A 45832-nucleotide genomic window follows, 5' to 3' on the forward strand; every position below is an offset into this window, starting at 1 on the left:
AGGAAGCTTTTGTCAACCAATCCTTCTAAATTAGGCTTCTCTTTTAAAAATGCTAATTCATAGGATGAGTTGGAAAATTCTTCAAGAACTTCTGGTTCAATATTGAATGTGAAATCAATTCGTTCCCACGCATTATCAATCACCGTTTTGGATAGATCCTGATCCGTAATTTCTTTTATTTTATTAATCGCTATTGTTTTTGCTTCTTCTGGGTTTTCTTGAATAAATGCTGTTGCCTTTTTATGTCCATCCACAATACGTTGAACAAGTTCTGGGTTATTCTTAATTAAATCCTGAGAGGTTACAAAAACAGCCGCAGGTAACGTATCTCCCCAAGCTACTTCTGGCGTGTCAATTAATACCTTTCCGCTACCTTCGACTTCAATGACTGAAGCCCAGGGTTCAGGTACAGTAGCTACATCAATTTTCCCTGAAGTAAACATACTATGATAGGTCGCCGGTTTACCTGTTACATGTTTCATCTGACCACTTACCCGATCGGATGTTAAATGATATTCTTCTTTCATTTGTGCCTCGAATTGCACATCATGCGTACAGCCAACTCGCGGGGAAATAAATGTCTTACCAGCTAGATCTTCTGGACTTTCTATCTCTGCGTTATTTCTAGCCATTATTACGGTTCCTCCAGTAGATCCAGCTGCGACAATATTAATGTTCGCTCCACTAACAAAATGATTCATAGCTGGACCAGGGCCAACCAATCCACCTTCAATTTCACCTGTTTCCAATGCTGTCATAAATGCTGAACCATCAGGAAAATATTGATAGTTCACTTTTGTTCCACTAGGTAAAGTATCTGCGTATAAATCTTTTTCTTCAGCTACCATTCCTGCAACATGATTAATGTTTGGGAAATAACCAATCGTTATTTCCTCTTGATTACTGTCTGATTGATTATTTGCACATGCTGTTAATAAGCTTGCAAGCAATGAAAATAAGAAAATAAATCCTGTGATTCTTTTCATTTTTTAATCATCCTTTCATCTTAATAATCCCCATCGTTTCATTACAGTATGCTCCAGCTTTGAGAATACGAAATGATCGACAATAGCGCCAATAACTCCAATGATAATGATGATACCTATTACTTGATCCATTCTGGCATAATCTTGAGCGTAGCTTAAGGAGTATCCTAGACCTGGTCCATTACTTAATAATTCTCCAGCCATTAATGCACGCCAGCTAAAAGCCCAGGCAAGTCGTATACCTGTCATAAAGTAAGGGATTCCAGCAGGTACCTCTACTCGGTAAAATAACCTTAGTCCTTGCGTTCCCATTGTTTTAGCTGCTCGAATAAGCTGAGGTGAAACATTTTGAATAGCAGACCTTACATTAATAGCCATAACGAAAGTACCACCTAAAACAACTACAAATATAACCGAAAATTCCGTAAATCCAAATAACATAATGGCAAGCGGTACCCATACAATACTTGGAATACTTTGAAGAGCTATCAAATACATACCAGCTGTTTCATCTGCTTGCTTTGATTTTCCGAGAATAACCCCAATAATTGTTCCAAAGAGAATAGCTAATGACATTCCAAAAAGTAAATGTTTAAAGCTAGCTCCTAGAGCCTTTACTAAATCACCACTTGTAAAGCCTTCGTATAAGGCGGTAGCAACGGTAATTGGGGAAGGGAACACAATTGCTTCAAAAATATTTAGAGAATAAATAAATTGCCATATACCTATAACAACAATAAGAAACATAATACGTTTAGCTGCTATGCTGAATTTCATCTGCTAATTCTTCCTTTAACACTTTATTTATTTCCGTTTTCAACAGATTCATAATTTTTTTTTCTAACGTAATTACTTGCTGATTTTCACGATCACGAGGCCTTGGAAAGTCTATGGTAATATCTGAGATAATTCTCCCGGGACGAGTTCCCATTACAATGATACGATCAGATAGTTTGATAGCCTCATGAATACTGTGCGTAACAAATAAAATGGTTTTCTTTGTTTGTTGCCAAATTTCTAATAATTTGTCTTGAAGGATATGACGTGTTTGTTCATCTAGTGCCCCAAATGGTTCATCCATTAGTAACACTTTGGGATTCATTGCTAAAGCACGGGCAATAGCCACACGTTGCTGCATTCCACCGGACAATTCATAAATATAATGATGCTTAAATTTGCTTAACTGTACCAATTTTAAAAAATAGTCGGCTTCGAGTTCTGCCTGCTGCTTATTCATGCTTTTTTTTAACGGAAAGGTTACATTACCTTTAACATCAAGCCATGGGAAGAGAGAGGGTTGCTGAAAGACCATACCTCGGTCGGGTCCTGGCTTTTTTATTTCTCGTTTTTCTAGTGTAATGCTACCTTCTGTCGTATTTTCAAGCCCCGCAACCATGGATAATAAGGTTGATTTTCCACAACCAGATGGCCCAAGAATGGATACAAACTGATTTTCAGCAATCGTTAAATCAATGTCAGAAAAAACTTCAAATGAAGTATGTTTTTGCTTATCGATAAATGTTTTCCCAACGTTTTGTAGTTTGAGTAGCAAGTTGCAACCTCCTATTCATTAAATTCCTATAAGAAAAGTATGATTTGTTTGGATTGCTATCATTATACGCAACCACGAGTAAATACGTCAATTGTTTTTTAGTTTCCTTTCATTTTAGTTAACGATGGTTGGTTTGATTTTTTAGAGGTTAAATTATATAATTATTCAAAACAATTATTATATTAGGAGTTTAATAGTTGAATGATTGGGGTAGACATTGTTAATGTAGGAAGGTTTCCCTTGGAAATCTAGGGATACTTAATTATATACAATCTTATAATAGTAATTTAATAGTAGGAGGAGTGTTACTCATGGAAGATCTTTATCCTTCAAGGCAAAATAACCGACCGGAAATTTTGAAGCGGAAGGATCCTGTTATTTATACAGATCGATCCAAAGATAATCAGGCTCCTATTACAAAAGAACAGCTTGATTCTTATGAAAAAAATGGGTTTTTGCAGATTAAAAACTTCTTCTCAGATAAGGAAGTAGTGGATATGCAGAAAGCCATTTTTGAATTGCAAAAGTCTCATCACAATGTTTCTTCTGACAAAATTATTCGTGAGCCAGAGAGTGATGAGATTCGTTCTATTTTTCACGTGCATCATGATGATAACTACTTTAAGAATATAGCAAATGACAAGCGACTTCTTGACATAGTTGAATATTTATTGGGAAGTGGCGTATATATACATCAATCTCGAATTAATTATAAACCAGGGTTTAAAGGAAAAGAATTTGATTGGCATTCTGATTTTGAAACATGGCATGTTGAGGATGGTATGCCACGGATGCGAGCAATAAGTGTGTCGATTGCGTTATCAGATAATTATAGCTTTAATGGTCCTTTAATGCTGATACCTGGATCCCACAATTTCTATGTTAGCTGTGTAGGGGATACTCCAGAAGATAATTATAAAAAGTCACTTAAAAAACAAAAACTGGGTGTTCCTGATGAAAACAGTCTACGCTGGTTATGTGATAAAGGTGGAGGTATTACTGCCCCAACTGGAAAAGCAGGTGCTGTAACATTATTTGAAAGCAATACAATGCATGGATCATCTAGTAATATGACGCCATATCCACGTAATAACTTATTTATGGTATATAATAGTATTGAGAATCGATTAGTAGAACCATTTTCTGGAGGAAAAGAACGTCCAGAATATATTGCAGTTCGTCAGAATGAATTGAGTTTAAGCGGTTGAAAAGAGGGTAACTAAGGGAAACTTTCCTTAATTAAGTATTCCTAGATGATTAGAAGCTGGCTACAAGTTATGCCTTGTAGTCAGCTTTATTATCTAGGAAATATTATCGTAGGGAGATTCTAGAAGTCTCCTCGTATCTGGCGCAGGAGCTGGACGCGGCTCAACACGCCATTATTTATTCACATGGTCTTATTTTGAACTATGACTATAGGTTTCTACAAGATTTCTCTTAAATGAATCGTCACAGTAAACCATTCAATGGTTGATACCAAATGTAATGATGAGAATTCTATCACAACAGTGGGAAATAGAGGCTATGGATTATGGTGAGATCTATCAACAAGTTCTTTCAAAAAATGAATATTCGTTCACAGAATATATGGTGAAACTCTCCGTAGTTACTTGATGGTATGTAAGCTTAGGGAGAGGATAGAAGGAAATCAAAAAAGATGATTAATTCTATTTCTCATCGGAAAATGGTGGGAAAGATAATCTTTAATTCAAAAATAATTTGGCATAAAAAAGAGAGAACTAGTATTCATCTAGTGCTCCCTTGTATAGCTATAATAAAAAATAAGTTCGCTTATTGTTTAACTGTATTTTTTTTCGTTACTTTTTCAATCCAATCAAAAGGATCTTTTTCTCTACCGTACTGAATTCCAGTTAGTGTATCATAAAGAGCTTTTGAAATTTTTCCTGTCTTACCTTCATTGATATAAAGATCTTTATTCTCCCAACTAAGTTGGCCAATTGGTGAAATAACTGCTGCTGTTCCTGTACCAAAAGCTTCCTCCAACGTTTCATCTAAATAAGCTTGATATAAATCATCGATTGCGAGTTTTTCTTCAATCACCGGTATATTCCAATATTGAAGCATTTGGATAACAGAATTTCGCGTTACTCCTTCTAAAATACTACCATTAAGTGCTGGTGTGTAAACTTTTCCATTAATCTTAAAGAATACATTCATGCTACCAACTTCTTCAATATATTTCTTTTCTAATCCATCTAACCATAGTACCTGAGTAAATCCTTTTTGTGCACATAATTCTTGTGCTTTTAAACTGGCAGCATAATTTCCACCGGTTTTTGCTTCACCCGTACCACCTTTTACTGTCCGAACGTATTGATTTTCTACAGCGATTTTAACGGGATTTATCCCTTCTTTGTAATAGGCCCCTACCGGTGATAGGATAACGATTAATTTGTATTGATGTGATGGAGCCACGCCGATAAATGGTTCCGTAGATATAATGAATGGACGGATATAAAGAGATGTTCCCTCAGCGGTTGGAATCCACTCTTTATCTAAATATACTAGCTGCTTAATCGCCTGCAGAATAAATGCTTCGTCAATCGGAGGAATACATAGCCGATCATTTGACCGATTTAGACGCTGCAGGTTTTTTTCAGGTCGAAACAGATGAATATCGCCTTCTGGCGTATAGTAGGCTTTTAATCCTTCGAAAACGGATTGACCATAATGAAATGTCATTGCGGAAGGATCAATCGTCAAAGGCTCGTAAGGTACAATCCGTGGATCGTGCCAGCCTAATGGTACAGAATAATCCATAATAAACATATGGTCTGTAAATACTCTTCCAAATTCTAGTTGATCGGTTTTCGGTTTTTCTTTTTTCACTGCACTATGGTTTACCTTAACTGTCCATTCTTCCATGTCACTATCCCCTTGCTGTAAAAATTTTAATAACTATATTAGTCTATAATTCTAATAAAAGCAACCCTTAATTTTCAGTTTTTTTTATTTAATTAAAATGTTGTATACTTTTTATAAGGTATGCAAGATGAAAGGGAGATGTATAGATGCGCAAAGCAATTATTTTTGATTTAGACGATACGTTATTATGGGATAAAAAAAGTATAGAAGAATCGTTTAAAGATACTTGTAAACTAGCGAGTAAGGCTAATACCAAAATTGATCCTATCATCCTGGAAGAAAGAGTAAAGGAAAAAGCTCGTAGGTTATATGCTTCCTATCCTACCTATTCTTTTACTAGAATGATTGGTATTAATCCATTCGAGGGATTATGGGGGGATTTTTTTGATAAGGGAGAAGTCTTTGAGCAGCTTCACAAGCTGGCTCCAGATTATCGTAAATCGACTTGGACAGAAGCATTAAGAGAAGTTAGTGTCGATGATCCATACCTTGGTGCTGAGCTAGCTGAAGCTTTTCCAAGGATTAGAAAGGAGAAGGCGTACGTCTATAAGGATACCTTTGATGTGCTTGATCAGTTAGCTAGTGAATTTACATTACTATTATTAACAAACGGTTCTCCAGATTTACAGGAAACAAAGCTAGACTTAACCCCTAGGCTAAGGTCATATTTTGATGCGATTATAATATCTGGAGCATTTGGTAAGGGAAAGCCGGATGCTTCTATATTTCAACATGCATTAGATATACTTGAAGTGGAAAAAGATAAGGTAATCATGGTTGGTGATAATTTAAATACAGATATATTGGGAGCTTCTCGAATTGGCATTGATTCGATCTGGATTAATCGAGAAGATATAGAGAATAATGGATTACCAACTTTCGAAGTAAAGGATTTATCGTCCGTATTAGCTCTAATTCGTAAAGGTGTATAAGAAGGGTAAGCTAGGCTGTCGCGAACGACAGCCTAAGCTTGAGATGTAACAAGCCTCCAAATGATTCTATAAATCTATCGCTGTAGCATCGTGAATTTCATCTACTTCTTCGATGGCTAATAACTCATGTTTTTCAATGTGTCGATCTACAGTCATCACCATAATGGCATCTCCACCAATATCTGCACGGTCTACTTGCATTGTTGCAATATTGATTTGATGTGTAGCAAGTAAGCTTCCCATTTTTCCGATTACCCCAGGTTGATCTTTATGGTGGATAACTAATAAATGACCTTTTGGTGTCACATCTACACTGTAATGGTCAACTTTAACAATTCGGGGACCTAAACCATTTAATAATGTGCCGGAAACACTACGTTTTTCTGATTTTGTTTTGATTTCAACATTTAACAGGTTTGTAAAACCTTTGGTTGATGAGGTCTTATTTTCATGAATAGTTATACCTCGTTTTTCGGCAAGATATAGTGCATTAACATCATTCACATGCTCGCCAAGGTGTCTTGTTAATAATCCTTTTACTGCGTTACGCGTAATGGGAGCTATTTTGGTTTTTGATAGGTCACCGGAGTAGTAAAGGTTAATTTCTTCAACAGCTTCATTTGTTAGGTGAATAAGAAATGTTCCGATTTTCTCAGCAAGATGGAAATAAGGTTCAATCTCACTTAATATTTCTTTTGATAAAGAAGGAAGATTTACTGGATGACGTACGACATCACCAGCCAGAAAACGAATAACGTCTTCACTGACATCGATGGCTACACTTTCTTGTGCCTCAAATGTACTTGCTCCAAGATGGGGGGTTGCTATGACTTCTGGTAATTCCAATAATTTATTATTGTAAAATGGCTCCTCTTCAAATACATCTAATGCTGCTCCAGCCACTTGATTGGATTGAATGGCCTGATAGAGAGCATCCTCATCAATTATTCCACCTCTAGCACAATTAATAATTTGTACACCAGGTTTGACAAGCTTAAAAGCTTCTGCGTTCAATAAGTGACGCGTTTCTTTTAAAAGCGGTGTGTGTATTGTTATAAAATCAGCATCTTTTAATACATCTTCAACTGTGCCATATCGTATATCCATTTTTTCTGCCTTGTCCTCTGTTAAAAATGGATCATATGCAATAATAGTCATGCGTTGACCTTTCGCTCTGTAAGCTACCTCAGCACCTATACGACCAAGTCCTATGATTCCCAGTGTTTTATTCTTTAATTCCGTACCAACATACTTTTTTCGATCCCAATGTTTGTTTTTAAGTGATAAATATGCTTGGGGAATCTTTCTTGAAAGGGCCATTATCATGGCCATCGTATGTTCGGCTGCTGAATTCGTATTACCATTTGGTGCATTGACAACAATAATTCCATATTCAGTAGCCGCATCCAGATCGATGTTATCTACACCCACTCCAGCACGTCCGATAATCTTGAGTTTGTGCGCTTTCATGATTAAGTTTCGCGTAACCTGTGTCTGGCTTCTGACTAATAGGGCATCGTATTCCGCTATCCGATCTTCTAATTGCTCTTGTGACCAGTCAATTGCCATCTCAATGCTGATATGATTTGCTTGATTTAAAGGATATATACCTTCTTTACTTAATGGATCTGAAATTAAAACTTTAAACATTTTATTACCTCCTAAGGGTATCGGACAAAGTTAGATTTTTATCCTAATTAATTCACTAGTAACTAAAATTAACTGACTTCAGTGGATTTTACAGAGATCTCACTCGTAAATTAATTGAATATAGTATGTCAACGGGGAATGACTTTGCAATGACGAATGGTGAACAAACCGAAACTTTACTGAAAGAAATAACTTTATTCTATTTGTTGTTTAAATATACATTTTGCGCAGCACGAACACCTTTTCCTAGCTCAATATTTTTGTTAATCTTTCGCAAACCAATCTCCATTAAACTAATAATTTGTAGGACATCAGCGGGATTGCAATACCCCATATGACCGATACGGAAAATGGCTCCTTTTAAATGCTGTTGTCCCCCAGCGATGGTTAATCCAAATTCTGAACGAAGTACCTTTCTTAGTGCTTCAGCTGAAAAATCGGCAGGTCGAACAGCAGTAACTGTAGGTGACCCATCAGTATCCTTTGTCAGTAAAGGAATATTCAATGCATGAAAAGCATTTCGAGTCATTTCTCCCATGAGCTGATGGCGTTTATAAATAGTGGATAGTCCTTCATCTTCCATTAATGCAATAGCCTGTTTAAGCCCTAATAATAATGAAACAGCAGGTGTAAAAGGACTTGAATTTTCTTCTAACTTATTACGGTATTTTCGCATGTCTAGATAAAAACGAGGTTGCTGGTTATGTTCAATTGCCTCCCAAGCACGTTTACTGGCAGCAACAAAAGCTAGACCAGCCGGAAGCATCATTGCCTTCTGTGACCCAGTCACAACAATGTCCAATCCCCATTCATCCATTTGCGTTTCGGTAGCACCGATACAAGAAACACCATCCACAATAAATAGCGCGTTTGAGTACTGATGGACTACGCTTGCTAAGTCCTTTATGGGGTTTAGCACACCAGTAGATGTTTCACAAAATGTAGCGAATACAGCTTTTACATCTTGATGTTTTTGTAATAAATGTTGTAATTGATCTGGGCTAGCAGCTTCTCCCCATGTGACGTCATAACGATGAACTAAAATGTGATATTCCTCACATATTTTCGTAAACCTATCACCAAATGCACCAGATACAATTACAATTACTTCTTCACCTGGTTCCACAGCGTTTACGACAGCAGTTTCTAGAGCGGCTGTGCCACTTGATGTGAATAGCAATACCTCTTCTTTTGTACCAAAGATTGGCTTCAACTTACCCTTTAAAGCTTCAAGCAACGCCTGCATTTCTTGCCCTCTATGTCCAATCATTGGCTGAGACATAGCTCGTTGAACACTTGGGGGAATAGGGGTGGGCCCAGGTATTCTAAGTATTTGCTGTTCCATTTGCATAATTTACTCCTTTCTAGACAAATTCCGTCTATTTCATTTGTTCTGAAATAATATTTTTCAGCATAGCAGAACTTTATATATTGTCAATCAATTTCCTGTATTTAAAATATTAAATTTGTAAAATGATTCTTTTGGCATGTTCAAACCAATAGCTTCTAAAGATGAAAGATAAAAAAGGTTGCTTTATTTAATTTTCCAATATAGAATATTCTTTAAAATTCTAAAAAAGGATAAAGGAAATCTATCGAATAGATTTTTGGACAAGGAGGGGACAGCGGTGGTTACTTTTGTAGCATCCATCTTGTTATTACTTATTGGTTATTTCGTATACGGAAGGGTGGTTGAACAAATTTTTGGCATTAACGATCAGCGGCCTACTCCTGCATATGCGAATCAGGATGGTTTTGATTACATGCCAATGAGCTGGTGGAAAGCAATTTTAATACAGTTGTTGAATATCGCTGGAACCGGACCGATTTTTGGTGCAGTAATGGGAGCGTTATATGGTCCAGTTGCATTTATTTGGATTGTAATAGGTTGTATATTTGCTGGTGCTGTTCATGACTATATGTCAGGTATGCTATCGCTACGTCAAGGAGGAGCGCAATTTCCATCACTTGTTGGGAAATATTTAGGAAAATATGCTAGAGCATTTATTACGCTTTTATCTATATTATTAATGATATTAGTGGCAGCAGCATTTACTGCTGCGCCCGCACAATTATTGTCACAAATAAGTCCACTTAATTTCTTGACATCTATATTAATTGTGTTTGCGTATTTTCTATTAGCTACCGTTCTACCAATCAATAAAATTATTGGTAAGATATATCCGTTATTTGGTGCCATCCTTATTTTTATGGCTATTTCTATAGGTGTTGGGATATTCTTTTTTGACTATACCGTTCCTAATTTAACGTTGACTAATCTTCATCCTAATGAGCTACCTATCTGGCCGTTATTAATGGTGACAATTTCTTGTGGTGCAATATCAGGATTTCATAGTACACAAAGTCCGATTTTAGCTAGAACCCTTAAAAAAGAAAGCGAAGGAAGAAAAGTTTTTTATGGAGCTATGATAGGAGAGGGGATCATTGCTCTTGTTTGGGCGGCAGCAGGGATGGCGTTTTATAACGGAACAAATGGACTGCAAACTGCTCTTGGGTCAGGTGGCCCGGCAGGTGTTGTCAATGAGATTAGTATTGCTACATTGGGAACATTTGGTGGTATATTAGCAGTGTTGGGTGTAATGATACTGCCAATTACTACAGGAGATACAGCATTACGGTCATCAAGAATGATGTTAGCTGATTTACTAAGGCAGTTATCGAATAAGCAAGTGTTAGGAAAGAGATCGCTTATATTATTGGTTATTCCTGTAGCTATACCTGCATTTTTATTATCCTTAATAGATTACAGTTTTTTATGGCGATATGTGGGTTGGTCAAATCAAGTTGTAGCTACATTTATGCTTTGGACTGGTGCCATGTATTTACTTAAGCATCAGAAGTTTCACTGGATATGTAGCATACCAGCATTATTTATGACTGGAGTAGTAAGTACGTATATATTTTATGCACCTGAGGGATTTCATTTAGAATACAGACTTTCAATGGTTATTGGAACAGTGATTTGGGCTGTTGTATTCATTTGGTTTATTTACCAGCTAGTTAAAAGTAAAACGGCAAATAAAGAAAAAAGGCTTACTAATACTTACGTTGGTTAGATGGGATGAAACTGAAACGAGAATCTATGTATTTACCAACGATAAAGAATTATCAAAACAACAAATAGAATAGAACGAATAAAAAGCCGAATGGATTCAAATTTCTTAGTTCGGCTTTTTGCTTTAATGAAAATTGCCAATTAATTTCTCGCTTTAGGAAATATTTTGAAAAAAACATTGACAGCATTTGTAAAACGAACTATGATGATCTCTGTAACGGGTTACATATTAAGAATAAACAAAGAAATTACTTACATGAAAGGGTTTAAATAATGGCAACGATAAAAGATGTAGCAAAGCTTGCAAACGTCTCCACGGCAACAGTTTCAAGGGTGCTAAATAATAATGGGTATGTAAATAAGGATACAAAAGAACGTGTGACAAGAGCAATTAGGCAATTGGACTATCGACCTAATGATATTGCTAGAAGTTTGTTCAAAGGGAAGTCCAAAATGATTGCGTTATTTGTACCAGACATTATGAATCCGTTTTTTCCAGAGCTAGCTCGTGCAGTAGAAGATATAACAAATAAACATAATTATACATTTGTACTATGTAATACTGATGATGATCTTGAAAAAGAGATAACGTATCTAAATGCATTACAACAGAAGTCAGTTGATGGTTTTATTATTGTTTCAAGTAATTTAAAGGAAGATTATCTTCATAATATGAATGCCCCTGTTGTTGCACTTGATCGGATTGTTAGTAAGCAGTTATCTTCTGTTACGGTTAATAATCGCGAAAGTGCTAGGGAGGCAACGAATTATCTGAAAGCAATTGGCTGTAAACGAATTGCGCATATATGCGGACCGGACTATGCGATGAATACATTGGAACGACTTGGTGGCTATTTAGATATAGTTAAAAAAGAGAAATGGTTTCTATCAAGCTATGTTGTTTCTGGTGAATATAACTATGAAAAAACAATTGCAGTAACGAAAGAATTACTTACTAATCATCCAGAAATTGATGGTATATTTGCAGCAAATGATAAGATGGGAGTAGGAGTAATAAAAGCAGCAGAAGCATTAGGTGTGAAAATACCAGAGGAATTGGCGGTAGTTGGATTCGATGGAATAGCTATGGGGGAGACAACTACCCCTTCGTTAACAACGATGGAGCAGCCGATTTATGATATTGGGGCACAGGCTGCAAAGCTTTTATTGGAGCATATTCATGACTCAAATCGTAGCATTGAGCAAGTCAACCTAAAGACAAAGTTAATAGAGCGTGATTCAACTAGAAAACGGAGGTAAACTGCAAATGACTAATAAACCAATTGTAACCATTATAGGTAGTATTAATATGGATTTAACGATAACTACACAGACGATGCCTATGCAAGGAGAAACGGTGCTTGGAAAGCATTTTTCAACATTTCCAGGTGGTAAAGGTGCGAATCAAGCCGTTGCGGCAGCAAGACTTGGTGCTAATGTTAACATGATTGGAATGGTAGGTGCGGATGCCTTTGGAGATAAACTTTCTAAGCATTTACGGAAAGAGGGTATCAATGATTCGGGCATATCAATTGATAACGAAGCGTCAACTGGGATCGCTAATATTATTTTATCGGAAAATGATAATCGAATTATTGTTGTACCTGGTGCGAATTATAGGCTATCACCGAATATTATAGATCAACATCGTCATTTGATAAAGGAGAGTGATGTTGTTCTTGTACAATTGGAAATTCCAATGGAAACAGTTAACTATACCGTGCAAGTAGCGAAAGAATTTCAGGTTCCAGTTATTTTAAATCCTGCTCCGTATCAAGATTTACCTGATGAGCTGCTAGAATTAGCAACCTATTTGACCCCAAATGAAATAGAAGCAGAAGCATTGAATAGTAATCCATTATTTATGAAGATTCAAGAAAAAATAATCATGACACAAGGAGAGAAAGGTGTCCATTATTTTCTAAATGGGAAGGAGTACCATATTCCAAGTTATCAAGTTGGTGTCAAAGACACAACAGGTGCAGGTGACACATTTAATGGTGCACTTGCTGCCCAACTCGGCCAAGGACATTCTCTTCCTGAAGCAATTAGATTTTCAACTGCAGCTGCAGCATTATCTGTTAGTAAAATTGGTGCACAAGGTGGGATGCCGACGAAGCAAATGGTTGAACAGTTTTTGCAAGAAAGAGGTAGCGTTCAATAAATTTAACGAATCTTTAGTGGAGGTTTTATGGTCTATCGACGGTACGAATTTCATTCGTACAATTGTATCTTTGAAAGTACACAGAGGCGATTTTAGTGTATCTTATCGGGAATTTTCGGATAATTAATCCTCCACTAATCCTTGATGACTCCTGTTAAAGTCTTGAAGTCGGTGTCACCTTACACATAGATGTGAGATGAAAATTGTAAGGATTAACCATTTAACTAGGAGAACAGTTATTTAATATCAATTGCTGGTACAGCTGTACATAGAGGCTTACCCTCAAATGAGATAGTCTTCGTTTCTAACAGTAGATTACTAGACATAGGCTGGTAGTTGTATTTTCTACAAGTACGCATACGATTGTAGCACCACATAAGTAGGTATCTTTTTATACCATGGGGGGATGAGAATGAAGGCATCACCAATCATAGAAATGGCTAATATTGATAAGTATTTCGCAGGCAATCCTGTTTTAAAAGCAGTTGATTTTCAAGTGTTACCTGGTGAAATTCATGCACTTATGGGAGAGAATGGGGCAGGCAAGTCTACGCTAGTAAAAATATTAACTGGTATTTATAGACGAGATCAAGGTGTAATAAAATGGAAGAATAAAGAAGTTGTTTTTAAGAATCCGAAACAAGCTGAACAGAACGGAATTATTGTAATTCATCAGGAATTAAATATTATTCCGCATTTAACTGTTTCACAAAATTTGTTTTTAGGAAAAGATATTACATATGGTAAGACAGGTATACTTAATAAAAAAGAAATGCACCAACGTACGAAGCGACGTTTATATGAGTTAGGGGTAACGAACATTCACCCAAATGATATAGCGGGCAATTTATCGATAGGCAAGCAGCAACTGGTGGAGATTGCTCGGGCTTTGGCGGCGAATGCAGAGATGATCATTATGGATGAACCAACCGCAGCCTTAACGGAACGTGAGATAGAACGGTTATTTCATGTAATCCAGAAACTCAAAAATCAAGGTGTTAGTATAATTTATATTTCTCATCGAATGGAAGAAATTTTCGATATATGTGATCGCATTACGGTACTAAGAGATGGTCAAACCATTGGAACAAAATTAATCGCGGATACATCTTTTACTGACATAGTAAGAATGATGGTGGGAAGGGAATTGGGAGATCGTTTTCCTGAAAGAGTAAACGTTCCTGGTAAAGTGATCTTTGAAGTAGAAAATATATCAAAAGAAGACCTGTTTGAAAATATTTCTTTTTCTGTAAGAAAGGGGGAAATTCTTGGAATAGCAGGTTTGATGGGGGCAGGCCGTTCAGAAGTAATGGAAGCTATTTTTGGTTTTAGTAACAAGGACCATGGTGCAATTAGAATAAATGGAAAATTAGTAACAATTAAACATCCAAGAGATGCAATCGAAGCAGGAATTGGTTTTATAACCGAAGACAGAAAATCTAAAGGACTAATCATGCATGCACCGATTAGAGAAAATATTGCATCAGCAAATTTGAAAGCGATATCAACATATGGTGTTATCGTAAATTCAAAGGAAACATTATTAATTGAAGCATTAATAAATAGATTACAAATTCGAGCTATAAGTAGTGAGCAGGAGGCGAAGTCGTTAAGTGGTGGAAATCAGCAAAAAGTTGTTCTAGCAAAATGGTTAGGAATTAACCCAAAGATTTTAATATTAGATGAACCTACTAGGGGGGTGGATATTGGGGCAAAGAAGGAGATTTATAAAATTATCAATGAGCTTACTAAAAGTGGTGTTGCTATCATAATGATTTCATCTGAGCTTCCCGAAATATTAGGTATGAGTGATCGAATTATGGTAATGCATGAAGGGAAAATAGCGACGTTTTTAGATAGGCAGGAAGCGAATCAAGAGAGAATTATGGCAGCTGCGACTGGAGGTGTAAGGCATGACTCAACTTACTAGATTTAGCTTAGCAAAAATCGGCCCTCTATTAGGATTGGTTGTAATCACATTTATCTTAGGTATACTGAGTGATAATTTTTTTACGCTAGATAATATTTTAAACCTTCTTAGACAAGTATCCGTAAATGCACTTATTGCATTTGGCATGACCTTTGTCATCCTAACAGCAGGTATTGATTTGTCTGTAGGTTCTATTTTAGCTTTGGGAAGTGCTTTAACGGCAGGGCTACTGACAAGTGGTATGGATCCGTTATTGGCAGTATGCATGGGCTTAGTTATTGGGCTCATTTTAGGTGCGGTAAATGGCATTATTATTACAAAAGGAAAGGTTGCGCCATTTATTGCCACACTTGCAACAATGACAATATACAGAGGAGCTACGCTTGTATTTACAGATGGTAAGCCGATTACTGGATTATCAGATAGCTTTCTATTTGAAATGATTGGAAAAGGTTATGTGTTTGGAATTCCCTTTCCAGCGATCGTTATGGTCATTATGTTCTTTCTTCTTTATTTTATCCTTCAACAGACCGTGTTTGGTAGACAAGTTTATGCAGTTGGGGGAAATGAAGAAGCTTCTACCTTATCTGGAATAAAAGCAGATCGAGTGAAAATCTGGGTTTATTCGTTGACGGGTATGCTATCTGTCTTAGCTGGAATTATAATTACAAGTCGTTTAAATTCCGCACAGCCAACTGCTGGAAGCATGTATGAGTTAGATGCGATTGCAGCAGTTGTCATTGGAGGTACCAGCTTAGCTGGAGGGAGGGGGAGAATCACTGGAACGTTAATAGGTGCTTTAATAATTGGAGTCATCGATAATGGTTTAAACCTATTACATGTTTCTTCATTTTATCAGCAGATTGTAAAAGGCGTTGTTATTTTATTAGCAGTCTTACTAGATAGGAAGTCACCCTAAATTGGAAAATAGTATTAAATACAACCATTTATAAAAAATTCTAAGAAAAGGTAGGGGAAAAAACTATGATTACTTATTTTAAAAGAATAGGAGTTATTACACTAATACTACTTTTATTAGCAGCTTGTTCAACAGAAGCACCTGGTTCAGCGAATGAAACAGAGGAGAATACGGATAAACAGGGTGAGGAAGGTGTAAAAGTTGGGTTCTCTGTCTCTACATTAAACAATCCATTTTTTGTAACTTTACGTGACGGTGCGAAAGCAGGGGCAAAGGAAGCAGGTTATAAATTGGTCACGGTTGATGCTCAAAATGATCCATCCACTCAACTGAGTGATATTGAGGATTTATTACAGCAGGATATTGATGTATTGTTAGTGAATCCAGTTGATTCGAGTGCTATAGTTTCAGCTATTGAATTAGCAAACGATAAAGAAGTTCCAGTTATTACGGTTGATCGAAGCGCTGAAGGTGGAGAGGTTAAAACACATATTGCTTCTGATAATGTGAAAGGGGGAGAAATGGCAGGAGAGTTTATTGCAGAGCAATTAGGAGAAGCGGGAAATGTTGTTGAATTGGAAGGAATCGCAGGTGCTTCAGCAACTCGTGAACGTGGAGAAGGTTTTCATAATAGGATTGATCAATTAGATAAAGTTGAAATAGCTGCTAGTCAGTCTGCTGATTTTGATCGGACAAAAGGGTTAGCTGTTATGGAGAATATCATTCAAAGTGTAGGCGATTTTGAAGCTGTATTTGCCCATAATGATGAAATGGCATTAGGGGCAGTAGAGGCATTAGCAGCACAGAACTTATTAAAAGATGTTATTGTTGTTGGCTTTGATGCGACGGATGATGCGGTAGCAGCTGTAGAAGAAGGAACAATGGCTGCAACGATCGCCCAACAGCCAGAACTAATTGGTGAGCATGCAATTGAGGCCGTGGAAAAAATAATAAATGGAGAAGAAGTGGAGGCTTTTATCCCTGTCGAGCTACAATTAATAACCAAATAAAAATGTAATTTATCCTATCTACAAGAATTTCATTACAGGGAACTGTACCCCAGCTTGTTAAAGGGGCAGTTCCTATTATAATGGTTTAAAAACCCATGACTATGCCGGTGGGTACTAGTGAGCCTATAGCCATGGAATGGTAAGTATCATACTTCGGTAGTTGTCAAAATTTACGAAAGCTACGCTCACCTTTTCTATTTTTTATACAGCCATTTTTAAGAATTGTCTTTTTGGAACCCGTAGCTCCTATGGGGTTTTTATAGCAAGTATGCTGTGTGAATATTATAATCATATCCCTTTCCATGATCCGAAGTATCTTACTTACTATGATCGTTATTTTGAATGAGATGCTTGGCTATCCTTAAACTTTCTCTATAAGCAAATATGGTTTAGAATAATGAAAAGAGGAAAATAATGACTATGCAAGATGATTTAGCTAAGCATATTTGTACAGGAGAGATAAAGTGAGGTAGGAGTAATAGTCATGTATAAAAACTCAGAACGATTTTTGACAGCATTTAACCGAATTGAGAAGTTGCTACGAGCTTTATTAATACATAAAAAAGACGTCGGCTTTTCAAAAGCTGTAAAAATATTAAGAAATTCGAATGCTTTAGTACGGACGTACAGTGATGATTTATTAGAGTTTGCTGAATTAAGAAATGCAATTGTTCATAATAAAATCGACATGACGCATGCAATAGCCGAGCCACACGATACAATTGTTGAACGAATTGAAGAAATAGAGAAAGAACTAAGTGAACCAAAACGTGTAATTCCTCTATTTTCTAGAAGTGTTTATTGTTATCAATTAACGGACCCATTAAATAAGCTGTTAACCATTATTCATGAGAAACAATTGTCAAAATTCCCGGTATATCAGGGAGAGGAATTTAAAGGTCTGCTCACTCAAAAGGGCATTACTAACTGGCTAGCCGGAAGGAAAAATCAGGACAAGCTTAATGGAAGTTGTGCGCTGGAAGAAGTCCTTCCATTTGAAAATCAAGATAACACTCGATTTATTCATCAGGGAACGACAATTTACGAAGCAATTGAAATCTTTAAAGAGCATACAAGTAAAGGAGAGCGACTGGAGGCATTGCTAATTACGAAAAATGGCAAGCCATCGAGCCACCTACTAGGTATTATTACAACATGGGATATATTAGAAATTTCCTAATGTAAGAATTTAATTAGAAAGCGTGATGCAGAAATGGACTTCGTATCTATTGATTTCGAGACAGCGAACGAAAAGCGATCTAGTCCTTGTGCGGTTGGGATTGTCGTTTCGGATGGAGAAAATATTACGGACGAATATTATAGCCTTATTAATCCCATGATGAATTTTCGTTCTATGAATATACAAGTACATGGGATTAGGGAAGATGATGTAATCGATGCTCCGACATTTCCTGAAATATGGTCAACGATTCATCAATATTTATCAAAAAGTGTCGTGATTGCACATAATGCTAGTTTTGATATGAGCGTGATCAGGCATACGCTAGACCATTTTCAACTTACTTACCCTGAAATAAATTATCTTTGTACGGTAGCTATTTCTAAAAATATGTGGCCCGGTTTATACAATTATAAACTAAATACATTAGCAGAATATCATAAAATAATGTTTAACCACCATAATGCATTAGAAGATGCGAGGGTTGCAGCACGCGTGTTTTTAGAGGCGATAAAGGTAAGTAAGACAAACTCAATGGAGCAGTTTTTAGAACGATGTCACCTACAAACAGGAAAAATCTATGAACGTGGCTATCATGCACCTAAAATGAAAAGATCTCGACAACGTAAGCAGATCTTCATAAAATAAAGACTTTGTTCTTATGAGGCTGAGACAAAAGAATGAAGAAACAAACGAACGATGATTAGTTGAAATTAATTATCGCTCGTTTTTTGATTAGAATCATTCATTTAGCACCTGAAATAAGCGAGACTCCGGCGGGAACAGCACGCGTCCGGAAATCCACTTGGTAACGTGACTTTCTTTACCAAGTTAACTGAGGCCTTGCCCGCGGAAAGCGCTTATAGTTTCACGGTACGGCTATGCTACTCCTATTGATAACATGACTATTCGTATTTTGAGTAAAGAAGTTGTATTTTGTCCAGCCTCTTTTTTATTGTCTCGGAAATTAAAGGAAATTATAAAATTAGCCTATGTGGATAAATAAGGACGTGATGAGCCGTGTCCAGCCCCAGCTCCCAGAAACGAGGCTACTTCATGAATCGCCCTAATCTCATCATCGGCTCTTAAGCTCACCGTGATTCCTTAATCTCCGTTGACTCACTCCAATCGCTACGTTTCTAATCGGCCGCTGGCGCTTTTGTTATCCCACGTATAACTGGAAGTAGTGTTTTTCATAACGAACTACTAGCCCGTATAAAAGGGTAAATTGGACTGGTAGTTCGCATATATGTTAGCTTGCTTTTAGTAATTATCTGAATTAAAATAAAAAAAAGAATATTCAGCTAGTGGAACATTCATCATTTTACCATTTGAGGAGTGGGATAATGAGAACACAAACAAATGTGCATGATGGACTAGGGAAAATTATACAGCAGGCGAGAAGAAATACGCTGGGGGATATACTTGCGCGAACCACAGATCGATTCCCAGCTAAAATAGCGATCACTTACAAAGGTAAGGAAGTAACTTATCAGGAATTAGATAATATAGTTAATCAAACAGCTCATGCTTTTATCGCTGATGGTATGAAGAAAGGCGACATGATTACATTAATGTCAAAAAACAGCTTAGACTTTATTGTAGTAAACTTTGCTCTTGCGCGAGTCGGTGCTGTTTTCATTCCAATTAATTATATGCTAGGTAAAGAAGATGTTTCGTATATTCTAGAACATGCAGGATCTATAGGTTTGATTGCTTCAGATGAATATGTAGATTTACTCGATCAGGCTTCAGAGCAATTGCATATTCAAATTAAGTACCAATTGGGTGCTGTTCATGTGATGAGAGAAGGATGGAAAGCATTTAATGAAATAAGGATAGGACAGCCTATATCTAGAGTTGAAAATGAAGTTTATGATGAGGATCTCTGCCATGTGCTTTATACAAGTGGAACAGAATCACGACCAAAGGGTGTTATGCTTACACATAAAAGCATTGTCAGTGAATATGTAAGCTGTATCGTTGATGGGAAAGTGGAAGCAGATGACGTTTTTATTCATGCACTGCCACTCTATCATAGTGCACAGCTTCATGTGTTTTTAGGTCCAAGTATTTATGCAGGCTGTAGCGGCGTGGTACTTGATAAAGCTAGCCCTGAAAAAATTTTAAAAACAGTTGAGGAATCAGGGGCAACGCAGCTTTTTTGCCCACCAACTGTTTGGATAGCACTACTAAGACATCCTGATTTTAATAAGCGTGATTTATCCACATTACAGAAATGCTATTATGGAGCTGCTATTATGCCAAAAGAGATTCTAAGAGAATTATCCGAACGCTTACCTCATGCGAGACTTTGGAATTTATACGGTCAGACAGAGGTAGCTCCCTTAGCAACAGTCTTGCAACCAGAAGACCAACTACGTAAGCTTGGTTCAGCAGGATTACCGTCATTAAATGTACAAACGAAAATAGTTGATGAGAACGATCAAGAAGTGGCTCGAGGAGAAATTGGCGAAATTGTTCATCGGACGCCGCATGCAATGGTCGGATATTTGCACGATCCTAATAAAACAAAAGAAGCATTTCGTAATGGCTGGTTCCATAGCGGTGACCTAGGTGTCATGGATGAGGAAGGATATGTAACGATTATTGACCGGAAGAAGGATATGATTAATACTGGGGGCGTAAACGTATCAAGTCGTGAAGTAGAGGAATTGATATATCAATTGGATGGTGTATCAGAGGTCGCTGTTATAAGCTTACCAGATCCGTATTGGATTGAAGCTGTGTCCGCCATAATTGTACCAAAAAAAGATAGCGTTTTAACAAGGGAAATAGTGGAAGCATATTGTAAAGATCGTCTATCTACATTTAAAATTCCAAAATATATTGCATTTACAGAGAACCTACCCAAGAATCCTAGTGGAAAGGTGTTGAAGCGATCTTTACGAGAACAATATCAAGGATGGAGCGAAAATAGTAACGAATAGAAGCATACAATTTGAAAAAAAATGTAACACTATGAATGGAGGTGTTGTAATTGGCTAAAGATAAAGATCAGTATAGTAAACGGCAGGTACAAAGTAGTGTAAATACACAAGGTTTATCAGAGGATGCTCAAGAACAACGTCCAAAATCTCAATTGGAACAGCGAGCAAAAAAGAAGAATACAAAAATCTAAGAGGTGAGAAAGATCGATCATACGTTAGATTATTTAAGAGAATCGTTATCTAACTATATAAATAATGATACTTGTCGGCAAATCGTTCGAAAGCTCGAACGAGGCAACTATGCAAATGAGTTGGATTTTGTTAAGAGAATAAGTGAAGAGGAAATGACTTATTTAAATGATGTATTGGAAAATGAAATTGCTTATGCTAAATCGGTTCAATACGACAGAAGAGTAAAAGAATTGACAGAAGTGTATGAGCAATTATTTTGAAAAATCTGATATAAAATAGGGATAATTTCCCATTGAAAAATAGCGAGATAACATATAAAATGTTATTACAAGCTACATTGTACGTATTAAATTAAGTTTTAACCTCTAATGTAGGAATAGGGAGTTTTATATCGAAATTTAAATGCCGTGCCGTCAAAGAACGGAAGGCAGGACAGTTTCTGCAAACACCCACTTAGCGAAGTGGTGGTTTAAAACTTTTTATGACAAATACGGCAAATGTGGCCTGTTATATTTTATAATTAAACTAGACCAGTTTCAGTAGAATGAAACTGGTCTTTTGGTATGTCATCACATTCCATGTATGCCGAATCGATTCGCTAGAAGCTGTTGAAAAACAGTTGGGTTTATTTCTTGCTTGTTCTTTATTCCCTGTCTGATTTCTGTAATTGTATCTTTCGTTAATGTAATATGTCCTTCTTCTGTTAATTTCGTTACTAATATGGAACGGTTAAACGGTGATCGTTCATCCTTCGTTATGATTTCTTTCACTTTCGTAAGATATTCTTCATCAACTGCATCAAGCGTGAAGGTATAGCTGGCTTCGATTTTTCCATTGGTTATTTTTTCTAATGCGTAGATGGCTTTATCATCATGCTGTTCGACGATCCGATAGTTACCAGTTCTCGAGGAGATCGTTTCCCCTGTTAACGGAATAGGTTGTAACGCTAAATGTGATCCAAACCCTACATCAACAATGTAGGTTCTCTCATCATACGTTAAAATAGTAGAGATATGTGTACCTTGTAGTCCGTTTTTTGGAACGATAATGGATGCAGCTATCATTTTTACGTTATACCCCACTTCTCGGAGAACATAGTAAAATAATGGATTTAACTCATAGCATAGCCCGCCTCGGGGATTATCTAATAATTTCTGCTGCAACGTATGTTTACTGACTTGGCTTCTCTCATTATTTATGACATCTAAATTCTCAAATGGAATATGTTTAGCAAATTGAAACATAAGAGTGGGTATGTCGTTGAAGCTTATATGAGTACTACCATTGTACTTAATCCGTTTAAAAAATCCGTTAATAAAATGATTCATGCTAAAACTCCTTCGCTCAGTGGTTACTCATCCATCATATATGTTATACAGCAATTATGAAATGATAGTGACTTACCTAGATAAAAAAATACGATACAAGTCGATTTGTCATCCGTATTATCTTTTAATTCACCCATGATGTATGCTAGAAATTGGGAGGGATACTATGACTTTTCAATACGTAAAAATAGATCATGTGCAATTGGCCGCACCTCGTAATTGTGAACAAGAAGCAATTGCATTTTATCACGGCATTCTAGGGTTTCGTATTCTAGAAAAACCAGATACACTTCAGGGAAACGGAGGAGTTTGGTTCCAAGCAGGTGATGTGCAGCTGCATATTGGAATAGACGAAGCATTTTCACCAGCTCGTAAAGCACATCCCGCCATTTCTTTAACGAATTTAGAGGCGTTGAGCAACCACCTTTCAACAAATGGCATACCTGTGATTCATGATAGTCGATTACCTGGGGCAAATCGTTTTTATTTGTCTGATCCATTTGGTAACAGAATTGAATTTCTAGAATGGAAATGATTACCCTATCAAAATTATTGGAATCTTAGTTATATTAGATTAGGGGTTGTTTATTCATAGTCACATGCTATACTAAATACATTCAAATATTCCTATTTTCATATAATAGCAGGAATAAGGCCTGCAAGTTTCTACCGGTTTACCGTAAATAAACCGACTATGAAAAACTACTGGAATGATTAGACTTTGTTCTTTAAACATTGGTCTTATCGTTTTTTCGACATTTTATAGTTCGAGAACCAGTTCCGTTCATGGTCAACACGGAAATGGGTCTCGGACTTTTTTGTAGTCTAGGAAATTATAAAATTTGAGCCTATGGATAAATAGGTGCGTGTGGAGCTGCGTCCCGACCAGCTCCAGTGCCCAGTAACTAGGTGACTTCACGAATTGCCTTAATCTAAGTCATCATCGGCTCGCAAGCACACCGTGATTCCTTTATCTCTGTTAAATCGCTCCAGTTGCTACGTTTCTATTCGGGCGTTTGCGCTTTTGTTCTTTGGCTGGTTTCTATAGGTTTGTTGTGTTTAACGAAGTAAGAATAAGACATATGCGCTAAGCTATGATACACGTAGATTCCTTGAATATACACACATATTTCCTATGTGTCATGTAATCTTGTTCAGTGTGAAGTTTATGATGGGCAGCGTTTGCGTATTCTGGCTACGGACTAACCAACAATAATTTGTACAAAATTTGAATCTTACACCATTTGCTAGAAAGGAAGATATACATGGACGTTTTAAAGCAAAAAATCTTATCAGAAGGGAAAGTCTTATCAGACACTGTATTAAAGGTTGATTCTTTCTTAAATCATCAAATAGACCCCGTGCTTATGCAGGAAATTGGCAAAGAATTTGCTCAGCGCTTCAAAGGTTTCGATATCACCAAAATTTTAACATTGGAATCCTCTGGGATTGCACCAGCTGTAATGACTGGATTAACACTAGATGTGCCAGTTGTATTTGCTCGAAAAAGAAAATCATTAACGTTAACGGATCATTTGTATTCGGCAGAAGTATATTCCTTTACGAAAAAAGAATCAAATGAGATTTCGATCTCTCAGGATTTTATTTCAAGTGAAGATACGGTTTTAATCATGGATGATTTCTTGGCAAATGGACAAGCAGTATTTGGTATGATTGATATTTTAAAGCAGGCAAAGGCTCGAATTGCTGGAATAGGAATAGTTATAGAAAAAGGTTTCCAAGAAGGCGGCAAAAAAATTCGCCAACAAGGATATCACGTTGAGACTCTCGCAAATATCGCTAAATTATCTGATGGCAACGTGACATTTAAGAAGGAGGAAACGTGCATATGAAGAATGCAGCTCTAGGCTTTCAACACCTGTTAGCTATGTATGCAGGGGCTATTTTAGTTCCGCTTATTGTTGGCGACGCACTTGGACTAACTTCTGAGCAGTTAACCTATCTTGTTGCAATTGATATTTTAATGTGTGGTATTGCAACAATACTACAGGTACTCAATAATCGCTTTTTTGGAATTGGTCTTCCTGTCGTGCTAGGCTGTACGTTTACTGCCGTAGGACCTATGATTGCAATCGGTGGGCAGTTTGGTGTTTCTGCTATTTATGGTGCTATCTTAGTGTCTGGATTAGTCGTGATTTTAATTAGCGGAGTTTTTGGTGGCTTAGTACGTTTCTTCCCGCCAGTGGTTACCGGTTCTGTTGTGACGATTATAGGGATAACACTTATTCCTGTAGCTATAAATAATATGGGAGGTGGAGAAGGAGCAAGTGATTTTGGCTCCTTAGTGAATATTTCCTTATCTTTTGGTACATTATTGTTTATTATTCTTCTATATCGATTCACAAAAGGATTCATTCAATCTATCGCTATTTTATTAGGATTAATCGCGGGAACCATCGTTGCTTCTTTTTTAGGGAAGGTTGATTTACAATCTGTTGCAGAAGCATCCTATTTTCATATGCCTCATCCATTTTATTTTGGTATTCCGACTTTTGAATGGTCAGCCATTCTTACGATGATACTTGTCGCTATTGTCTCATTGGTAGAATCAACAGGAGTTTATTTTGCGTTAGGGGATATGACTGAACGTAAATTAAAAGGGAAAGATCTTGCAAAAGGATATCGAGCGGAAGGATTAGCTATTCTATTAGGGGGTATATTTAATGCTTTCCCATATACTGCTTTTTCACAAAATGTAGGGCTAATGCAAATAACAGGTGTTAAGAAGAAAAACGTCATTATGATTACTGGAACCATGTTAATTATTCTTGGTTTCATCCCAAAAATTGCTGCATTAACGACAATCATTCCATCGGCAGTATTAGGTGGAGCAATGATTGCTATGTTTGGTATGGTAATATCTCAAGGGATTAAAATGCTAGGTTCAGTAATTACCGAGTCATCGGAAAATGCAATGATTATTGCTTGCTCCGTGGGTATGGGATTAGGGGTAACAGTTGTTCCTGAATTATTTGCTAAACTACCAGATAGTATTCAAATCCTAACAAGTAATGGTATTGTAGCTGGAAGTGTAACAGCTATTTTGTTAAATATTCTATTTAACATGATCCCTCATCGAAAAGAAAGCAAAGCAGTTATTTTAAAAGAACAAGAAGCGTAACATCTTCAAAACTACGCCATACTAAAAAAGGTGTACGAAAATGACCGATGAAAGTCCGGCAAGGGGTTTCATTGGTCATTTTTTATTATAGAGTGTAGTCCATATCTCGCGTGAAAATTGGTGTAAGATACTTGTTTTACCGTAGTAATGGTAGCTCACCAGTTCTCCTTTATTGTAAAAAACGAGAAATCTGTTAGAATGGAAGGTACTTTTTCATGTGGAATTCGGCCGTCAACAAGGATGATGCTCAACTAATCCTGCAATTTTAATAGGAAAAGGGGGAATACGGATTGAAGCAGAAAAACATAGAAAATATGGAAGAAATAAATAAATTGCCGATCGTTATTGTGCTTATCACAGGTGCTTTTTTAGCAATTTTAAACCAAACACTGTTAGCGACGGCAATCCCTCATATAATGGAGGACTTAGAATTAACAGAAAATACGGCACAATGGGTTACAACGATTTTTATGTTAGTTAATGGAATTATGATACCCATTACCGCTTTTCTAATCGAAACATTTACAACGAGGCGTTTATTTATTACAGCAATGAGCACCTTTGCAATCGGCACATTCATATGTGCAATCTCACCAAATTTTTTCATACTTATGACAGGAAGAGTTGTTCAGGCAGCAGGAGCAGGTATTATGATGCCATTAATGATGACAATTTTTCTACTTATCTTCCCTATCGAGAAGAGAGGAACTGCAATGGGTACTGTAGGATTAGTTATTGGTTTCGCTCCTGCATTAGGGCCGGTTGTCTCAGGCTGGCTAGTGGAGCAATTTCCGTGGCGATCTCTATTTTATATTGTATTGCCATTAGCTGTCATTGATGTAATTGTCGCTTATTTTGTAATGAAAAATATAACGAAACGGACCTTTCCTAAGGTTGATATCCTATCTATTATAGTTTCAACGTTAGGATTCGGAGGTATTCTTTATGGATTCAGTAGTGCAGGAAACACTGGCTGGTCAGATAGTGTAGTTATTTTGTCATTGCTGGTAGGAACAATTTCATTAGTTATTTTTATTACTCGGCAGTTTACCTTGGCACAGCCAATATTAGAGTTTCGCGTGTTTAAAAATAAGCTATTTACAATCACGATGATTATTGGCATGATTGGTTTTATTGGTTTAATTGCAGCTGAAACGATTCTCCCTATCTATATGCAAAACATGGCTGGGTACTCAGCTTTTGAATCAGGGCTGATGATCTTACCTGGTGCCCTTCTTATGGGAATTATGTCACCAATTAATGGGAGGATCTTTGATCGGTTCGGTGCAAGATATTTGGTTATTATCGGATTATTACTTCTAACCATAACATCCTTTTTATATACGAGACTGACACCAGATACTTCGTTACCTTATTTAACAATTGTTTTTGCCATTCGAATGTTTGGAATATCGATGATCATGATGCCTTCTACTACAGCGGGATTAAATCAACTATCACATCGTTTAATCCCACATGGTTCTGCAATGACAAATACAATGCGTCAAGTAGCTGCTTCCATCGGCACCGCATTGTTAATTACAATAATGACAGCTACCGCATTGAATAGTGGAGAAAGTGCTTCCGCATTAGAACAAATTCATGGGGTAAACATTTCCTTTTATGTAGCTACCGGTTTATCCTTGTTTGGCCTGGTTCTAGCATTCTTTATTAAAGGGACAACACCTGCAGAGGATAGAGCGAAATTAACCACAGAAAGGGAATCCGAAAGGTGAATCTGTCTCATATTAGTGATGAATAACTGGCAGTAATAACCCCACGTTTCACTTTATTGACTTTCTGAGGGGTTAGATAGAAGAAAGGCTTTGATAGTCATTGTTCATGAGAAGTATGATTTTTTAGATATGAAGCTGCCCTTTTGGCGCAGCTTCATTTTTTTTAAAAGTTAAGAAAGTATAAAATCAGTGCAATGACTGCGTTAAGCCAAGTAGTTATTTTGAAATGTTTGATGTCTATTGGCAATGCTCCGACTAATTACTTCGCTTCCGTGGGCACGGCCTCAACTAACTTTGCAAAGAAGAACACGTTGCAAAGTGGATTTTCGGCTCGCGCTAATCCCGCAGGAGTCTACGTAATTAGTCTCCGCTATGAGAAGGTGCAACAATTCTTGTCATAAGAAATAGGTTGACTTTTTTTACAATGGGTAAAGTGAAAATCGCTATCCGTGAGTATAAAAGCAGCTGTGTTACTTCATGCTAGCGTTGTAGAGCCTGATAATAGCGAAGGGCGGCCACTTCAACTCCTGTGGGAAATGTTTGACCTGAAGATCCACTTTTTTTGAGCGGGTTTTGCTAAAAAAAGTTAGCTGAAGGACAAACCCCACGGAAAGGGAAGTGGGCAGCCGGAGTGGTGGTCAAGCAGTAGCTATTATTCCATAATAGCTACTAGAGGAAGCGTAAATCTGAACATTTAGTGATAAGGACTGAGCGAATTTTGCTCAGTTTTTCTAAATGTTTTTGAAAACCCTTGGCTGTGCCCGCGGAAAGCGCGTATAGTTTCACGATGCGGCGATGATACTCCTATTAATAATATGATTATTCGTATTTTGAGTAAAGAAGTTGTGTTTTGTACCAGTCTCTTTGATCAGAAAACTTAGTCCTATAATGGCGTTTTTGACGATCAGAAATGACGCTACTTCATAGCATCCAGACTATAATTGCTCTTTAAGTTAATGGATAACGGGCATGACATTAAGCTTAAAGCCAACTATAATAAGTAGCAAAGGAATAAAAACAGAGGCGAATAACTCTATACCAAACTGGCGACTTGAAGTTCCATAGATCGATTAAGAATAACGGTAAAGAGGCTAGGATATTAAAAGCGATAGATTCATCATTTTTCCTGGCATTCAGATTTCTATCATCATAACAAAACAACAATAATTTTGGTACAATTATGAAAATAAGCAGTAAAAAATGTTAATCTTAGATGTATACAGATCGCTTCAATTACGTTACGCTCGGGTATAGGTTGAAAAAGGAGAAATAGATAACTAATGGAATTATGAATGAGCGCCCTTTTACAACAGATAGGGGGTACATACATGGCAAAACTTCACATCAAACATACGCTAATCGATGAAGCATCAATAGAGGAAGTAATCTTGAGAAACTATCCGATTAAAGATTTACATTACTGTGTTTTGTTAACGAGCGGTTTGAATGACCTCCTACATCGTTAAGGGAGATGAAGGGACATATGTATATCGCGTTTATCGTCATCAGTGGAGGGATAAGCCCGCCATTCAGTTTGAACTAGATGTCTTGCAACATTATATAGTAGCCGATTTAAATTATCCAAACCGATGTTAAATAAAGACGATACATTATTAAGAGGATTTACTAAATAAACCGATAACTCGATTTCTCCCCGTAATAAGGCATTTTCTTGGTGGTGAATCGGCGGCATTATTATGTAAAGTTGTAAATGAAATAAAAGAGGAATTGGCTGAGAAAAATTTGGAAATAGGTCTTTGTCATGGAGCTTTTCATAATCATCATTTGAATAATGGAGAATTAGAAGTATTTGACTTTGATTTTACTGCAATTGGCTACAGATCTTATGATGTCGCAGTTTCTTGGTGGAATTTATTACATAACGATAAGCGTCAAGAACAAGAATGCTGGGATAGCTTCCTACAAGGATACCTCTCACAAAGAGAATTGACTAAAGATGATCTTCAGAGTGCTCCGCTATTTACACTATACGCAGAATATGGCTGTTAGGCACAATGCTTGCTAATGGTGATGTGTGGGGGACAAATTGGTTAAATAAGAATGCTTTAAAATTGTTTTTGTTACAGGTTCAATCAGATCGAATAAAGGAAGAATCTAGTAGTAGTCAATAGACAAGTTATTTATTATATAAAGGAGTGAAGGTAATTTGGAAGCATTACCGACATGGTTTTTGGTTATTTATTTTAGTTTTATTATTTTCAATTTAGTAACTGCAATTATTAGTAATATTCGAGATAGATGGATACCCTTTGCATATACGACCATTATTTTAACTATCGCTATTCCTTTCATTAGTTTTATTTATTCGGTTGAAAGACCTGTGGAAGTGAATCCAATAGCCTATATTTTCTCGCAAATGGCAAATGGAAAAATAACAGCAATCCTACTAATTATGGGTCATTTATATTTACTATTCTGGTTCATTCTATATATGAAGGATAGCTTCGGTAAACAGTTAGTAAAATACTACCGAAAAATTGTCAAAAAAATACAGGATAAGGGTTTTCTTAATAGAGAAAAGTCAAGTTAAGAAGTTGAAATAAGATTAGAGGTGCATCTATGCGAATTTTATCTTTAGCAGTCATACTATTATTATTATTTCTAATAGGCTGTGATGTAAGCAAATCAAATTCAAATTTTTATTTATCCTTAATGGGAGAAAGCGAGAATTGGAGATTAAAAAACTACGAGATTGAATTAACAGATCAGACATTTCGAGCAGGAAATGGAACTTTAGATATGAAAGGGCAAGAGAAGTATGTAACAGATACATTTTATATAGAGGTCCATGCGGTTATTAATGAAAAAGATAATATTATTCAGGCCTCTGTTAAAAATGGCAAGGTTGACATTTCAGAAGAGCGAACTGGCTCAACCAAAGGTGATTCTCTTGTTAATCATGAAGGTAAACCTATATCATTAGAAGAAATCAACAATATTTATGTAGTACTAGAATGGTGGGACGATCGGAAAAAGAAAAAAGTAAAGGAAGTAATTGAATTATATCGTTCAAGCAGTGAATGGACTTGAAGTTCCATTTAATAAATGAGGAAGGAGAAATTCATTGACTATGTTAATGCTCGGAGGATTTTATGTGGGGGATGCGCTACTACAGTTGTTCATGTTCGTTCTAATTTTGAGTATTGCTTTTCTTCTAGTGAAAGGTATTAAAATGTACGTTACAAAACAAAAGCGATTAGCGCGTATTGAAGAAAAAATTGATAAATTAATGTGCGACAAGGTCGATAAGTAGTAAGGAAGAATGCTCTCATGTAAGCGTAGCTGGATAACGATCAACCGTTTTCATAAACTTTTTCGTAATGGTACATCCATATCTATATATGATATATCAGAAAGCTAGTGGATGATAATGAGGTCTTCTACTAGTTTTTTCGTTTATCTAGATAAGTATTGTATGTGCATACTAGAAAGTAAACAATAAGGAGTGTAGTCATTGGACCTAAAGAATCAGCTAACATCATTTCAACCAATCGTACCGAAGCGGCCGAATGTACTTATATTAGGATCGATGCCCGGAGGTATATCGTTAGAGAAGCAGCAATATTATGGTAATCCTCGTAACCACTTCTGGAAGATCCTTTTCACACTATTCAATGAACCGTTTTTGGAGAGATATGAGGATAAAATTATCTTTTGTAAACAGCATGGTATTGCGCTTTGGGATACAATTGCGACATGTTATCGTAAAGGAAGCTTAGATGCAGCAATTAAGGAGGAGGTTCCTAATGACATTATTGGATTTATAGCTAAACACCCTTCCATTAAACTAATAGCCTGTAACGGTGGGAAGGCTTATGACATACTTCATAAGCATTTCTCAATAGAAACCATACCCCATGTCACTGTTTTGAAACTTCCATCCACTAGCCCTATACCAGGACGCTATACGAAAACGTTTGAAGGAAAAGTAGAAGCATGGCGAGTGATTCTTTCATATATTAATGATTAACGTATTTATGATGTAGATAGTCAAATATCCATGTTTTTTGTCGATTATCTATGTAAAAATAGGGTATAATAAAAGTAAATAGATATTTAAAAGTACTTTGTGTGAATCATGAATATTTTTCATCGTTTTGTAATAGGATTAAATTGGTTGTTTAACTGGGAACGGTACCGCAAATGAGTCGCAAGCGGCAACTTGCGACTCAGACAGTTATCCGCAAGGGGCGGCGACTTCGTTACAAAGGACAGCAAATCCTTGTTAACTCCGTCGGCAGGGTGATTACTTGTTTTCTCGGCTATTAACAATCAACAATACAAGCGTTGCGAACGAAAACATCAACTCAAGCGTCTTGTCAATTGGAATCACAAATTTCAGCCCCTTTCCCTTAGGGGATTACCAGTCGCCAAGTAAAGAGAAGCAGTTTGCTTAGCTTCCATTCTACACCCTGCAAGTCCTGTCCCCACCATTATACTACAATCCGTGTAAAAATTGTGGAAATTATTAGGAAATGGTATAAAATTCACAGAGTTCTGTCTATTACGTATAAACTTCCTATTGATTTTTGGGGCATGAATAGGGGTGAAGCCCTGTGTAACAAGTAGGAGTAAAGGGTTTCATATCAAACGAAAGCTTGTATATTTAAATGGAGAAAATGAGTAATTTGCCTTATTTTATGTGATAATTCTAATAATTTTCTTGAAATATTTTTTACAGCTTCGTATACTAAATGTTAAATCTTTAAATCAATAGTAAATTCCATTTTGAACAATGGCCAAGAAGCTGTGTGTGTGCTGAAGTATTTTATATTGTAAATTAGTAGGTATCAACGAGGTATGGTACTCGTTACAACGCTAGAGTATGAGTTTATATTATACTTTATGAAGCTGTATGTGTGAGCGTACAGCTAAAATAAGGTGATACCACGTAATGAAACGTCCTTATCAAGTAATTGATAGAGGCGTGTTTTTTTATAGTCTAGGAATTTATAAAATTAGCCCATGTGGATGTGTGTGTGCAGCTCGAGCGCCCAAAAGCGAGGTGATTTCATGAATCGCCCTAAGCTAAATCAGTATCGACTCGCAAGCTCACCGTGATTCTTTTATCTTCGTTGATTGCTCCAGTCGCTGCGTTTCTGCTTTAATTAAATATGGAGGGATTCAGATGTGTAAGCATTTAGTATTACAAACAGATTTTGGTATTGGTGACGGAGCTGTAAGTGCAATGTATGGGGTTGCTATTTCCGTTGACCCTGAGTTACGAATATTCGATCTAACCCATGATATTCCACCATACAATATTTGGGAGGCTTCTTATCGCTTATACCAAACCATTACATATTGGCCAGAAGCAACCATATTTATATCTGTTGTAGACCCTGGTGTTGGAACAGATAGATTAAGTGTCGTTGTTAAGACGATGGATAATAAATACATTGTGACACCAAATAATGGTACATTAACCCATATTAAAGAACATCTAGGTATTGCTGAGGCACGTGTTATTGATGAAAAAATAAATCGTTTACCACGTTCTGGTCATTCTTATACATTTCACGGACGTGATGTTTATGTTTACACAGGAGCAAGGCTTGCTTCTGCAATCATAGATTTTGAGGAGGTTGGCCCAAAAGTAGATGTTGATGTGATTATTCGTATGCCTAAGCCAGAAGCTAAAATAGAAGAGGAGATTGTTAAAGGACATATTGACATCTTGGACATCCGTTTTGGTAATCTGTGGACGAATATTAATCGTACACTGTTTGCTGAGGCGGGGATTAGATATGATGATGTACTCGATGTTACCATTACGAATCATTCACAACAGGTCTATAAAAATAGCATGACATTTAGCCAGTCATTTGCAAAAAGTCGGTTAGGAGAGCCATTGGTGTATGTGAATTCCTTAGATAAATTAGGCATCGCACTAAACCAAGGTTCATTTGCTAAAACCTATCAGATAGGGACAGGAGAGAATTGGGAAATTTGGATTACGAAAGTATCATCTACGTAAAATTATGACTGAAAGAAGCAGATTGGAGTGAAATAAAACAGCCTATTCAAATAACATGAGAATAGTGAGCTATGCAGTTAGCAATACGTATGATTAAGATGTAGGTATCGAAAACGAGCTTACCAAGTGGATCTTCGGACTCGTGCTGTTCCCGTCGGAGTCTCGCATATTTCAGGTGCTAAATGAATGATTCTAATCAAAAAACGAACAATAATTAATTTTTGAAGTGGTGCCCCCTGTCAAGTAGACAGTGGAAATAATAAAAACTGACTTAAGCGGTTTTAGCTCTAAATTCGATAGAGCTAAGGCCGTTTAGTTGTTTTTGATAACTATCATCATTGTAGAAAGAAGAAGCCCTGTTTTTTATTCGAATTCGTAATCCCTAAGCTTTGATCGGGCTTTCTTTCACTCCTCACTATAACTTAAAAAAGAAATAGTGGGTAAGATCACTCGTCGATGACCTTACCCACTAATCTTAGTATGTTTTTATTTTTGAAATAGCATACTGTGCAGGAGCTTGTTACGTCAAAATAAGGATTGGTAGAACTGTTCATTAATTTGTGACATATGTCATAGTTCCTTATGCTGTAAGTGTTTTATACTTTTAGTAAGTGACTATAAAAAAGAAGGTGAATGGCTTGGAAGTGATATTAAATCAATTTGATTTTACGACAAAATGGAACGGTGGTATTTTACTGCTCGTATTGTTTTTAATTAATATCTATCTTTTTTTGCTACCTAAGGGAAAAGAGGATTCGATTAAAAAAACAATCCTATTTATAAGTGGGTTAGTCGGGTTATTCATTGCTCTCGGGACACCTGTAAATATTTTAGGTAGAGTTACGTTTAGCTTTCATATGATTCAATTAGTTATGCTCTTACTCGTTGTTCCTCCACTCTTAATAGTTGGGTTTAAGAAAGGAATATTGGAAAAGATTCCTTCCATAGCACCTGTTCAAAAAGGATTGTATTGGTTGACTAATCCTTTTATTAGTTTGTTCTTATTCTATGGGATGTTTTATCTATACCATCATCCCCCTATTTTTGATTATGTAAAAGTTGACTATTATTTAAATTATTTTTATTTGTTTGCATTATTTTTTGCAGCGATCTTATTATGGTTGCCACTTCTATCAAAAAATGCCCTCATGGCAAAAGCAAAACAAAGGTATTGTTTAGCAAATATCATTCTAATTATTCCGTTGTTTTTGATTTATCTCATGTCCAAAGAAAGTTTATATACGGTATATACAGATATTGGTATGCTTACGGCTGCCTTAGAGTACTGTATACCGGATTGGGATACATTGCCAAAGGAATTTTTCGCAGAACTCCTACCATTTAATCCACTTAACGAACAAAAAATCGGTGGAAGTATACTGATTAGTGGTCATGCTGTCGTGTTTGGTGGTGTAATGATTAAAAATTTCCGAGTAAAAGAAAATTAAAAATATGTTCTAATAAGCAAAGATATTTGTTATCTTTAATTTATCCCACATATAACTGGCAGTAAGACCCTCACTTCAAGCATTAAAGTAAAACCAATATGGATAAGGTGGATGATCGACTGCCAGTAAATGTCCGATTGGTTTAAAGGCCTTTAGGTACCCTTTAGATACTATTAATCCGTGAGGGGTAAACAAAACCCACATCGATTGAAGTTTCACTCATTCATTTACACAATGTCATCCTTCTTATCGCAGAAGCATTCTTAAAAAGTAAAAAAATGTATGACATGAAAAGAAAGACAATCCCTAGAGAAGCAAGTTGGTGGAAAAAATTATTGAAATATGAGCTTAGCTTTGGAAAAGGTTGGAGTAGAAAAATGATGCACTTTTGGATAAGAGGTTCTTTCATCAGCGGTTTTTGGGTACTTTTTATAGTTCAGGATAGTACCAACATTGCTGTAAGTCTTCTTGCGTTTGCTATAAGTTTTGCTTTATTCTGTTTACTTTCATTAAATCGAGCCCTGCTTACTCATTATCTTATATTATCAGTAATTGGGTTATCCCATGGATGGGTGATGATGGAATCTTTGCTACCGATTCTTTATTTACAAATGTTGGCAATTGATGCGAGCTATCGTCTCTCTACAAAAAATTTATATTATTATCTATTATTTAATGGAAGCATGTCCATTCTTTATGCGTACTCGTTAGGAGATTTTTTCATTGAAATCATCATTAGTACTGTTTTATGTATCATTCTTATTTTATCTTTAAATCATCACGTGGTGATGCGACACGAGCAAAGAGAGTTGTATGATCAATTATTGGGAGAATATCGTAAATCGAAACGTTTAAACCTTTCTGCACAACGAAATGCACGCTTGGAGGAAAGAACAAAAATTGCAAGAGATATGCATGATTCTGTTGGTCATCGATTAACAGCTTTGATTATGAAATTAGAAATGTTATCCATAACACATCAGGATGCAGATTATCAGGATTTAAAAGAGATGGCAATGAAAAGTCTGGAGGAAACTAGACAGGCAGTATCGGCATTACAAACAGAAGAGCATGAGGGTATTTCTACAGTTGTCCATTTAATTCGCAAATTAGAAGCAGAAAGTCATATGCTTGTTCAATTCACAGTGAAACAGGGTGTCTTATCCATACCGTTAACCAATCAAAAAAGTGTTGTTCTATACCGTGTTATTCAAGAAGCATTAACAAATGCAATGCGACATGCCCAGTCACGGGAAGTCGACGTTACCTTAGGAAAAGCAGCTACTGGAGCTGTTTCATTTGAAATTAGTAATGCTGTATTTGACTCTGAACCGTTCACTGAAGGGTTTGGATTAACAAATATGAAAAAACGGGTGGATGAAGTTAAGGGGAGTATGGAAATATATCGCACAGAAAAGAAATTCATTGTTTCTGGAATGATACCTGTTTAGTAAAGGGGAAAATTAAATGTGGCGTGTTCTATTAGTTGAAGATCAGGTTATGGTGCGACAAGGGCTGAAAGTCATCCTTGAGCAGGATGAACAGATTCGCGTGACACATGAAGCAAGTAATGGAAAAGAGGCAATAGAGATATTACATAAGCATTTCATCGATTGTATTATGATGGATGTACGTATGCCTGTCATGAATGGGATCGATGCTACTAGAGTCATCAAACAAAATTGGCCAAATGTAAAAATTCTTATATTAACAACATTTAATGATGAGACGTATGCATTGGAGGCTCTTAAGGAAGGCGCAAATGGATTTTTATTGAAAACGTCTGAATCAACAAAGCTCATTGATTCTGTATATAGCTGTATGCATGGAGGTATGACACTTCATGATGAGGTAGCAGCAAAAGTAGTACCACAATTACTCCGACGTTCCCGTGAAGAGCAAGCATCATTAGATGTTTCTTTAACTGAAAGGGAACTATGCATTACCAGATTAATTGGTGAAGGAAAAACAAATAAAGAAATTGCTTTGGAGCTACATCTATCTATTGGAACAATTAAAAATTACCTTACGCAAATTTTACAAAAAACGGGGTTGAGGGATCGTACCCAACTGGCCATATTTGCAGTTAAACATGATATTACAGAATAAGTTTTAGGGAGATCAAAACGTGCTTAGGGATATCTATTCTTTATCCTATAGCACGTTTTTTAATGTGTTAGATAGTATGTTTCTAATACTTCATGGTGACCTCCGTCATATAAATTACCAGATAATCCATGACTTCAGATAGTATGATATTTGTGGCAATCCACGTAAACTAAGGATAAGGGAGGAGATGCAGGTGCTTGAATTAGTAGATCTAACCAAAAGATTTAAACAGCAATATGCAGTCAAAAATTTAAATATGTTTATTGAAAAAGGGGAAATTATAGGACTGCTTGGACCAAACGGTGCAGGAAAATCGACAGCTATATCCATGATGTCATCATTGGTTGAGCCAACAGCAGGAGATGTCCGATTTAATAATAACAGTATACTAAAGAAGCCAGCTCAACTTCGAAAGGTAACAGGTATTGTACCACAGGAAATTGCACTATATAACGATTTAACTGCTGAAGAAAACCTACAATTCTTTGGAAGAATTTATCGATTAAAAGGAGCGGAATTAAAAAGAAGAATGGATGAAGTATTAGACCTTATTGGTCTAAAAGATAGAAGGAAAGATATTGTAAAGAAATATTCTGGAGGAATGAAACGCAGATTAAATATTGGTGTAGCACTATTACATGACCCAGAATTAATTATTATGGATGAACCAACCGTTGGAATCGATCCCCAATCTCGTAATTACATTTTGGAGACAGTTAAACGGTTGAATGCAGAACGAAATATTACCGTACTTTATACAAGTCACTATATGGAGGAAGTAGAGTTTTTATGTGATCGCATTTATATTATGGATAAAGGAAACTTAATTGCTTCTGGTACAAAGGATGATATCAAGCGAATTTTATCCGCGGAGAAGACAATATCTATTAAAGCTGACCGACTGAATGAAGCGTTTATAAAGGAAATAAAAGAGCACCCTTTGGTAAATAACATTCAAGTAGAAGAGAAAGAAATAACGATAATGGTAGCTAAAGAGGTTAATATTTTCTCAACTCTAATTAAAATGGCAGAGGACGCATCCTTGGAATTAAGTTCGGTAGCTATTAAAACACCTACACTAGAGGACGTATTCCTCCATCTCACCGGAAGAGCATTACGAGATTAGGAGGATATGGATATGATAGGTCAAATTATAAAAAAACAAGCATTGTTATTAATAAGAAATCCTGTTCAGTTATTACTCCTTATTGGCTTACCGATTATATTGATTCTGATATTAGGGAATGCGCTAGGCAGTATGATGAATGGTGATAGTTCTGGTTTAAAGGTAAAATTAGCATTAATTGAGCATCAGCCTGAGAACGAGCAAGTGGAAAACTTTTTAGCAAGTATCGACAATCCGAAAGGAACAAAGGTAGAACAAAGCGATGTAACTAATATCGCGCCGATTCAAACATTAAAATCAATTCTAACGAATGATGAATTAAAGGGAGTGATTGATGTTAGAGAAGTACCTTTTAGCGAGAAACAAGCGGTTTTAGATGATAATACCTATACTGCTGTTATTGAAATTCCTCGGAAATTCACACACGATTTTTTGTCGTATACAATTTTTGGGGAAGGAAATAAACCTAAATTACAACTATACGAAAATGAACAGCAACAAATTGGAGCAGGTGTTATTCGTAGTTTACTGGAAGATCTACAGCGACAATATACACTAGCCTCATTTTTACAAGAAAAGGAAATCGACCAACAAGTGCTTGCTGTAGAAACAGCTCTATTGAATAATAATCAACAATCGATTAATCAAAAAAATCCGGTGACCTCTAAGGGGTATTATACAATAGGAATGGCTGTTATGACTGTGTTATATATTGCTGCTACAATTGGTTCGCTTGCCTTTATGGAGAAAAGAATATTTGTATTTAACCGAATAATTATTGGAAATATGTCTCGTTGGGTATATTTTACTGGCATATTGCTGTCAGGTATGATTTTTGGATGTTTACATCTTGGAATTATATTCAGTTTTGCTTGGATTACCTTTGGAGTTAGTTGGCCCAATATCATGGCATTACTGCTAGTCACGTTTGCATTTTCTATTGCTGTAGGAGGGATTGCAGTTCTGTTAACCGCAATAAGCTATCGTTTGCATTCTGAGACCGTAACTAATTTCTTTTCTGGTATTGTTGTTTCTCTTATGGCTTTGATGGGAGGAAGCTTTTATCCAATTGGAGATAATTCAACTTTCATTCAGACACTTGGCAATTTAACACCAAATGGTGCTGGAATGTCAGCATATCTAAGCATTTTAAGAGGAGACAATATTTCAGCGATAAGTTCAAATATTCTTTTTCTTTGCTTATTTGGAATGGCAATGATTCTAATTGCAGCGAGTACTTTCCCTAAAAGGGGGGAAGCGGTATGATTGGTATTTTATTTGCGAAAGCTAGACAATTTATTCGAAATCCATGGACTTTCCTTATCTTCACTGGCATGTCTATTGGTTTTGCCTTAATTATGGGGATAACTGGAGGAAGTAATGCAATTAGGGTTCCAGTAACGATAGTGGATGAACACTTGCGAGATACTACAATCATGTCTGAATTAAAAGCATCTACGTCCTTTGACCTTCAAGAAATGAAGAAGGAAGAAATGTTGAAGCATCTTAAAAACGGAAAAGCTGAAGTAGGTGTAATTCTAAAAGAGGAAAATTATCAAGTTATAGTTGGTGTTGACTCTGTTCGTGTTCGTATGGTAGAAAATATGGTTCGTCAGGCATATATTCATTATTATCAGCAACAAAATATAGTGGATGCTGCCAATATGGTTAGTAATAAGCAAAAGGATTTATTGCTTTATGACATGGAAGAGTCTATGAATGATCCCGTATTTACTGTTGATTCTAAGGGGTTTACGAGTTCTGATGCTGTTGTGTATAATCCGACATTTCAAGTATTGTTTGGATTTAGTTTATTCTTTGTCATTTATACAATTGCTTATAATGTATTACCAATATTAACAGAGAAAAACGAAGGATTATGGGATCGGATCATATTGTCTCCGGTTAAGAAGTGGGAAATGTATGTTGCCAATATGCTATATAGTTTCTTTGAGGGTTATTTACAGGTGCTTGTGATATTCTTACTGTTCCGATATGGATTTGGAGTTAATTTTAATGGAAGATTCTACGATACACTATTATTAATAATTCCATATGTTTTTGCAGTCATAGCATTAGCACTATTGATTACCGCACTAGTAAAAAATGTTCAACAGTTTAATGCAATTCTACCAATTATAGCTGTTAGTATGGCAATGATTGGTGGTGCTTATTGGCCAATCGAAATTGTTGAGTCAAATGCATTAATAGCACTATCAAAGATTAATCCATTAACATATGGAATGGAAATATTAAATGGGGCAGTTGTCTATAATTACTCCATACAGCATTTACTCTATCCGATCAGTATTTTAATTTTAATGGGCGTTGTTATGATAGGTATAGGTATCCATTTAATGGAGCGAAGACATATTTAAGGAAGAGGGTCGGCATTTAAAGTCGATCTTCTTTTTACTGTAATAAAGAAGAGTATGATATGGAGAAAATTTCATACGATATAACTAACTGTTTTAAAAATTAGTTCAGATTATTATGATTATTATGATATATTTAAATAGCTGGATTTACAGGTTCTAGGTTGTTATAATCATGCATTATACATGATCGTTTTTAGAAGTATCTAAAGGCTATTTCATAATGAGGATTGGAATGGACTTCTACGAGAGGAATGGGTATTAGTGAAACCACATACTATATCAGCATGAAAAGGCTCATCAGTCGCTAAAAAGCGAAGTGGATTTCTAGAGAGAACAGCTTCGTTGCACGAATCATCATGCTAGTTGTTCGTTATTAATTTAAAACACCTTTGTCCCCGCCTCATGAAAACTATAGATGTTACTATGATTGTGCTATCTATTCTTTTGGGCACGCGTTTCGTGTAAAGTGAATGTCCATTCACTAATTTTACAGATAGAAGGTTGATGAAAATGAAAAACACCTGGAAGATTTTTTCGAAGGATATGAAAAATATTAGTACAAATTGGGTCGCTGCCATCTTAATAGGTGGCTTAATTTTATTACCATCGCTATATGCATGGTTGAATATTAAAGCTTCATGGGATCCCTATGGCCAAACAGACCAGATTCCAATAGGTATTGTAAATGAAGATGAAGGAGCAACAGTTCGAGATCAGGATATCCATGCAGGTAATGATTTGGTGGAAAACCTTAAAGAAAATAAATCAATGGATTGGAAGTTCACCGATCGAGAAACAGCCATGGATGAACTGGAATATGGAAATTACTTTGCTGTTATCGTTATACCGAAGAATTTTTCTCAAAAGCTTGGAACAGTAGTTGAGGATGAACCAGAGAAGGCAGATATTGAATATTATGTGAATGAAAAAATTAATGCTATTGCACCTAAGATTACATCAAAAGGTGCCTCGGTAATCGTTGATCAAATTAGCAGTACATTTATTTCGACAGTTAATGGTGTAATCTTCGATTTATTTAATGATTTGGGCGTTGAATTGGAAAAAGATTTACCAGACATTAAACGATTTGAGCAGTATATTTTTAATATGGAAGAAAAATTACCAGAGATTCATGATTTATTAAATGATTCAATGACAGATGCGAATAGTGCTCAAGCTATCATAAATAAAGCTCAAGGTCTGTTGCCGAAGGCTGAAGGCGTAACAAACGATGGATTGAAAACCATCGATAATACAACAGCATTTCTTAAAAAGGCAGAAACTCGATTAGAAGAAATGGCACCGAAAATAGAAGAAGATTTAAATCGAGTACAAGAAATAGCAGATAAAACAAATAAATTTATCCAAGACATCCAAAACGCAGGGATTGATTTTAGTAATGGTTCGCAGCTTACGGAACAAATAAATGAGCAGGTTAATCAAAGTATCAAAACAATTGATACCGTACAACAAGCGCTGGAAGAATTACAAAAACAAAATAATGAAGAGGGAACGAGTAACGAGCAGATTGAGAGGGCTCAAGAACAATTAGCAGCTATCAGGGACCGATTAGTAGCTGTACAGGATAAGAATAAAGAAATAGAATCGTTTATTAACGAGAAGAAAACAGAAGTAGATCAGACGATTAATGACTTACAGCAACTATCGGCAAATACCGCTACGAATATTGATGCTTTTGTAAAGGATTATAAAGAAAATATTGAGCCAACTGTTATGGCAGAGATTGACCGTGCTAAAAACACCTTAGCCGATGCACGAAATATCTTGGTAGAAATTAAGGACACCATACCTGAGGTTAAACGTATCTTGTCTAGTACGGAAGGAAATTTAAGTGACGGGAAAAAAGTATTAGAAGAGGTATTAAATGAGTACCCTTATGTAAATAGCAAAGTGAACGAACTGGCAGATCGGATTCGTGATATTCAAGGCGAAACGGATATTAATGAGATTATCCAACTACTACAGAATAATCCAGAGGCAGAGAGAGGCTTCTTTGCTGAGCCTGTTCAGCTTAATGAGAATAAGTTGTTCCCAATTGCGAATTACGGTACAGGTATGACGCCTTTTTACACAGTTTTAGCCATTTGGGTTGGGGGGCTATTATTAATTTCCCTATTAGCTGCAGATGTTCACCATCAAGAAAATCTCACCGGAAGGGAAATGTATTTTGGACGGCTATTCACCTTTATTACAATTGGTTTGTTACAGACGCTAATTGTTACGTCAGGAGATATGCTGTTATTACATGTTGATGTAGCACATCCAATATGGTTTATACTTTTTGGACTGCTCATTAGTGCCATCTTTATGCTAATTATCTATACACTTGTATCGGTCTTTGGTGATGTTGGGAAAGCAATGGTTATCGTACTACTTGTACTACAAATTGCTGGTGCTGGTGGAACATATCCAGTTGTATTATTGCCAGAGTTCTTCCAAGCAATTAATCCATTCTTGCCGTTTACGTATGGTATCGATCTGATGCGAGAAGCAGTAGGCGGAATTGTTTGGGAACGAGCAACGAGAGATATATTATTCCTATGTATATTTGGTCTAGCAGCTGTATTCATGGGTGCATTCTTAAAACCAATTATAAATCGTCAAACAAATAAACTGAAAGAAAAATCGAAGGAGTCTGGATTGTTTCATTAAAATAATTCAAGGGTATTGCTTTAAGATAGCGATAAAGGGAGGTTGATTCAGTTGCAAATTAATGAACAAGCACGAGAAAGTCTTTTATCAGAGGTTAACGGATTAACAGATGAAGAAATAAATAAAAAAGCCTCAGCAGATAGATGGTCAGTAAAACAAATCATGGAGCATCTATATCTTATGGAGGTTGCAATTACAAAAATAATACAACAACAACTCATTACTGGTGATACGGTACATGTTTCAGAAAAGCCAATTCATTTTACAGTTAATCGTTCCGTAAAAGTTGATTCGCCTGATTTCGCAGTACCTAGTGAAGATTTTGTAACATTAGAGGAAATGAAGCAGAAGTTAGCTGCAAGTCATCAAGGATTAAGGCAGTTAAATGAGACAGCGGATAAGAAAACACTTAGGGAGAAATCATATCCACATCCAGCATTTGGAGATTTGAGCCTTGAACAATATATTCCGTTTGTTGGGTATCATGAAAAGCGACATATTGAACAAATTAAAGAAGTGAAAGCAGCGTTCAATAATTGATAAGCTACTTTATTAGGTTCCTTTGGTTCCTTCCTTTTATATCTAATCTAAAAGCCATGGTAATATGCAACCTTTATAATAAGAGCGTAGGGTTCAGTCGTGTTATAAGGAGCTGTCGGGAAAAGTCTCGACAGCTTTTTTATATTCTAAAAAAATATAAAATTTGCCCATATGGATTAATAGGAGCGTGTTGAGTTGTGTCCAGCTCCAGCGCCCAGAAACGAGGTGACATCATGAATCGCCTTAATCTAAGTCATTATCGGATCGCAAGCACATCGTGATTCATTTATCTCCGTTGACTCGCGCCAGTCGTTAGTTTCTAATCAGACGCTTGCGCTTTTGTTCTTTCCTTTTAATTATTCATCACGTTAACTCAGTTCCTTTTATAGCTTTTAAGGAAACGCTTTTGATAAAAACGGCCCGTTGACGATTTCGCATACCGGGGTTGATTTTAAGGGTAATTTTGTCTTTAGCTCTTACTGTTAACAAGTACCAGTGAAAAAGGGTTATCTACTAGCTTGTTCTCCTGTATAATTAAAAGGTGAGGCTAAAAAAGGGGGAGAGTGAGTTTGAAGAAAAAACGATGGATACGTATCGGGTTAGGTCTGCTTGCGATCCTGCTAATAATAGATGTGGTAGCTAGTTTTTATTTTTATAATTTAGCGATTGCTAGAAATGAGAAGGACTTTCTTCAAGACAATTCTGATTTGGAGGTTTCGGCAGAGGCATTAGATGAAATGCTCCAGGGGGATTGGAGGGATTGGGTTCGTGACCAGGATTTTGAAAACTGGGAAATGACTTCATATGATGGTCTTCAATTACAAGGTTATTACCTAAAAGCAGAAGAGGAGACAACTAAAACAGTTATCTTTGCTCATGGTTATTTAGGTCGTGCTACAGATATGGGAATGTTTGGTCAATACTATTATGAGGAATTGGGCTATAATATGTTCACTGCTGATCTAAGAGGCCATGGCGATAGTGATGGTGACTACATTGGTTTTGGCTGGCATGATCGATTAGATTATTTAGATTGGATAAATAAAGTGATCGAAGAACAAGGGGAGGATACGGAAATTGTTTTACACGGTGTTTCTATGGGAGCTGCTGCTGTATTAATGGCAAGTGGGGAAGATTTACCGGATAACGTAAAGGCAATCGTAGCAGATAGTCCGTACACAAGCGTATATGATATGTTTAATTATCAAATGGGAAGAATGTTCCACTTACCAGCTTTTCCAATGCTCCCAAGTACTAGTGTCGTTACTAAAATAAAGGCAGGGTATAGCTTGCAAGAAGCTTCTGCTTTAGAACAAGTAAAAAAGTCGGAAACTCCTATTCTCTATATTCACGGAAATGGAGATACATTTGTTCCAACCCAAATGAGTAAGGAATTATATGAAAATACGAAAAGCGAAGCAGATATGATTACTTTTGATCATGCAGGACATGGGGAAGCATTTGTAACGCATAAAGAAAGATATATAGATAAGCTAACTAGCTTTCTAGATAAATATATCCAGTAATATTAAAAATTTAAAATAATCCTTTGAAGTGAGAGACTGGGAAAATTGACATCATAATCCGAAGGATTTTGATATGCTCCCTTTATAGTAGACTGAGAAATAATAAAAATTCCCGTACTACTATGAAGGGGGGATTTATTATATCAAGGACAACGTGAACGAAGCTTTTTCATTATTTCAGCAAACGCGGTCATGGGTTTAGCTTCTTCCATATAAAGACCGCTTTCTTGCGGGACAGGGTCGTAAGCTTGTGCTTTTCCTGCAGGATAAGGAAGGCTTTGGCAGTGGACATTGCACGCAGAAAAAGTGTTCTTCTTTTTCAAGGGTTCTCCGTATTTTGACTACGGGGCTGGGACAAAACCCAGTAAAATAAAAAGTGGTACTCGCCAATAATTTGGTA

General features: G+C 36.4%; 40 protein-coding genes, 1 other RNA gene and 1 riboswitch. Of the genes, 34 read left to right on the plus strand and 7 right to left on the minus strand.

The genetic code is table 11. The features are described 5' to 3' along the window. The 3 genes from JUJ52_RS13090 to JUJ52_RS13100 form a co-directional block, all read right to left on the minus strand. Positions 1-986, minus strand: a 986-nt coding sequence (locus JUJ52_RS13090; protein ID WP_228088994.1) for an aliphatic sulfonate ABC transporter substrate-binding protein, incomplete at its 3' end; no start/stop codon positions are given. Between the two features lie 15 nt (positions 987-1001). After that, complete coding sequence (locus JUJ52_RS13095; protein ID WP_026682680.1) at positions 1002-1763, minus strand: ABC transporter permease; 762 nt, start codon at positions 1761-1763, stop codon at positions 1002-1004. Continuing rightward, a complete protein-coding gene (locus JUJ52_RS13100) occupies positions 1741-2538 on the minus strand; it encodes an ABC transporter ATP-binding protein (protein WP_205388370.1) in 798 nt (265 codons plus the stop codon). Before JUJ52_RS13100 ends, JUJ52_RS13095 begins: the two co-directional genes overlap by 23 nt. 311 nt (positions 2539-2849) lie before the next feature. Here JUJ52_RS13100 and thpD point away from each other — a divergent pair, with 311 nt between their 5' ends. Further along, positions 2850-3746 (plus strand): ectoine hydroxylase, encoded by an 897-nt coding sequence (thpD, locus tag JUJ52_RS13105; RefSeq protein WP_026682682.1) that lies wholly within the window; start codon positions 2850-2852, stop codon positions 3744-3746. Positions 3747-4329: 583 nt separating this feature from the next. Here thpD and JUJ52_RS13110 read toward each other — a convergent pair. Next, entirely contained in the window at positions 4330-5424 is a 1095-nt protein-coding gene (locus JUJ52_RS13110) for a branched-chain amino acid aminotransferase (protein WP_026682683.1), read from the minus strand. 146 nt (positions 5425-5570) lie between these two features. Between JUJ52_RS13110 and JUJ52_RS13115 the strand changes: the two genes are divergently transcribed. Continuing rightward, the gene (locus tag JUJ52_RS13115) at positions 5571-6356 is read left to right on the plus strand and encodes an HAD family hydrolase (protein WP_026682684.1); all 786 of its coding nucleotides are present in this window, start codon (positions 5571-5573) and stop codon (positions 6354-6356) included. Positions 6357-6422: 66 nt separating this feature from the next. Here JUJ52_RS13115 and serA read toward each other — a convergent pair whose 3' ends face one another. Together serA and JUJ52_RS13125 are read right to left on the minus strand one after the other, a co-directional pair. Further along, entirely contained in the window at positions 6423-8006 is a 1584-nt protein-coding gene (serA, locus tag JUJ52_RS13120; protein ID WP_205388371.1) for a phosphoglycerate dehydrogenase, read from the minus strand. 199 nt (positions 8007-8205) lie between these two features. Beyond that, a complete protein-coding gene (locus JUJ52_RS13125; protein ID WP_026682686.1) occupies positions 8206-9357 on the minus strand; it encodes a pyridoxal-phosphate-dependent aminotransferase family protein in 1152 nt (383 codons plus the stop codon). A 277-nt stretch (positions 9358-9634) separates the two neighbouring features. On the opposite strand from JUJ52_RS13125, the gene JUJ52_RS13130 reads away from it, so the two are divergent. The 12 genes from JUJ52_RS13130 (at position 9635) to ssrS (ending at position 21938) form a co-directional block, all read left to right on the plus strand. Next, positions 9635-11083 (plus strand): carbon starvation CstA family protein, encoded by a 1449-nt coding sequence (locus tag JUJ52_RS13130; protein ID WP_034679590.1) that lies wholly within the window; start codon positions 9635-9637, stop codon positions 11081-11083. Positions 11084-11355: 272 nt separating this feature from the next. Then, positions 11356-12342, plus strand: coding sequence for a LacI family DNA-binding transcriptional regulator (locus tag JUJ52_RS13135; RefSeq protein WP_026682688.1), 987 nt, complete (start codon positions 11356-11358; stop codon positions 12340-12342). A gap of 7 nt (positions 12343-12349) precedes the next feature. Then, positions 12350-13246 carry a ribokinase gene (rbsK, locus tag JUJ52_RS13140; RefSeq protein WP_205388372.1) on the plus strand — a complete coding sequence of 299 codons (897 nt, stop codon included), beginning with the start codon at positions 12350-12352 and terminating at the stop codon, positions 13244-13246. A 412-nt stretch (positions 13247-13658) separates the two neighbouring features. Further along, the gene (locus JUJ52_RS13145; protein WP_205388373.1) at positions 13659-15176 is read left to right on the plus strand and encodes a sugar ABC transporter ATP-binding protein; all 1518 of its coding nucleotides are present in this window, start codon (positions 13659-13661) and stop codon (positions 15174-15176) included. Further along, the gene (locus JUJ52_RS13150) at positions 15160-16095 is read left to right on the plus strand and encodes an ABC transporter permease subunit (RefSeq protein ID WP_121604805.1); all 936 of its coding nucleotides are present in this window, start codon (positions 15160-15162) and stop codon (positions 16093-16095) included. The genes JUJ52_RS13145 and JUJ52_RS13150 overlap by 17 nt, the downstream gene beginning before the upstream one ends. 65 nt (positions 16096-16160) lie before the next feature. Further along, the gene (gene rbsB, locus JUJ52_RS13155) at positions 16161-17105 is read left to right on the plus strand and encodes a ribose ABC transporter substrate-binding protein RbsB (RefSeq protein WP_121604806.1); all 945 of its coding nucleotides are present in this window, start codon (positions 16161-16163) and stop codon (positions 17103-17105) included. Between the two features lie 484 nt (positions 17106-17589). Next, positions 17590-18285 carry a CBS domain-containing protein gene (locus tag JUJ52_RS13160; protein ID WP_026682693.1) on the plus strand — a complete coding sequence of 232 codons (696 nt, stop codon included), beginning with the start codon at positions 17590-17592 and terminating at the stop codon, positions 18283-18285. A 33-nt stretch (positions 18286-18318) separates the two neighbouring features. Continuing rightward, the gene (locus JUJ52_RS13165) at positions 18319-18933 is read left to right on the plus strand and encodes a 3'-5' exonuclease (protein WP_205388374.1); all 615 of its coding nucleotides are present in this window, start codon (positions 18319-18321) and stop codon (positions 18931-18933) included. 698 nt (positions 18934-19631) lie between these two features. Continuing rightward, entirely contained in the window at positions 19632-21236 is a 1605-nt protein-coding gene (locus tag JUJ52_RS13170) for a fatty acyl-CoA synthetase (RefSeq protein WP_205388375.1), read from the plus strand. Between the two features lie 50 nt (positions 21237-21286). Then, positions 21287-21427, plus strand: coding sequence for a small, acid-soluble spore protein L (gene sspL / locus JUJ52_RS13175; protein ID WP_205388376.1), 141 nt, complete (start codon positions 21287-21289; stop codon positions 21425-21427). Positions 21428-21430: 3 nt separating this feature from the next. Beyond that, the gene (locus JUJ52_RS13180) at positions 21431-21688 is read left to right on the plus strand and encodes a sporulation protein (protein ID WP_371413948.1); all 258 of its coding nucleotides are present in this window, start codon (positions 21431-21433) and stop codon (positions 21686-21688) included. A gap of 66 nt (positions 21689-21754) precedes the next feature. Continuing rightward, positions 21755-21938, plus strand: a non-coding RNA gene (gene ssrS, locus JUJ52_RS13185) — 6S RNA. Positions 21939-21997: 59 nt separating this feature from the next. Here ssrS and JUJ52_RS13190 read toward each other — a convergent pair. Beyond that, positions 21998-22756 carry an arylamine N-acetyltransferase family protein gene (locus JUJ52_RS13190; RefSeq protein WP_051388440.1) on the minus strand — a complete coding sequence of 253 codons (759 nt, stop codon included), beginning with the start codon at positions 22754-22756 and terminating at the stop codon, positions 21998-22000. Between the two features lie 166 nt (positions 22757-22922). Here JUJ52_RS13190 and JUJ52_RS13195 point away from each other — a divergent pair, with 166 nt between their 5' ends. The 20 genes from JUJ52_RS13195 (at position 22923) to JUJ52_RS13290 (ending at position 45432) form a co-directional block, all read left to right on the plus strand. Then, positions 22923-23291: a VOC family protein gene (locus JUJ52_RS13195; protein WP_026682698.1), complete on the plus strand. Its 369-nt coding sequence runs from the start codon at positions 22923-22925 to the stop codon at positions 23289-23291. A gap of 78 nt (positions 23292-23369) precedes the next feature. Further along, a riboswitch (purine riboswitch) is annotated at positions 23370-23471 on the plus strand. Positions 23472-24021: 550 nt separating this feature from the next. Beyond that, a complete protein-coding gene (locus tag JUJ52_RS13200) occupies positions 24022-24609 on the plus strand; it encodes a xanthine phosphoribosyltransferase (protein WP_205388377.1) in 588 nt (195 codons plus the stop codon). Then, positions 24606-25898, plus strand: a complete 1293-nt coding sequence (locus tag JUJ52_RS13205) for a nucleobase:cation symporter-2 family protein (protein ID WP_026682700.1) — start codon at positions 24606-24608, stop codon at positions 25896-25898. The genes JUJ52_RS13200 and JUJ52_RS13205 overlap by 4 nt, the downstream gene beginning before the upstream one ends. Positions 25899-26212: 314 nt before the next feature. Continuing rightward, positions 26213-27634 carry an MDR family MFS transporter gene (locus tag JUJ52_RS13210; protein WP_121605871.1) on the plus strand — a complete coding sequence of 474 codons (1422 nt, stop codon included), beginning with the start codon at positions 26213-26215 and terminating at the stop codon, positions 27632-27634. A gap of 1328 nt (positions 27635-28962) precedes the next feature. Further along, positions 28963-29100, plus strand: coding sequence for a hypothetical protein (locus JUJ52_RS13215; RefSeq protein WP_161629260.1), 138 nt, complete (start codon positions 28963-28965; stop codon positions 29098-29100). 250 nt (positions 29101-29350) lie between these two features. Further along, positions 29351-29644: a phosphotransferase gene (locus JUJ52_RS13220; RefSeq protein WP_374488602.1), complete on the plus strand. Its 294-nt coding sequence runs from the start codon at positions 29351-29353 to the stop codon at positions 29642-29644. A 157-nt stretch (positions 29645-29801) separates the two neighbouring features. Further along, the gene (locus tag JUJ52_RS13225; RefSeq protein WP_205388379.1) at positions 29802-30185 is read left to right on the plus strand and encodes a hypothetical protein; all 384 of its coding nucleotides are present in this window, start codon (positions 29802-29804) and stop codon (positions 30183-30185) included. Between the two features lie 29 nt (positions 30186-30214). Next, positions 30215-30685 (plus strand): hypothetical protein, encoded by a 471-nt coding sequence (locus tag JUJ52_RS13230; RefSeq protein WP_121604812.1) that lies wholly within the window; start codon positions 30215-30217, stop codon positions 30683-30685. A gap of 34 nt (positions 30686-30719) precedes the next feature. Further along, complete coding sequence (locus JUJ52_RS13235) at positions 30720-30908, plus strand: DUF4083 domain-containing protein (protein WP_121604813.1); 189 nt, start codon at positions 30720-30722, stop codon at positions 30906-30908. 201 nt (positions 30909-31109) lie between these two features. Next, positions 31110-31625 carry a DNA-deoxyinosine glycosylase gene (locus JUJ52_RS13240; protein WP_121604814.1) on the plus strand — a complete coding sequence of 172 codons (516 nt, stop codon included), beginning with the start codon at positions 31110-31112 and terminating at the stop codon, positions 31623-31625. 1158 nt (positions 31626-32783) lie between these two features. Further along, a complete protein-coding gene (locus tag JUJ52_RS13245; RefSeq protein WP_205388380.1) occupies positions 32784-33632 on the plus strand; it encodes an SAM hydrolase/SAM-dependent halogenase family protein in 849 nt (282 codons plus the stop codon). Positions 33633-34276: 644 nt separating this feature from the next. Next, positions 34277-35080, plus strand: a complete 804-nt coding sequence (locus tag JUJ52_RS13250) for a cytochrome c oxidase assembly protein (protein WP_228088996.1) — start codon at positions 34277-34279, stop codon at positions 35078-35080. A 578-nt stretch (positions 35081-35658) separates the two neighbouring features. After that, positions 35659-36531: a sensor histidine kinase gene (locus JUJ52_RS13255; RefSeq protein ID WP_228088995.1), complete on the plus strand. Its 873-nt coding sequence runs from the start codon at positions 35659-35661 to the stop codon at positions 36529-36531. A gap of 16 nt (positions 36532-36547) precedes the next feature. Beyond that, positions 36548-37189 (plus strand): response regulator, encoded by a 642-nt coding sequence (locus JUJ52_RS13260; RefSeq protein ID WP_166529813.1) that lies wholly within the window; start codon positions 36548-36550, stop codon positions 37187-37189. Between the two features lie 193 nt (positions 37190-37382). Next, positions 37383-38315, plus strand: a complete 933-nt coding sequence (locus tag JUJ52_RS13265; protein WP_026679957.1) for an ABC transporter ATP-binding protein — start codon at positions 37383-37385, stop codon at positions 38313-38315. A gap of 12 nt (positions 38316-38327) precedes the next feature. Further along, positions 38328-39581 carry an ABC transporter permease gene (locus JUJ52_RS13270; protein WP_205388381.1) on the plus strand — a complete coding sequence of 418 codons (1254 nt, stop codon included), beginning with the start codon at positions 38328-38330 and terminating at the stop codon, positions 39579-39581. Beyond that, the gene (locus JUJ52_RS13275) at positions 39578-40693 is read left to right on the plus strand and encodes an ABC transporter permease (protein WP_026679955.1); all 1116 of its coding nucleotides are present in this window, start codon (positions 39578-39580) and stop codon (positions 40691-40693) included. The genes JUJ52_RS13270 and JUJ52_RS13275 overlap by 4 nt, the downstream gene beginning before the upstream one ends. 510 nt (positions 40694-41203) lie before the next feature. Beyond that, entirely contained in the window at positions 41204-43366 is a 2163-nt protein-coding gene (locus tag JUJ52_RS13280; protein WP_026679954.1) for a YhgE/Pip domain-containing protein, read from the plus strand. A 51-nt stretch (positions 43367-43417) separates the two neighbouring features. Beyond that, positions 43418-43906, plus strand: a complete 489-nt coding sequence (locus JUJ52_RS13285) for a DinB family protein (RefSeq protein WP_051388248.1) — start codon at positions 43418-43420, stop codon at positions 43904-43906. Positions 43907-44475: 569 nt separating this feature from the next. After that, complete coding sequence (locus JUJ52_RS13290; RefSeq protein WP_026679952.1) at positions 44476-45432, plus strand: alpha/beta hydrolase; 957 nt, start codon at positions 44476-44478, stop codon at positions 45430-45432. Positions 45433-45832: the final 400 nt, after the last annotated feature.

Origin of the sequence: Virgibacillus sp. AGTR, assembly GCF_016919725.2 — a bacterium.
Classification (GTDB): Bacteria; Bacillota; Bacilli; order Bacillales; family Amphibacillaceae; genus Virgibacillus; species Virgibacillus salarius.

Bases quoted from the DNA above. Each gene is read 5' to 3' on its own strand.
- serA (WP_205388371.1), bottom strand. From the start codon at position 8,006: ATGTTTAAAGTTTTAATTTCAGATCCATTAAGTAAAGAAGGTATATAT.
- JUJ52_RS13245 (WP_205388380.1), top strand. From the start codon at position 32,784: ATGTGTAAGCATTTAGTATTACAAACAGATTTTGGTATTGGTGACGGA.
- JUJ52_RS13215 (WP_161629260.1), top strand. From the start codon at position 28,963: ATGGCAAAACTTCACATCAAACATACGCTAATCGATGAAGCATCAATA.
- rbsK (WP_205388372.1), top strand. From the start codon at position 12,350: ATGACTAATAAACCAATTGTAACCATTATAGGTAGTATTAATATGGAT.
- JUJ52_RS13270 (WP_205388381.1), top strand. From the start codon at position 38,328: ATGATAGGTCAAATTATAAAAAAACAAGCATTGTTATTAATAAGAAAT.
- JUJ52_RS13260 (WP_166529813.1), top strand. From the start codon at position 36,548: ATGTGGCGTGTTCTATTAGTTGAAGATCAGGTTATGGTGCGACAAGGG.
- JUJ52_RS13160 (WP_026682693.1), top strand. From the start codon at position 17,590: ATGTATAAAAACTCAGAACGATTTTTGACAGCATTTAACCGAATTGAG.
- JUJ52_RS13145 (WP_205388373.1), top strand. From the start codon at position 13,659: ATGAAGGCATCACCAATCATAGAAATGGCTAATATTGATAAGTATTTC.
- rbsB (WP_121604806.1), top strand. From the start codon at position 16,161: ATGATTACTTATTTTAAAAGAATAGGAGTTATTACACTAATACTACTT.
- JUJ52_RS13230 (WP_121604812.1), top strand. From the start codon at position 30,215: ATGCGAATTTTATCTTTAGCAGTCATACTATTATTATTATTTCTAATA.
- JUJ52_RS13190 (WP_051388440.1), bottom strand. From the start codon at position 22,756: ATGAATCATTTTATTAACGGATTTTTTAAACGGATTAAGTACAATGGT.
- JUJ52_RS13150 (WP_121604805.1), top strand. From the start codon at position 15,160: ATGACTCAACTTACTAGATTTAGCTTAGCAAAAATCGGCCCTCTATTA.
- JUJ52_RS13125 (WP_026682686.1), bottom strand. From the start codon at position 9,357: ATGCAAATGGAACAGCAAATACTTAGAATACCTGGGCCCACCCCTATT.
- JUJ52_RS13280 (WP_026679954.1), top strand. From the start codon at position 41,204: ATGAAAAACACCTGGAAGATTTTTTCGAAGGATATGAAAAATATTAGT.
- JUJ52_RS13200 (WP_205388377.1), top strand. From the start codon at position 24,022: ATGGACGTTTTAAAGCAAAAAATCTTATCAGAAGGGAAAGTCTTATCA.
- JUJ52_RS13110 (WP_026682683.1), bottom strand. From the start codon at position 5,424: ATGGAAGAATGGACAGTTAAGGTAAACCATAGTGCAGTGAAAAAAGAA.
- JUJ52_RS13205 (WP_026682700.1), top strand. From the start codon at position 24,606: ATGAAGAATGCAGCTCTAGGCTTTCAACACCTGTTAGCTATGTATGCA.
- JUJ52_RS13275 (WP_026679955.1), top strand. From the start codon at position 39,578: ATGATTGGTATTTTATTTGCGAAAGCTAGACAATTTATTCGAAATCCA.
- JUJ52_RS13165 (WP_205388374.1), top strand. From the start codon at position 18,319: ATGGACTTCGTATCTATTGATTTCGAGACAGCGAACGAAAAGCGATCT.
- JUJ52_RS13135 (WP_026682688.1), top strand. From the start codon at position 11,356: ATGGCAACGATAAAAGATGTAGCAAAGCTTGCAAACGTCTCCACGGCA.
- JUJ52_RS13210 (WP_121605871.1), top strand. From the start codon at position 26,213: ATGGAAGAAATAAATAAATTGCCGATCGTTATTGTGCTTATCACAGGT.
- JUJ52_RS13095 (WP_026682680.1), bottom strand. From the start codon at position 1,763: ATGAAATTCAGCATAGCAGCTAAACGTATTATGTTTCTTATTGTTGTT.
- JUJ52_RS13255 (WP_228088995.1), top strand. From the start codon at position 35,659: ATGGAATCTTTGCTACCGATTCTTTATTTACAAATGTTGGCAATTGAT.
- JUJ52_RS13115 (WP_026682684.1), top strand. From the start codon at position 5,571: ATGCGCAAAGCAATTATTTTTGATTTAGACGATACGTTATTATGGGAT.
- JUJ52_RS13195 (WP_026682698.1), top strand. From the start codon at position 22,923: ATGACTTTTCAATACGTAAAAATAGATCATGTGCAATTGGCCGCACCT.
- thpD (WP_026682682.1), top strand. From the start codon at position 2,850: ATGGAAGATCTTTATCCTTCAAGGCAAAATAACCGACCGGAAATTTTG.
- JUJ52_RS13170 (WP_205388375.1), top strand. From the start codon at position 19,632: ATGAGAACACAAACAAATGTGCATGATGGACTAGGGAAAATTATACAG.